Below are 57345 nucleotides of genomic sequence, written 5' to 3' on the forward strand. Positions count from 1 at the left end.
GCTTATACGATGAACGACATGCGAAACTGTATGCCGATTTTGCGGATGACCTGATCGCAGACGGCAGCTTTTCCATCGTTTATGAGGGGGTCGCGCATGCCTGCTACACCCCGCTCACAATCGACAAGGCACCGCACTCGAAGTGTTTCGTGCTGGCTCCGTTGGCTGTCCTGCCCGAGTTTCAAAGAAAGGGTTATGCCACGCGCCTGATGGAAGAGGCGGAGCGGCAACTTGATGCAGATGTGATCTTCGTGATGGGAGAACCGTTCCACTATGGGAACCGATACAACACCCCTCACAATGTCCTGCCGCCTGTGAGAACGCAGGCTCCGCTTGAGTGTTGGTTTGCGCGCGAACTCACACCGGGCGCTTTGAATGGCATCGGAGAAAGCACTTCCAGCGTGACAGGCCCATATGCTGAGCCGCGCATGTGGGGTCATCCAAGCGAGCAAGTTTAGAGCCGAGTTCTGAAAACCAGACAACGCAACTCTGCTTCAAGCATCGGAGTAAGAGCCACCGACCTGGGAGGCCTTCTGGTGCGCGAATAAACTCACTAAATCTAGGAATGAACTATGAAACAATCAGAAATCGACGCCATTTTGGGAGTCCACAGACTGGCGTTTGGCGAAGCAGAAGGTGAAGAAACCGCTCAACTTGCCAAAGACTTCCTCGATCATCCAGACACGATCTCTATCAGTGTCAAACGTGGCGGGCGGATCGCAGGCAACGTGCTGTTCACCCCATTTGTCTTCGAGGATCACCCAGAGACAAAATGCTACCTGCTTGCACCTTGTGGTGTGTCGCCGGAGTATCAAGGCCGTGGCGTCGGTAAGGAGCTAATGGATACCAGCATCGAACACCTAAAGTCCATTGGAACGGACGCAGTGTTTGTGTTGGGCGTCCCGACTTTCTATCCTCGATATGGTTTTGTCGCGACTGACAAACAGACGCCTTACCCGGACCTGCTGACAGCGCATGAAGCGTGGATGGCACTTGAGTTGACGGCTGGAGCAATCGAGAGGTTGAGCGGCACGACGAAGGCAATCCCACAGTTCATGCAACCGCATTGGTGGGACACCTCTGGGCGCGAGTAACTCCATTTAACCCAGAACCAGGCATTTGGCATTGTTTGTTAAATGTCTGGTTTGTGTTCGCAACTCGGAAACTGCAAACTCCAGTTTTCAATGGCCTGTGCGGGCTGAACCAATCACCAGTACGAAGTGCTTTGAACCGCTGTTTTGAGCCGATTGTGTTGAAAAACACAAAAATGCCGCGCCTGAACCAATAGCCGCTAGACAGCAACATCGTTGACTCTGCTCTCTTGAGTGCTTTATCGCTGGCGTCATGATCAGATCGTTCTTCGCATCGCAGGACTATTATCCTCAGCTTCGATAGCTGCGGGCAATTCATCATTGGTTTTCCGCTGCCCTGACAGCGGTCAACGTAAAATCGACCTTGTGCCGGGCGGCAAATTCAAAGGTCGGAAAATGAACAAAAACAGCAGAAGTCAAAACACGTCGCTGGGCATTGTGGGGTTTGGTGCATTCGGACAACTCGCCGCCTTTCATCTTGGCCAGCACTTCAAGATATCGGCCTATGATCCGTCCGTGGAGGTATCCAAAGTAGCAACGCAACTGGGAGTGTGTCTGTCCTCATTGCACTCAGTATCGCAGGCTGATGTGATCCTCATTGCGGCACCGGTGTCCTCTTTTGAGCAGGTGGTCGGCGAGATCGCGGTTGCTTGTAAACCCAGCGCGCTGATTGTTGATGTGGGGTCAGTAAAAGTTGTTCCCTCGGAAATCATGCGGCGGCGGCTACCGAACCATGTAGACATCGTCGCGACCCACCCCTTGTTTGGTCCTCAGAGTGCCGCGACAGGTATTGAAGGGCTAAAAATTGCAGTCTGCCCCATTCAAGGAAGACGACATTTGAGACTGGCTGCTTTTTTACGCAAGGCTCTGGGTTTGACTGTCATCATGACAACTCCAGAAGACCACGACCAAGAAGCAGCGGTTGTCCAGGGCCTCACCCATCTCATCGCCAAAGTGCTGCTGCGCATGGGACCGCTGCCAACGCGTATGACAACGAAGAGCTTTGACTTGTTATCTGAAGCAATTGCCATGGTTCAGCATGATGCGCCAGAAGTATTCGAAGCGATTGAGAAGGCCAATCCCTACGCCGAGACAGTACGACGACGGTTTTTTGATTTGGCCGCAAGCTTGAATGTTGAGCTAGAGCCAGCATTGAGGACGTCACCACACACCGAAACCAGAGATTGATGAAGCGTCACCAAACGGCAGTTTCGTTCCGCTACTTGCTGGCCTATGCCCCACGCGGCGAATAACCACTGATCTTCACGTTTTCACCGCTGAACAGTGGCATCAGTCTATTGACCAATTCTTCCGGCGAGAGCCGGTGCGCCAGATCGGCTAGTTCGGGTTCACTGTCCGGATTGATCGGAGCGAGGTTCAAGAGGTTGCCGAGGTTGTCTGCAAAGCTTGGCGCTTTCACAGATTCCATGGCTTGCTTCAGCTGGCGGTCCTCTGCTGTTTCCTCGTCATCGGTCGTCTCGCGCGGATCTTCGAAGTACCCGTAGCCGGCCACACCTTGATCAAGATATTCGTCATACTCAGGTGGATCGTAAGTGCGTGGTCCAGTGACAGTCGCACGCTGCGACAAGGACGGTTTGGCGACAGGCTCAGGCTCCGGTTCTTCGAACTCAGACGATTTTGCCGACCACGCACTTTTTAGGAACTCATCAAACCGCGTCACAATCCTATCCTTGACCACAGGCACATCCGGCCAGGGCTTGCCCTTCTGACTGTCATTCAGCGCTTTGAACCGATGATCTTTGTAGTACGACACTCGATTAGTTCGGATCGGGAACATGCCCTTGCCGGTGATTATGACCTCTTCCTTGCCCAGACGGCCGATTTCTTCGGGGGTAAGCAGCGCCCGGCATTTCTCCGACCAGCTTTCCGACCGACCGGGTTCCTTCGACCAGTTGCGCCCCGAGACCGATTTCTGCGTCACTGTCTTGTTGCCAAGCGCCTTGGACAGCTTTTGCTTTGATTCTTCGGAATTTGGCGTCAGCCACACATGCAGATGCGAACTCTCGGTTAGGATCTCCTCACCAGATGGCCCATAATGTTCCCGAAGTGACGCCGGCGATTGCACAATCAGGCACAACCGGCCGCCATAGCCGGGCAGGGTGGTCACAGCATCAAGGACACCCTGCATTCTCCCCAGAGAATGAAACTCATCGATCAAGAACAGGACGGGCAGAAAATCTTCACCCGAGGCCATGAGACGACGACGCAGCGCGTTGATCGCGCACTGGATGAACAGACGCACCAAAGGGCGCGACACCCGCTTATGCGCTTCCGGAATCGAGATGTAGCAGGTCTGGGGGTCCCAACGCATCGATGCAAAATTGAAGTCATTGGTCTTTGTCGCGCGCACGATCGCGGGGTTGCGCCAGGCATTCAGACCGCCGCCCATCAGGACTGACAGGTAGATACCCAGCTGCTTGTTGTCCTGGCCCGCCATGCGCAGCATCGCGCCCTTTGAAACAGGATCAGGCGCACGCGCGGCGAGGGCGGCAAACATGCCCTTGTAATCCGGTATCTCATCATCGCCCGCCACTTCGGGCGTCAGCACCTGCAGCACCCGGCCAAGCGAAGGTTCGGGTTCATTGCAGACGATCGCCGCCGCGGCCTCAAAGATTTCCTGCGCATCTTCCATCAAGGACGCCTCGGCGCCAGTTGAACTTTTGGGGGCCAACAGCGCGGCACTGATTTCCGAGATCCGCACAAGCCGGTCTTCCAGATCATCCATTGCCGCAATCTCAACCAGCGGGTTGAAACTGTGCGACCGGCCAACAAGCGAACCGTCCGGGTTGTTCGAAAACTGCACATCGAAGGGCGACAGCACCCGTACCTTGTCGCCCTTTGCCTGCCGCCGCCGCGACGTGGTTTCGAAAAGCTCACCCTTCACATCATAGACGATCATTGAACCGGGATAGTCGAGCAGGGTGGGCACGACGATACCAACACCCTTACCGGAGCGCGGCGGTCCCGACACCAGCACCGTGCCCTGATCATCCGTATGGGCGCGTAGGTGCGGGGCCTTTTTCTCCGGTTTTCCCAGTTTGCCCAGCACCAGCCCCCAATCGCTGATCAACTGCGCTGCGCGGATCTCTTTGGCCGATGCCCATCGCGCGTCGCCGTGGGCGTCTGTGGCGGTGACGCCAAACACCATTCCGCCGAAGAGATAGGCAAGGCCCGCGCCGGTCATCAGTCCAAGCGTGATACCGCCCCAAAGGACCAGGTCCCAATCCTTCTGGTGCAGACTATTGCGCTGGCTGAGCAGGAGCCAGGGTCGCCATGTTTCAATGTCGCCATTCACCTTCCACGCGATCAAAAGTGCGGCCCAGAGTGGGATGCTTAGGACGCCAGCTGCAATCGTATACGGAAGGTGGGTCTTTGCCTGTATGGTGCTCATCGCAGTCTCCTTCAGGGCAAGAATGTCGGGGGTTGCAGGCTTCAAGACAAAGCGGGGCGCAACGCTGTTGAGCCCCATCTTTGGGTCATTGATCCAACGTCACAGATACAAATCCCGCGAGACGAACACGTTGATGTGCTCGCCCTGATTCACCCAGATTGTCGGCGGGATCGACAGGTATTCCTCAAAGGCATCCTGACCGGAATTCGCAAAGCCATCGGTTCCTGTGGACAGATCGTTCTCGCTCAGAGTGCGATTGCCGAAGCTGGAAATCCCCGAGAAGATTGAGATGAAGAATGCCGCTTCAAACTTGAGTCCAAAGTGGTGCTGCACATTGCCCGCCAAACCGGCGCGGCCCAGCCCGTCGACGCCGCGTGACCCGATCATGATGGAACGCTCGTCCGTTGTGATCACCCGGTTCCAGGCCACTAGGACCCGGCGCTGACCCAGAGAGATATCGGACGAGTATTCGCCAATCAGCGTTGACCCTTTGGGGATCAGGATTGTTGTTGCATCCGCAGACCACACATCCCGGCTAATGGTGGCTTTCAGTTCACCGGGAAGATCGGACGATATTGCTGTATCCAGAACGCCCGGAATCATGGTGCCTTGCGTGATCAGGCGATGCACATCCTGCAACTGGGTCGCCCGCGCTGTCTGGACGGTACGAGACGCGGCGGCATCGAGGAAATCGTTGCCCGTGCTGTTATTCGACTTGTCACCAGCACCCGCCCCGGCAGCACTGCGCCCAAGGCTGTTGGTCAAAGGCTGGGTCAACCGGTCTTCTTCAGCCTGAACCGCAGCCTGCGCCGCATCGTCTTCCTGTGCCGGTTCTGACGCTTGGCCCGGTTCTGTAATGGGTCGGGCCGCTTGAATCCGCGCGAGCAGTTCCCGTTGCCTGCGTTCATCGGCTAGCCGATCCTCTTCCAGCTTCTTCAGGAACGCCTCAAGCGCCTTTTCTTGTCGTTCGGTGCGCCGTTCCAGTGCGGCGAGAGCGGCTGCATCAAGATCCGGAGCAGGGGTTTCGGCGGCCGTTTCCTCAGCGGGTGCCCCGGTCTGCGCGGCTGCGATCAGTTCACGCAACTCGGCCAGCTCAGCCTCAAGAATGGCGACGCGCGGGTCAGGCTCTTGTTCGACCTTGGGCAAAGGTTCCGTTGGCACGGCACCAAAAAGGGTGCCCCCCTGATTGCGCTGATCCGGCGTCTCGTTGACTTCTGGAATGATGCTGCCGCGTCGGCCGGTCTCATCCCCGCCGCTGTTGATCCAGAAAAACAGGCCAACAAAGGCAACCAATGCACCGATGCCGAGGATCATGGGCAGGTTTGGGCCGCGATTTTCTTCCTCTGAGCCTTCGATGCGGTTCTCAAGCAGTATATTTTTCTGTGCCATCAGCGGCTCTCCCCACCTTGGCTTGCATTGCGCTGTGGCGTGGATGACGAAACCCTGCGGGGCTTATTCGGGTCGCGGTTCTGGTCGATTTCATAGAGGGGCATGTTGAATATGCAGACCACATAAGGCCCGTCGCGCAGGACCAGGCGCGGATAAACACCGGTCACGACAATGGTGCCGTCCGCAAGATCCGCTGAGTTGACCAAACGTTCACGCCCTCTGGCGTCCATGGCAAAGACAGCGGGCCGCACGCTTTGCTGTTTCAGGCGCAGATAGGTCTTGCGCCCATCATCAAACGCCACTTCCGGCCGCAGCAACCTGTCACCACTCGCGCTGTATTGCAGATTGGCAGGCCGCCCGGTGGTGTTGAAGGCCGCCTGGATGTTACCGGCCTGCCGGGGCTTGTAGCCCTTTTTCTGATCGGGATAGCTGAATCGATACAGAAACCCGACATTATCAGGTGGACCGGCTTCATGCGCCTGAAGAAGAAACACATAGCTGCGCAGGTTGGTTTGCAGAATGAGGTTGCTCGCCTGCGTGGTGGCATGTTTGGCCTTCAGGACAAAGCCGTTGCCAGCGGTCAGAGGGATAAAGTCCCAGGTCTTCGGATCGCCCCGGACCTCATCGACCATCTGTTCACCGTCTTGAAGGTGAATGCTGAGAGCATAGCCCCGCGACACATCGATCTTGTACACCTCGTCAGGGTGATACACGAGGGTGCGCACGCGCGCGTCTGTGCGTGTTCCCCGTCCTTTTTGTTCAGCTGAGACAGAGGCCGCGCCAAGCGCCAGCATCACAGCTACAGTGCAAATTATACGCAGCATTATCGCGCCTCCTCATCCAGTCGGTAATTGGCGACACAAAAGCCGGTTGGGTTGTTCCAACGCTCTTCCAGTGTCATGTATCCGGTGCGGTCGAACTCGTAGCCCATCGTCACCACGAAATTGCGCTCTGAGACGGGTGCGCCCTGTTGTTGGCGGGCGCTTTTCGTGATGCGCAGCGTGGCCGAATTTCCGTTGTTCAGCGTGACAGACCGAATACGGACATCCACGCGCCCAAAGTTGCCGTAGATGTTCATTGGGCTGTTGGGATTTTCCTCGTCATAGAGCGCGGCCAGATCCTCGGCGGCTCCGCCACAGGTCCGCCGGTACACATCGGTCAGACGTTCCCGCTGATCATGCGCGTCATAGGTTTCCCGATCGCGGGCATACTGGAACAACAACGCCTGTGTGACATACTCATCATCGTCCAGCGTGAGCTCGCCCAGGCGTGAGGCCACGTTGACCAGCCCGGTATGTTTGTCGACGGTCATGGTGATCGGTACGACCTGTTTGAGCGGCGTGAGGCCCATGACGGCTGCAACGCCCATCACCCCCATCAATGAGCCAGCCGCGGCCACGATATAGGCTATCTTTGTCCTGCGCCGCATCGACAGATACATCTCATCTTCCCAGCGGTCGTGGCCGTCATGAATGGTGGTGGTATCGGGCAGGGGAGAGCCCTGATACTGCCCGTCAGGATTGAGCGGGTCGGGCCTCAAATCTGCCGCTGCTTGTTGCATCTGGTGACTCCTCGTCTGTTGCGGGGCCAGCCCGCCAATGATTTCAATGAGTTTTGATCAGCTTCCGCGCCGTCGTGCTTCTTCGGCCATACGTTCGGCCCCACGCCTTACAGATTCCCGAATGCGCTGGTTGTTGGCCTCTGTTGCGGATGGCCTGTCGACCTCATTTGCAGCGCTTGCACGTTGATTGGAGACATCGCCCAGGTTGTTGCCGCCAGTGTTTGCGCCCGTCAGCTGGCCGCCCAGAAGTTTCATCCCAGCCTGACTAGCGCCTTTGATCTGTGACTCGCCGAGGTTCAAAGCCGCGCCGCCAATTCGCTGTGCGATCATCGGGCAGATCAGAAGCAATCCAGCGGTAATCCCGCTCATTCCTGCCAGCTTGAACATTTCCAGAGGTATGTCCGCGCCCGAATCCACACCCGCTGAAACCGCGTCAGCCGTACCCTGTGTGGCAGCGAGCGCGATGCCCATAACGCCAAAGAGCAGGATCTGGAACAATACGAGCATCGTAATGCCGCGAACCCAGCCATTGAAGATTTCTGCAGAACTGCGGAGATAGGCCCAAACCGCCATAACCGGAAATATCGCAATCAGAATAGCCAATAGAACTTTGGATGCGACGAGCAGCGCCAAAGCGATGACAATCATGAATAGAATCGAGACAGAGGCGATCAATGCCATCAGGACCACACCAAGAGCATCTCCGCCCAGATAGTCCGTAACGCCGTACGATCCCAAAGCGGTTATGATGTTTCTAAATGCCGTATTGGCGAACTCAGCAAAAGCCGTTGCAATGCCCCCAGCAGTTCCGCCTCCGCTGAACTCGCTGACTATGGTGTTCCCGACAGCCACCGGAAACCCGGTGATGAACGGATAGATAAACTGCGTCCAGAGAGCACCACCGGATACCGCTAAATAGAAAAACGTGAATCGAAAAACGAAAGTGATAAATCCGTCAAGAGAGAAACTGCCCCGGTATGCTGCCGTCACCGCCCAGACTGCCAACGCGGCCCCGGCCAACAGGGTAAGGAATTGAGCGCTGGGGGTCGCAAGCGCCTGGAACACCTGCTGCGACCCACCGTTGATGATGTCGTCAAAGCTTTGATCGGTGCCAACAAGGAAATCTCGGATGCTCATGACCCATCATTCCTTTTTCTGAATTTACGGATGCAGTCATTCACGGCCCGGTCCGCTTCATAGAATGCGTCCGATGCGATTCCATATTGCTCCGAGATTTGCTCGACGGTCATGCCCATTAGGTCATTGTCAATTTCGACCTCCTCGGTGATACGGACATCCCGTTCCGGCATAGGGTCATCTCGAGAAAATGCAGCCTCGCAATTCTCTGCATATGCGAACCTGACTTCGGCCGATCTGCGAGTGCGAGAAACTTCCAGTGCCTTTCCTAAGCGGAAGTTTTCGCGCTTTTCTGCAGCTGTCAGAGCAAAGGCGGGCTGGCCCGCCGCCAACGTGGTGGCGACGGTTGCAGCGATGAGAAGCGTGTTTGTAGGGAAGCGCATCAGTTTGATCCTTCAGGTCTGTACGCCTGGCGGGCGACAATGTCCTGACCGCGCAGACGCTGGTTTACGATTGCGGCGTCCAGCTGACCTTGTGCAGAGAGGGTCTGCAACAAAGTGGCGAGCATCATACCGTTCTCAATCGCTATGCGTGTGTTCAGATCAATGCTAGCTTTCAGATCATCGGTTGCGGAAATCTGCTCACGATAGCCGTCATAGCGCTCCATCGCTTCGCCAGCCCCGGCAAAACCTTCCTCGGCAACGGCGAGGCCGGCAAAGCTCGCGCCGGATACGAGATCATGCGACTTGGTGAGCGGATCTTCTGAGGTTCGACCCAATGCCTGCAGCCCGTTCAACGGTTGGAAGTCGACTTTCAGTTCTTCCATATGGTTGCTGAGACGGTTGTTCACCGACTTGCCGGTCATCGACAGTGTGGACAGGGACGAGGACAGCTTGCGCGGGGTTATATCACCATTGAACAGGTTGCCGATCGTTTCGCGCGCGCCGGTGATGGCATTGTGCGTCGCTCGCGCCTGGCGCAATTGCTCCTGAAGCTCCTGTAGCTGCAACAACGCATTGTCGAGGATCTGCGTGTTCAGACCAACCATTTCGCCGCTGGAATTCAGCAGCGCGATCAACTCGGCATGTTCTGCTGCACTGAAGGTTGGAACACCCTGTGCCTTGGCCGTGTCGGCAGTTCCGACAAACCCGGTCAGTGCAAGTGCAACAACCGCGGCGGTGCTTTTCAGAATGGTCTTCATTGTCTCGTCCTTTCCGGGGAGGGGTCAGATTTTGCCGATGCTGAGCGGCGGGGTGGTGGCAAGGCCGGTCTGAGGGACCGGTTCGGCATCGGCGATGTTGCAATTGGCCTTCAGCTCACGCGGCGGATCGAGAGCATCACCGGTAATGGTGCAGGCCCCGAGCAGGGGCAGGCCGAAGACGAAGACAAGGAATAGGCATGTGCGGGTCATTGGGAGGTCTCCTGAGTGGCTTTGGGGGTCATGAAGGCTTCGAGCCAGCCATCCTCACCATGCTCGGCGCGCAGCTGGTCCATCTCGGCAACGATGTCACCCGTGGCGGATAAGACCCGATAGAACTGTTCGGGAAGATCAAGCCGTGTCGAGACAACGCCCGATCCGTCTCCGTCATTGATCAGCACCAGTCGGGATTTTGGTGGCATGGATGAAATCGCGCTGAACTCGGCCTCAGTGAGCCGGAACGCATCAACATAGGTTTTGCGGTCGGCCTTGGGGTTGGCAAAGAAGATGCGGTTTTCAGTCGACTGGATCAGCGTGTCCGAGATTGAGGATTTGGCCGCATCTGAGGTCTCCTGGGTCATGAACACCAGAATTCCATCCAGCTTTCGGATGGTTTTGATCCAGTCCTGGATACGGGGACCAAACCGGGGATCGTCAAACAAAGCCCACGCCTCATCCACCATGATAATCAGCGGTTTGCCCTGCGCCAGTTTGCGCTCGATCCGGTAGAACAGGTAGTCCAGCAGGGGCAGGCGGATATCAGAAGCCTTGAGCAGCGCCGTCATGTCAAAAGCGGTCACGGCCTGATCGAGGCTGAAACTGTCCTCAGCATTGTCGAACAGCCAAGCGCGATTACCGGACCCATGCCACTTGCTGAGCGCATCGAGCAGCTGCACCGGCGCGTTCGCATCATCGACAGACCGCAGAGTGTCGGCAAAATCCGAGAAGGTGCGCAGAGCCGGATCACCATTGGCCAAGCGCCTCAGACCTGTTGCGATCCGCCGTTCCTGTTCCGGGGTGAGTTTGTCCGCACCGGTCAGGCGTTGAATGAAGCCTTCGAGCCATTCGATCCCTACTTCGTCGGTCGCCACCGCAAACGGGTTGAAGCCGAGGTTCATACCGGATTTCAGCTGAAGGTAAGTGCCGCCAATGGCTCGAATGAAGGTTTCCGATCCCCGGTCTTTGTCAAAGGCAATGAGGTGAGGGTGTTCGGGCAGGCGGTAGCAGCTGGACATGAGGAAGTTGGCCAGCAGGGTTTTACCTTCACCGGTCGCCCCGAAAATGGCGGTGGTTCCCGGTCCCTTGGATTTGTCTGAGCCTTCCCGATGAAACGAGAACCAGAACGGTGTGCCGGCGAGCGTCCGAAACGCCGCCACGGGCCCACCCCAACGCAATCTTTCCCGCGATCCGGTTGGCCAGGAATGTAGATTGGCAAAGTCGGCAAAGTTCTTGTCGGATACAAAGCGCTTTTTGCTTCGGGTCTGATAGGCGAAGTTGCCGGGCAGCTGCGCCCACCAGGCCGCCTCTAGCCCGATGTCTTCGCGCCGGGTGCGCAGGTCCGCGCCCGTCAGACAAGAGTTTACCCGCGTGGCTGCGTCTTCCATCTCCTCGCGCGTGTCACCGAGAACAGAAACCGTGAAGTGATGCCGTCCAATGGACATGGCACGGGAGGCAACCGCGTCGCGCGCCTCTGTCAAATCCTTCTGCAGCGACTCCGCCTCATCGCCTGCATCTGCCATGCCCCGTTTGGCGTCACGGATCTTTGAGCCGCCCGACACGCGATCCATCGGCGCATAGCATTGGGTGGCAATGAACTCGCACCGCTCCCCCAACAGTTCATCGAACATGTAGTATTTTGACCGTTCCGGATAGGCGTTGACCGCAAAGACGGCCGCAAACCGATCCTTGTCCCCACCCGGTGACAGGCTGTGAACATGGTCCTTGCGGAAAGTGATGCGCCCGTTTGGTACAGCATCGGCCAGATGGGTCCAGACGGAAGGGGCCTTTTGCCATATCCCGCTTTGCAGCATCGACAGGAATGACAGCGTGCGGCTGCGATCCGCCTCTGTTCCCGTGAGCCTGCGCGCACCAAACACCGACAGATCCCGCATGGCCTGTTCTGCAACCACATGCAGGGCTTTGCGGTTCTTTTCGCGGGCAGCAGTTGTTGCCGGATCTGTTGTTGCCGAACGCAGAGACCGCAACCCTGCATCCAGCAGCCGCTTGCCGCTGGTATATGGGCGACGCACGATCGTCAGGAAGTGGCGCAGCTCATAGGTCTCGTCCTGGTCCAGCTGGGCGCGATAGTGATGATCCAGGTCTTCAGAAAAGCCGGGGCCATTCACGGGCGACAGCGTCTCAGAGAGCTTCACTTTGGTGCGGATGATATGGCTGTAGAAGGCCGTTCGGTTGTCTTCAAAGCTGGAGGCCAGTCGGGCCAATACGTCATTGGCAGCCTTGATCGCGGCCCGATCCGCGGTTTCGTGGATGAACCCGGTGAGCTCCAATACCGCCACCAGATCCCCGTTGCGCGTCGTGAACGTCCCGTTCTGCAGGAAACGCACGAAGGGGATATGCGTGGTGGCGGGGACCTCTTGCGCGGCGCGGCGCGCGGAAGGCATGACCTTTTGAATCTCGGGGTGCATGTTCATATCGGGTCAGTCTCCGGCGTAGGAATTGCCGCCCCAGAAGGGCTTGTTTGGGGTGAACAGTTTGCAGTCGGCCATCGTTGCCAGGTGATCCGGCAGGTAGGGATCGACGCTGACGATCCAGCGGGCAGCGGCATAAGACGGGGCGATGGCGAGCAACGCCCAGAAGCCCAAAAAGCCCTGCGTCATGATGAACGTCATCAGGGGAATGCTGAGCGCCACAATGTGAAACGTCATCGGCATCCCGGCCCTCTCAGAAGGCCGGGTAATCGCCTGGAATATCCGGTTATCGTCGCTCATCAGGTTGCAAATCCCTGAATGGCTTCGGCAATACCGAAGGCACCAAAAAAGATGCCCAGCACCACGATGATGACGAAGAAATGGCCCCAGGTGACAGGCACGCGCGGGCTGGCGGCCGAGATGCCGGCGAGCGCAATGGCGGCTCCGCCGAGCAGAATCCCGTTGGCACCCGTGATAAAGGCCCGGATCTGGGTCAGGATCGATACAGGAGCTGCGAACAGATCCTGTGCCATTGCCGGGCCAGCGACCGCCATGAACGCCATCACGGTCAGTAGGGCGACATTTTTGGGGGTTTGTTTCATTGACGTAAGCCTCCTGGGATAAGGGGATCAGGCATCGGGCGGCAAACCGGCGCCTTCGAGAACGGTTGCGACGTAATGGGTGGTTTCCGAGTAGGGCGGGACGCCTTCATAGCGTTCGACGGCCTTGGGCCCGGCGTTGTATGCGGCCAGCGCCAGCCGCCATGTGCCGAATTTCAGGAACATGGCTTTCAGATACCGCGCGCCGCCATCGAGGTTCTGCACCGGGTCATGCGGATCGACACCAAGCGCGGCGGCGGTGGGCGGCATCAGCTGTGCTAACCCAAGCGCGCCTTTTGGACTGACGGCGTTGGTATTCCAGCGGCTTTCCTGATGCACCAGCGCATGAAACAGCGGCACCGGAACACCGTGACGCTTGGCGGCGCGCTCCGCTTCATCGGCCCATTCGCCATTGGGGCGTGGGCTCGCATTCCTTGAGACGACCTGTTCAGCATTGCCGCCATCCTCATATCTGAGGCATACCATTGCACCTGCCCGGAATGACGGTTCCAGGCAGGTGCGGGCGGGGGCGGTCACACACAGCAAGCGCCCTCCACTCAACAGCGGGCCATCCCGGCCCGCGCAGATTGCGGCCTCGTCGTTCTGGGCGAATGACGGCGCCACAACTGTCAACAGAAAAAAGAGAGTTACGAATGCGGCTTTAGCCATGGTCGCTTGCTCCTTTGGGAGGAATGGGACTATCCCACATCGTGTCGCGCTCATCGCCCGATGCGCGGCGCTCATTTACCGGTGATGGCCTCACACTCTGACCGGTAGCGCCCCCCTCCGGTGTTCGTGAGTGATGGCTGGAGGGGGACGCGCTACGACCCGGGAACGGGCGCATCGGCCCATTATCAAACCAGCACCAGCTCGGATACCGGCCTTCTTCAGAGGCTTTGGTGAGAAGCGCCAGTGCCCCGGCATCGTCGGGGTTGTCGGCAACGAACACGGCGACCGGATCTGATGTGTCCAGCAGCACAGCCGATGCGATCGGTGCGTCTGCGGGCAGGTTGAACCGCATCTGTTTCTGGAAGGCACGCGATTGTTCGGTCAGCGCATTCAGCACTTCCAGTTCGCGCAGGCCTTCAAACGGGATCCAGTTGTCCGTCACCAGCATCATGCCGATTTCGTGCAGAATCGGATAGCCCGCCTTGGCGATGGAAAAGCTGGCGATTACCATGGCATGGCCGGATCCCACGGCTTCAAGGAGCTGCAGCTGATCCCCGAACACTTTCTCGAACTTCTCGGCAAGGTCCGCATCCGCGAATAACGCGCAGTCGGGCGCATGCTTGAAGATGAAGCGCGCGCCATGCGCTGTGGGTTCCATACCCTTGTATTCTGCGACGACCAGGCCGAACGGAGTTGCTCCGCGGCCGGTAGGACGCAGATTGGCAAAGAGCCGGTTTCGTCTGGCCGCTATCTCGGTTTTGTTCTCAGGCTTGAAGTATTCCGGCACAAAGAGAATGCTGGGTAGGTCCTGGCCCTTGACGATCTTTCCCGCCGTCGCACGGCGAAGCGCGTGATGGATCACCCCCCAGAACCGCTTTCCTTCCATTCTCGGATATCACTTGCCCAGTTCCGCCTCATGCCAGAGGAAATGCAGGACGGAGGTGATGGTCAGCTTGCGCGGTGCAACCTTGGCCTCGGTTGGCTTTGTACCGGCCTGTTCCTGTGCAGTTCGGCTCGTGCTGTTCTTGCGCAGCGGGAAACCCAGTTTGAGCGTGGTTGTGCCGTCATCAGGGTCTTCGGTAATGGCCGACGCCTGGACCTGTGCCAGTCCCGAGAGTTCTTCAGGGGGCAGGAAGGAAGGGCAGTCAATCGCATGATCCGGCCCGGTGCCCGGCATCCGTTTGACGATGAATTTGCCCGCCGTGGCCGCGATATACATTTCCGGGGAAGGCGCGCGGCACCCGCATTTAACGCGTGTACCGGCACTGTGCGCGACCGTCAGAGCGTGTTGACCCGCTTCGCTGTCGACTACCAACGGAGTGCCGTTCAGAAACAGGGTCATTCTGCGGCGCCCAGACTGCTCTGAGGCGTGTTGACAAATCCGTGATCGGGAAGGGTTTTAGTTTGGTTTGAATAGGTTGGGTTGAGTAGCTTGTGGTGCGTAGCATCTGATGAATTGCAGATTGCCGAAATGTGGTCAGTGCTGATACCAGACTTGGCCACATTCTCTCTTCGGTGTAGCACCACATGCATCGAAGAGAGGTCATCTCGGAGGTTGCCGTGTGACGGCGAGATACCGTTGCCGGGGAACAGGTCAGAATATTTACCATAAAACGGATTACGCCGGACAGCGCCGCGCGACGGTCTGGAGGGATCTGACAGCCCGGATTTCTTTGGTTCCACCAATGGGTCCAAAGTCGACCGGAGTTCTGGTCTGTCTACGGAAGTCATTTTGATTGACTCCGCCGCCTTGCTGCCCTTTTTAGGGGCAGCATTGAGGGTGCTGTGTTCTTCATCGTTCCAGTTGTCTCTTGATGTCTGAGGATCGCCCCGGATGGCTTTGGGGCTGTTCTTGTCCTGTCGATTGTTGGCGCAATCGGCAGGACGCTCTCTGCTCGACTAGGTTCCTTTCTCCTGCTGCATGTCCATATCCACTCTTTCGGTTCAGCCGCACTAGGACTGGCGCTTACCGCCCTGATATGGTCGCGCAAGGCCTTCCGAAATCAGGATGGCCCCGATGTCCTTATCTCCCGCGCGCCCGACCGCCAGAAACCGGCCATACCGGTCCAGATTGGGTTCAATCTCCAGTTCCACCTTTCCGGCGGATCGTATGAGTTTCGTCAGGCGCGCCGTGGCTTTCAACCCCAGGACTTTCTCGGCGTCGCATTGCGCGCGGAAGGTTTCCGGCGTGTCGAAACCAATCAGCCGATACCGGTCGTCACCGTGCCCGAGCGTATCGCCGTCCACGACGTACACTTCCGATGCTGGTACATGCCGCATCGTTTTTGATTGCCCGAACTGATGCGAGAAAATCAGCACCCCCAACAATACAGCCGTCAGGGAAAGAAGCTTTTTCATCTGACTTGCCCTCCCTTTGGAATGGCAAGATTCGACGGGTTTGAGGCTCGGCCCAAAATGCCAATTAGCAGGGACTTTCTACTTCGGTTCTCGGAGCGCACCGAAGGCAGTGTGACCTTAGTCGTCTTCTTCCTTGTCAAAATCCAGGTTGATCTGCCCCCGCACACCATCAGTCGTAATGGTGAGATCATTGTGCAGAGTAATGTCACTGCCTTGTCTGAAGCGGCTGTGAAAATTGAAGAGGCCCGGAAACAGTGACAGTCTTCGAGGAACAACTCCTTGAGACGTCGCCCTCTCAGAGATGAGGACGTTGTCCTTACCGTCATAGCGGTAAATGCAAATGTATTGCGGACGTCCATTTTGCCCCAGCTCGACTAGGTCATACCGAAACTCATAGTCCTTACCTGATGCATCAAGGTCTCGTGCTTCACCTTGGGTGATCAATGGAAAGTTCTTTCTGTGCGGCATGGTCGTCCCCCTATAGGACGACTTCTTGCATTCTTTCGAATTCTCCGAAAGTTTGAATCTGGTAATTTCAATACTGCAAAATTTTAAATTTGCAAAACAGAAAATATGATGATCTAATTTTTTTTGCAGAAATCAGCGCAAGCGATCCACGAAATCACGTTGCTCGAAAGGACCACACCATGTTTCGACTAAAGCTACTGGGATGCACATCAGCTATCGCTCTTGGATTCACCGCTCCGGCTCACGCCTACCCAATCGACTGTGCGATTTTCTTGTGCCTTGCTGGAGGGTGGCCAAGTTCACCAGATTGCAATGCCGCTCGAGCTGAGTTCATCCGGCGTATCACCCCCCTGCCGGTTGAACCGCCGCTTCAGCTCTGGCGATGCCCAATGGGCGCAACTTCGGGTTCTGCCGACATGTCACCCATGCAGCGTCTCGATGCCATCAAATCATCAAGTACCAACCCGCTTCCTGAATTTCCCGGGACATACGGCAAAACCCCTCAAGTTATAGATGTCTCTTACTCTCAAGAGACTTGGTCGTCGCTTGATGTCTCCGATACCTTGGAATTGGTGCCGCTTGGAACAAGCGAAAAACCGTTGGCAACTGTCGGCGCCGGTTCCCCTGCCCTTTCTGAGCCCACGTTGGCAAACGTGAATCTATCAGCTCCTGATTTCGATGTAGTCAGATCCATACGAGTTTGGCACGTCCGTCACTACAGCTACAAAGTGCGGGAACGCGAAGGGCCTTGCGAAACGCGTTTGGACATGGATGTCGGATCGTATGACGAAAACGCGAGTTTCAGTTGGTCTGATCACGCGCCTGGTCCGCGTCCTGAATGGCTGCCCTTGCGTCGGCAATGTCCAAGCTACTTCCGCGGTGTTGGTGTCGAATGGTCGGACAGTTTTGGTCGCTACGGCTACGTGCTCGTGCCATACTAGCGAACACACATGGTAGCTATCTGAGCGCGGCCAGAACACGGCCGGCCTACAAGGTCGACGCTATCGGCCTGTCTTTGTTGTTGAGCCGAAAAGCTCACATATTTGAGCCAATACGGTCTCGCGAACATTTGGCACCTCATACAAGACGTCGTGTCTCGCGTTTTGCATCAGCTCCAATTTCCCATTGGGCCAACGTGCCATTCTGTCCTTGATTGCGGGGATTGCGACGATTTCGTCCTCAGCGCCGCAGAACGTGAGACACGGGATGCCGGGAGACTTCAGCTTAGAAAGTGCTCGAGTTTCTTTGAGGGCCTGAAACAACCAGGACATACTTGGTCCACCGATTTGCTGGTCAGGCAGAGATTCCGAAACCTTTTGATAATACTGGTACATATCAGGGTCGTGTGTCAGCCGGTTGTCATCGAAATCTGTTGTCAGCACGTAGCTTTCCCCGCGCGTGCCAGGAGCGTAGGTGGCACCTTTTCCAAGAGCTTGAAACGCGCATGATAGAGGCCATGCTCCGAGCCGTTGCAATGTCGGTAAGTTAATGTCCCACAAGGGGGCTGTGAACGCGCATGCTGAAACTGGAAGACCTTCGATTATTGCACGCAGGCCGACACACGCGCCCAGAGAGTGCCCAATGAGGTACCAAGGCTGCGGCAGACTGAGAGACTTAGCCGCTTCTACCGCGGCCGCTACGTCCTTCTGGTAGTCAGAGAACCTGACGACATGACCCATCATCGGATCTTCGGCGAGCCTGTCGGAAAGTCCCTGGCCGCGCCAATCAACCGCGAACGCAGTGTAGCCAGCGCGATGTAGATACTCGACGGTTCGTCCGTATTTTTCGATGTTTTCCGTTCTCCCCTGAAGCAGGAAGACAGTGCCCTTGGAGGATTTCTCGGTCGGCCAATGAGCCACCCTGAGACGAACACTGTCATCGGCAAGTACCCAATAGGCGCGCACATCGGATGGGCCTTCCGCGACATCGGGATGAATGGGGGCTTTATCCAGAGCAATCGTCTTAAGCATCTAATTCTCTCGTTTTTGTTGCGTTCAGCCGACCCAAGGTGGGACGTGTAAGGAAACATGCAGCCAAGACTAGGGCGGCAATCAAAAGGACCGTGAAGCCGGGAAACACATCAATTAGCATATACGTCACCGTCAGCAGGAGCAGGACCCCGTACATCATCATCAAGGACAGTCGTTCCGTGTTTTCGCCATTCAGCACGCCCAGGTTCGTAATCGCTTTACGGATTCTGGCGGTGCAGATCACAAACACTGCGAAAATCACAAGCAGACAGAAGAAGCTGTAGTAGAAACCCGGCACATTCTGATGGAATCCGTACCCGTTATATTGAGGGACGCTACTCCGAAATGGGGCTCGCAGATCGGCAGCCAGCCAATGAACGATGTCCCTGCTGTCCGAGAGCAGGTAGCTGGCCTGAAGCTTCATCAAGATGGTGATCATAAGGCCCAATGAACAACACCGGAAAACCCCAACCATCAGGTCTTCGCCGATCCTTGCAAGATGCTGGCGCTGATCGGCAGCCCCGTCGTGGGCGAGGCTCGTAGAAAAATCGACAAAATCATCGGTGAGCGTATAGAGGACGATCAAGCCGGCAAAGAACAGATAGGACCCAAAGGCATTCAGCAGAAAGACGAGCCCGGAGAAAACAATGGCGTTCGGAAGTGAAACCAGATCAGGATTAACGATCGCAATTCTTCCCCAGTCCACCGGCCAGTTCCCTGCGTTCCCAGTTAGCAATGGGATCAGGTGTGTTTCCACCCAGTTGAAAGCTGAGGCTATCAAAACGGTCACGACAAACACTGCCCAATAGACATAGGACATCGTTGTAACCCTGCTTGCCCAGCTTGTTCGTGGCGACTTGTAGCGCAGCTTCGTTACTAAGTCAGTTCGCCATTCTTCTTTCCACTGCTTTAACAGATTGATCAACACAGCGAAGTAGATTGGCAGAAGTACAAGGAACACAACTGTCCAATTCGGGGCCCACAAAAAACCGACTTGCTTTGTCGCACCGGTCGGAAGTGCGAAAAGAACGCTGTGAATGCTCAATGAAAACGACATCAGCCCCAGAGCGGTGGCGGCGGCGAACACGACGGCAGGCAAGCCCAATGAAGAACGAGCACTGAACATCGCCTCTGTTCGCCCGGCCAGCCCCGGGATTTTCGTTGGCTCCACCCTCTTGTCGCGGTTCCTTGTGTTCGCAATCTCATCTGGATCGTCGCCCTTGGAAGCACCATCAGAGCGGTTCGCTCCGCGTTTTTGGGCACTCCGCGTCTCTCTTCGCTTTGCTGCCAATCGCCTGTTGGCAGCGTTGAGTTCCGCCCTCCACGCCGTGATGGCCTCAGGATTGTCACAACCAAAGATGCGCGCCAGCCAATGAATGTTGTCCGCGCTAATACCTTTGTCGTTGTCCTGAAACCAATGCTGGACGGTCCGAAGGTCTACGCCCATTTTGTTGGACTCGAATTGAGAGATCGTGCTGGCAAGAAGCTCTGGCGTCCAGGAGCCGACAGGCAATCCGGTCTCGTCAGTCGGAAGACCAGCGCCGACAGACATCAAGTACTTGAAGAGCTCTTTGATGTCGCTGCCGTTTTTCGGCGGAGGAACAAAATATTTCCCGCGCTTGATCAATGGCTTCCACGCTTTCGTTTCGTTCCATTTCGTCCTGTGTCGTTTTGTTTCGTGCGATTGTCAACGAGCCGAGATACTCAGCTATAAGTTGAGCAATATCCCGCTTCATATCCTGGGGTGGATCGCAAAATCGAGCAGTCGAAAGTCCCCTACCTTGGCTTGACGCTGGGTTTTGAGGAATGGGCCTGCAGGTTACCAAGGAACAAAAATGCAGACACAGCAATCAATCGAGCGCGCGAAAAGAGCTGAACCGATCATTGAGGTGCAGGATGCCAATACCGGCAAAACAGTGTTGCTTGTCTATGCGTGGAACAATGGGCAAGTAAGCGTCGCATCTAACAGCGGGTTGAAAGTAGTGGAGCTTTCTCCCACGGCGCGCCTTCGTCTTTGAGAGATTTATCCTGAGGTTAGGTGAATTGCCGCTAGATCGCCGAATTCAGCATAGTTTAGCCAACAATGCTCTTCCCCCTGCTACTAAGCTTGTTGAGTCGCCCCAACAGCGGCCTTCTGCTCCTCGGTCAAGTGCTCGGCTTCTTCCAGACCCGGGATTGCAACACGCACTTCGCGGCGGGCAAAGTCGATGCCGTTTTCCTTGAAGGCAGCCTTGACGCGGTTGAAGATTTCCTTGCGCAGGGTGAACTGCTTGCCGGGCTTGGCCATGAACTTGCCACGGATGATCATGCCGACATCGTCAAAGTCGAACACACCTTGCGACTTGAACGGCTGCAGGAAGCCATCCTTGTGAGTTTCGTCCTCCATCATCTCGGCCCCGATCTTCTTGAAGATCTTCTTGACCTTGTTGGGATCGGTGTCGAAGGGCACGGTGAATTTCAGCTTCATGATGACCCAGTCGCGGCTGTAGTTGGTCAGCTTCTGAATCTCACCATAAGGAATGGTATGCACAGGCCCCCGATGGTGGCGCAGCTGCATCGACCGGATCGAAATTTTCTCGACCGTCCCGGTGGTGCCGCCAACATCGACATACTCGCCCACGCGGAACGCATCGTCGATGAGGAAGAAGATGCCGCCAACGATGTCCGAGACCAGTTTCTGAGCGCCGAAACCAATGGCCAGGCCCAGGATACCAGCACCGGCCAGAAGCGGCGTTATATCCAGACCCAAGGCCCCAAGCGCGAGCAGTACGAAGATCACCGCAATCGCGACCTGAGCGGTAACCCGCAGCAGCGGCAGAACGGTGGCCAGCCGCGAACCGCCCGAGCCGCCGCCTTCACCAGCTTCTTCATCGGGGCTTTGATCCGCCGTCTGCTCCTTGGCCAGACGCCGGTTGATCCAGAGCGAGACAACCTCGTTCAAGATATAGCCAACCGCGATAATGATGAAGAATTGAATCAGCCTGCTACCGTCTTCTTCACCGCCACCAGCGATTTCCTGCAAGTCCAGGTTCCAGGCTTTGGCGATCATCAGGATCACGAGGATGCCGGCCAAAACGCGACCGATGCGAATATAGCTGCGTTTGGTCGATTTATAGGCTTGCTCGGCCACCGGACCTTCGCCCAGCATCGGGGGTTGCAGGTGACGCACCAGACCTCGGATCAAGGTGTCCAGCGCCGGGGCGATCAGCAGCCAGAACATAGTGGTGAAATGCGCACCTTGCAGCAGGATGGCCCGGATCGCGGGATCACGCTGCGCGGCCAGGAACTCAACCAGCAGCCAGATCACGGCAGACACGGCAATCGCAAAGTAGGGGTAGTAATGTGCGATCTCTTCATCGAACTTGGTATGATCCGGGTCGGTGCCCAACATCATCTGCGACAGACCTTCGCGCGCGGTCCAGGCGATGACCCCGATATAGATATGGATCGCTGCATTGAGCCAGAAGCCAATGCGCGTCTCGCCGCCAGTGATGCCGTTCAGCCGGTTGAAGTGCAGCAGGAACAAGGTAAAGCCAATCAGGATCAACAGGCCGATCAAGTTGTGGTGCAGGTATTTCGCCCAATGATCGTCGATATTGACCAGGCGGTATTCCGGCTTGTTCGGGGCAAGAATAAACCGCGACGCCGCCGCACCCAGACGGGGAATCCAGATGAGGTAGAACACAAACGGCGCGGCGTACGTGACCTGTTCAGGGGTCAAAAGTCCGCGACCGATGGCTCGGATAACGACATAGAAGACCACCAGGCCTGCGATCTCGTGGCAAAAACGGATAAACAGGTACCTTGCAGCGCCCCATAGATCGTTTTCGTCTGCGACACTGACCTTGGCGTGCCAATTCCGCGTCAGCAGGCCGAACAGCTTTTCAGCAATGAAACCAACCACAAGAACGCTGAAAATCAGACCCACAAGCAACAAGGCGCCATTGCCGCCGAATTTTGTTATGAAGTTGTCCGCCGCTTGTGCCTGGGCGCTGAAAATATTGGGAATCGTGACAATGACATGGGTCCAGGATGCGACCATCTCGGCCCAGATTTCGTTGATTTCCGTGATCGGATCTTCCCGTTCTTCGGCGGCCGCCGCGTTCTGTTCAGCGACGGCATCCAGCCGTTCCAGCAGGATGGAACGGACCTGATCATCAGACATGCGTGCAACCAGATCGTCGACTTGCTCGGGCGTCAGGTCTTCGGGAATTGAGACCGTTGCAGGTGAATCCGTTGATGACGAGGTCGGTACCTGCGCGTGCAACGGCCCGACCAAAAGCAAGAAGCCAATCAGGGTAACACTAGTGAATAGCCGAAACATATGTCCCACTTTGCCTATGAGTTGAGATTGAAAAGCTGGCCGCATCTGGTCAGGCTTGAACACTCAGAACCTGACCAGATCGACGATCTTACGCTAAAGCATTCCAACGACTTGAAACGCTGCAATTGTTTCAGTGCAAGCCGCCACCGCGTTGGGCGTTTATTACAGTTTGCTCTAGCGGGTTGTAGCCCTCGGGCACCGGGACGAGATTGACCTCTTCTGCATATTCATCAAAGAACGCTTGCATTTCTGCGACGAGGTCCGGCATCTCCGCAGCCAGGTTGTTGATCTCGGACGGATCGGCAATTGTATCGTAGAGCTCCCATTCTCCTGTGCCTTTTGGCGGTGGGTTTTGGGACAGCTTGTAGCGCCCTTTGAACACAGCGCTGGAACCAGCCAGCTCGTAGCCGACTGGATTGTCTTCATTGCGGACGGTATCAAGCGCGCCAGACAAGACCGGCACCATGCTGATCCCACTGGGTGGGTTGATCTCGCGACCGTTGTAGGTCGAGCCTGGTGTCTCAACACCTGCCAACTCCAGCAGAGTTGGGACAACGTCCAGGACAAAGGCGAAGCTTTCAACCTTTGTGCCTGCGGCTACCATTTCGGGATATCGCACGATCAACGGAACACGCAGGCCCCCTTCTGTCGAGAACGTTTTGTAGTAACTAGCCGGTGTCGCTGCAGCTGCTGCCCAACTCGGACCGTAGTCCGCGTAGACACCTTTCTGTCCCATCGACGAGAAATCGCCTTGGTAATCCTCCATCCATACAGTGTCATAGTTGGCCTCATACCACTCACGGTAATCAGGTGAGAGCGTCAGTTGGTTGGGGTCCGGGCCGTTGTCAGACAAAAACAGGATGACAGTGTTGTCCAGTTCACCCTTTTCCTCCAGATAGGCGAAAATCTCTCCAATGTTTTCGTCCATATTGTCGAGCATTCCTGCATAAGTCTGCATCCGGCGGGCATGGAAAGCCTGCTCTTCGCCGGACAGCGCGTCCCAATCCTCAAGCCGCCAAGGGTCGTAGCTGGTTTTGTCCATTGAAGCATCGAGCGCGACCTCCGGAGAAACGATCCCAAGTTCCACCTGACGCGCCAAACGTTTATCACGCAAATCGGCAAACCCACTGTCGTAGACGCCGTCGTATTTATCGATGTAGGGCTTTGGGGCCTGGTGGGGATAGTGCACCGCTTGATAACCCACCCAGGCCAGGAATGGCTTTCCGTCATCTATGTTGCTGTCGATGTAGTCAATAATGGTGTCTGTGTAGTGCTCTGTCGAAAAGTAGTCTTCAGTGGGTAAAGACACGAGTTCGTTGTCTTCATAGTAGTGAACGCGCTCGTAAAAAGGCGCATAGGGTTGCTCGACCCAATTGTCCGCACCGCTTTCACCCAGCATAAAGGAACGATCAAATCCGCGCGCATAGGCTATGGTATCCTCGTCATGGCCCAGATGCCATTTCCCGGCCATATAGGTGTGGTAGCCGGCATCGCGCAGCAACGTGGCGACTGTCACTACGCTGTCATTAAGATGGCCTTCATACCCCGGCTTTCCAAATTGGTTATCGGCTTGAATCTCAAGCATGTTGCCCAGACCCGCAAGGTGGTTGTCTACCCCACTGATGAGCATGGTTCGCGTGGGTGAACAGGATGCACCAACGTGGAAGTTGGTGAACAACATCCCTTGGGCAGCGAGTTGGTCGATATTTGGTGTCTCAATCTCGCTGCCAAATGCACCGACGTCCGAGAAACCCATATCGTCAGCGATCAAGATCAGGAAATTGGGGCGTGTATCTTCTTGCGCTGCCGCGGCTGAAAAACCAAGCGCCGCTAAAGCGGAAAAAAGGGGGAAAATTCGTCTCATACCAAACTCGCCATAATTGCCGTTTTAAGCGCACTTCTAGAAGCGCGACACAGCTTATCGTTGCGTATTAGAGCTGTCGTTGCGATAGCTTGCAGCCAAGGTTTCACTTTTCGGAACGAGTGTATAAACTTGTGAAATCGAGATTGCGGCCCCGGATTGTCGCATGGAAACTCGTCACAGTATTCGTGGCCGCCGAAGGGCAACAAACATGATTGACACAAAGTTGGCCGTTGCCGTGAAAGCTCTCGCGCGATTGGAAGGATTTCGTGAAGCAGCCGCAGCTGCCGGGGTTTCACCAGCCACATTGTCACGTCGGATTTCGCAGACAGAGGATTATGCAGGGCAACGTCTATTCGAACGCAGCCGAAACGGAACCACTCTGACTGATGCGGGTCAAAAATTTCTTCAACTTCTTTCCGATTTGGACACTGCGGGAAATGCCTTTGAACGCGGCGTCGCGGCTTTGCGCAACGAAGGTGGAGACCTTCTTGCAATTGGGTGTGGGCCACTCACGACGCGAACAATTATCTCCCCCAGCCTCGAAAAACTCCTTTCTGAAATGCCGGACCTGCGGGTCCGGATCGATGTGAGGGCCACCAAGGAGCCGCTCGAAGCTCTGCGCAGCGGAAGTATCGATATTGCCGTTTGCGACCTTACCCATACACCGGACTTGAGTGACCTTGAGATCCAGGTAGCACACCGCAGGCCCGTTTCATTCTGGGCGCGACCAGAGCATCCTATTCACGCAGAAGCACCGGTGTCGTTAGACAAACTCTTTCGACAGCCTCTGATGGCACCATTTTTGCATAAGCATTGGCGGGCAACGTTTGCAGAAATCCTTGGAGGTGATGCCCAAGCTTGGGAGCTTGCTGAGCGACTCCCTCAGATCGAATGCGACGATTATGGGATGCTCATCGATTTGGCGTGCCGATGCGACATTGTCTGTGGCGGCATGACCGACGCGTTTGCGGAACATGCCAAACTTGGACGCCTCAAGCAGGTTGCCACTCAGACTGAAATTCAATGGAATATCTGTTTCGCGCGCCGAAGAAACCACCGCTTTGACTCTTTGGATGTGCTTTGGCGGATATTGCGGACGGAATTCGGGGAGTGAATCGACTATCCAGATCGATATCTTTTGAGACGGGCTACAATTACCGCACCTTAGCCATCGTCTTACAGGTTACACCAGCATGGCGCCCAAAAGACGGCAAGTTTCTTGGCCGACAGAAACCATGCAAGCTTCTTGTAAGATAGGTTGGAACCGTGCAAACCGCCTAGGACGACATGAATTTCAATCTTGCAGAGCCAAAATCAGCGCTAGAGCTCAGCGAAAACAGAGAAAACAGTATTTTGAGATTGTTCGAACTCTTCAAGGCAAATCGAGACTGCAATCTGGCACGGCTTCTTCTCTGGCGACGGTTGGGTCGTTCGCACGAGCGCCTGGCCGGGATACCTAAGGCAACTCAAACCGTCATCTTGCTCGAGTGTGAGGTCGGTAACTACAACGAAATTCTAAGGGCCTGTCCTGAGCAATTTGGCGAAACGCCTGCTCGCTCGGGTAGTCAACTTCCATGACCCTAGCTACCAGCTACGCTCTGACGGCCTATTTTTTGGCTCATATCGGCGTTGCTATTTGGGCGAGAGCGAAGCGCCGCGGAACGATCGAGAGCTATTATCTCGCTGACCGAGATATCGGCATGTTTGCCCTGACGGCCACCCTCGTTGCCTCCGCCGTGAATGCTCTCGCAGTCACTGGAACCCCAGCGCTATTTTACACTGGCGGCGTTCTATTCTCGCAGATGTTTGTAGCAGTATTAATGACGTCGGCGCTCGTTTGGTCCTTTGGGCCGACGATCGCCAAGCAAGGACGCCAAGGTGGGATTGTCACCCAGGCTGAGTATTTCGGCCGTCACTACGGATCCCGCAATGTTCAATTATTGGCTGCCCTGCTGGGACTTCTGTCGCTGCTCCCGTTCCTATCCGCGCAGATTGTCGGCGTCGGCAAAATTCTCGCCGGAGTTTCCGGCGGTCAAATACCGTTTGAAACTGGAGTGATAAGTTGTGCGCTCGCTATAGCGATCTACGTTTTCTTTGGCGGTGCAAGAGCCGTTGTCGCGAGCGATGTTCTGCAGGGCATCATCATCCTTATATTCTTACTTGCCGCCGCTTTTGTTTTGATCAGTGCGCAAGGGGGAGTAATTGAGGTACTCACCCAAATTAACCTGTCAATGCCAGACAAGATCATGTTCTCCGCAAGCAATTTACCGCCCTTCATAGATAACTGTCTGTCATGGTCATTTGCGTTCTTTCTCTGGCCGCACATGTTCCAGCGCCTGTTGATGGCGCGAAAAGAAACTCGAATCCAGTACGTCGCGACCATGAGCTGTCTGTCCTACTTCGTTGTTGTACTCTGCATTCTAGCTACGGCGATGGCCGCGACGGTGCACTTTGGCGATGTTCAAATTGATCCGGATCGCCTGGTACCGGCCGCGTTGAGTGCGCTATGGCCAGTTGGTGGAACTGTTCTTATCGTCGCTATTCTTGCTCTCGCCATGAGCACGATTGACAGCATTGTATTGACGTCAGGATCAATCTTGTCGCGCGATTTCCTGTCACAAACAACGCGATCTGGCGACGAAGTGCATAATACCACGATTTCGCGAGTTCTGGTTTTACTCATTATGGCACTGGCGATTTCGATTGCCGTGACCGAGTTCGGTACACGAACGATCGTTCCCTTGGTCACCTTGAGCGCATCGATCGCGACACTGGCGCTTTGGCCATTGCTCGGTACCGTTTGGCCAAAAGTGAGCACCACGGGCGTTATCCTCACGCAAGTCAGCGGGCTGCTAGCCATGATCTATGTTTTTGCTACTGGAAACAGTCCGTTTCAACCGCTTGGTTCGGCATCCACTGGGTTTATTGTCTCGGCTGCGGTGTTTTTGGCGACGACGCTGGTCTTTCCTCGAAAAGGATGCACTTAGATGAAAGGGTGTATTGCACCCGCCTTCCTACTTTAGTGAATTTTGCGACAAAGCCTCAATGAGGTGCGGGGTTCCCATGCTGGCAAAACAGTTATGCTTGTCTGTGCGTGGAACAGTGGGCAAGTAAGCGTCGCATCTAACAGCGGGTTGAGGGTGGTAGAGCTTTCTCCCAAGGCGCACCTTGGTCTTTGAGAAACTAGCTCATTCTGCTGCTAAAATGGCAAAGGACGGACAATTTACATAATTTCACTTATGCTTCCGCAATCTGTAGCCGCAAAGCTCAAATGTCACCCATGAGCAATTCAGGAATGTCACTCTCGCCTGCGATGAGGACAGGCAGAGAGTTCGGGCATGGGGTGGGTAATGATGAGCGAGCCGGATTTGAGCCGCATTGTAGTCTTTCCGCAAACTGAGTTGGCCAGATTCGATCCTTTCCGGGCGTTGCAATTAGGTGTCGTTTATTTTTTCTTTGGCGATAGGCTCGTTGAGCAACGCCGTTAGCAGGGGGCATGAGGCCGTACCCTCGGTGCAGGTCTGCACAAGTTCTGCCAGTGCTTGCTCCAACCGTTGGAGGGCGGCGATTTTTGACCTGACGTTGTCGAGATGTCTTGTTGCGACGTCTTCGACGTCACGACAAGCTTGCTCGGGCGCTTTGGACAATTCGCGAAGTGCGCATGCACCCTGAATGGTAAAGCCAAGATCGCGGCAGCGTTTGATGAATCTGAGCTCGGAGATTTCCCGTTCCGTGTATGCGCGGCGTCCCGAGGCGGTTCGACCGGCTTTCTCGACTATGCCTTCCCGTTCGTAGTAGCGGATCGTCTCGACCGACAGACCGGTCAATCTCGCCGCTTCGCCAATCGCAATCATGTGATGACCTTTCCCTTGAACCTGTAGCTACTACAGGGTGCATGTTGTCGGTCATGATGTCGAATTTCACATACCGCGCGAAGCAAAAATCGAGGAAGTCGAACCGGCTTCCGCTCGAGTTCGTCAAAGCCGGAGAAAGCTGACCATGAGCAAGTTTGTTGGCGCAAGCTTTCTTGGATCGTTTACCGCACTTGGCGTTGCGACCTGCTGCATCTTGCCGATGGCCTTGATTTTGCTTGGCTTGGGAGGGAGCTGGCTGGCCGTATTCGGCAAGATCGCCGCCGCGAGTTATTACGTGCTCGGCGGTTCGACGGCCCTGCTGTTTCTCTCTGGCATCGTCGCGTATCGCCGTGGTTCGCTCGACCGCTTCAAATGGTGGCTGACAGGCAGTTTTGCGTTGACGGCCATCGCTTGGGTTATCGTGCTCAACGAAATCCGAATAAATGATTTCCTGATAACCTTGATGTGACGCCATGAGTGAAAAGCACCCGAACCTTGTCAGCACGATCATCTGCCCGGAATGTGGACATTCAAGGCCTGAAACGATGCCAACAGACGCGTGCCAGTGGTTCTACGAATGCACATCTTGCGGAAAAGTCCTGAAGCCACTTCCCGGCGATTGCTGCGTCTACTGTTCCTACGGATCGGCCCCATGCCCGCCAATTCAGGCGGGCGACAAATGCTGCGGTTGATACGGCGACCGGGATGTCGGTTTTGTCCGCAAAGCCGGTCATCAGGCTTTGCGGACGCAGGTATTTTTTCACCGTAGGCTGGAACTTGCCCGGTAGGACAAGGCAGGCGTGAAGTCACGGATCAACTGGTTTGCCGTGAAGAATGTCACGTAAACCAGGCAGCAGAAGCGAGCGCCGTGTTTGTCAGGATCTTGCCAGCGCCATCGGGAAATTATGCGGCCGGGTAGCTGGCGAACACCTCTGTGGTTCCATCCTTGCGGATCAGAAAGACGTCGAAGGCTTCGCGTTCACTTTCCGGCCCCATGCCCGGTGAGCCGAAAGGCATTCCCGGAACCGACAGTCCGACAGCATTCGGGCGTTCGCCCAGCAGGCGCCGAATGTCAGCGGATGGGACGTGTCCTTCGATCATGTAGCCCTCCACGCGACCCGTGTGGCATGACATCATGCCCTCCGGAATCCCATTGGCGGTTTTGTAAGCGTTCAAGGCCTCCCAAGCACTGTTTTCCACGCCTACTTCAAAACCTTCCGCCCGCATGATTTTGATCCACGATCCGCAGCACCCACAATTCGGATCCTTCAGGACATGGATTGAGGGACCGGTTTTCGCGAAGGCGGGAAGCGCCGCGCTGCACGCAATTGCCGCGGCTCCTTGCATCAAGCGGCGGCGGCTCAGGTTATTCATTGTCATGTTCCCTCTTGGGTAAACTTGTCTTAAACCGATATAAAATCGCACCGGTAGGATAAAAGCTGGACCGCATTTACAGGGCCGACTTGTCCGTCACCCTCCGACACTCATCAGATATGGCTTTCTGGGCGACGCAGGGATTTCTCACAATGATCTGGCGCAAACTCTGCTCGGAAGCGGAACCCTCGCTCTCCTTTTTTCGCTGCACCTGCCGTTCTGGGTCCTGCTTGGCAATAACCCGGTTCGCAAGCAACGCCGCTACCCTCCGTTCAAGGCCGGAATTGCGCCTATTTCTCACTGCTGCGTTCTATGGCGCCCACGATCGAACAGTTCTGAATTCCACCACGCCCCGGACACGCCGCGATCAGCTCGTCCAGATTGTTCCTCAACCGTGCAAGCCCTTCGATCCGTTCCTGAATTTCGTCCCGCTTTTTGCGCGCTCTGGCCTGCATCGCGACGCACTCGGTATTTGGTGCCGTGCGCAACTCCAAAATTTCCGCGATTTCTGCCAGCGAAAATCCGAGCTTCTTAGCGCCGGATATGAATTTCAGCCGCCAAAGCGTGTCACCACCATAGTCCCGCGCGCCGCCGTCAATTGGGCGCGGCGGCTGAGTGACAAGGCCCTTCTTTTCATAAAATCTGATCGTCTCGACGCCTATCCCGGTCTCGCGCGCGGCCTGGCCGATCTTGAGTGGTTGCATCGCGGTCTCCCTCCGTCACCGTCATCTTGACACCGTATCATGATACGGAGGTTAAAACATTGAGGTCTTGGTAGTTGCGAGGATGTCAAATGCGGACCTTCCTGAAACGGTGGCTGCTGCCGATATTCGGCTCCGCCCTGGCGCTCTATCTGGTGTTTGCGCTCTACGGCAGCCTCGATTTTGCGCTGTTTCTGCAGGGCCTGCGCGGAGCCAACATGTTCTGGATCGCGATTCTTGCCGCCACCATCCTGCTGGAGCAGCTGATGAGCGGCTGGAAGTGGCGGCAGATCCTGTTCGACGTGAAACCCGTCGGCACCCTGCGGCTGACGGGGGCGCTACTGGCAGGTTATGGCGCAAATGTCCTTGTCCCGCTCGGCATCAGCCCGCTGGTCCGGGCCTGGCTGGTTGCCCGGCTCGACCGCTTGAAGATGGCGACCGTGCTTGCAACCGCGATCATCGCCCGGTTCCTCGACGGCGTCGTTTTCGCCCTTTTTGCCGGAGCGGTGGCCGCCGCCGGCCAGATTCCACAGATCGAGGGTGACCTGCGGCTGGGATTGAGCGTTGCGGGCCTGTTGAACCTGATGCTTTTCGGCAGCCTGCTTTGGGTTCTGTTCCGGTTCCGCGCGTCACTTCTGAGCGAGGACCCTCTGGTCTGCCGACTCTTCGACTGGGCTGCCGCCCGCATCGGGGCCGATGGCGCGTATCTGCGCACCGCGCTCGGTGAAGGGATCGTCTGGCCACAGGCACGGGCCCGCCGCGTCGCCGCCATTGCCGCAGCCATTGCGGGTAAGCTGGTGGCGACAACCCATTTCCTGTGGGCCGGGCTGGCGGTTGGCGTGGTGCTGAGCGCGTGGGATTACCTGTTCCTGATGGTGTTTGCCGGGTTCGCCATGGTTCTGGGTCGTTTCGTGCGCATCCCGGCGAGCTTTGTCTTTGGGGCGGGGTTCGCGCTCAAGGTGCTTGGCGTTCCGGACGAAACCGCCCTTCTGATGATCCTGTTCAACTATGTGCTGACGATCCTTCTGGTGGTCGGGATCGGCCTGACGGTGTTGTGGCAGAGCGGCATCGACATCCGCCGCGCCCGGGCGGAGGCAGAGGCGGCAAATGGCAAGGCGTAATCCCGAAGACACGAGATTTTGGCGCATCGCCGGTGCTGGTGCGGTGTTTCAGGGCGGGTCGGCGGCGGTGGACAGCGCGACGGTGGTGGCCAGTCTGGTGCATATGCTGACCGGTAGCGCGCTGGCCGTGGGCTATGCCAGCACGGTCCTGCGTCTTGGCTGGCTGCTGCCCCAGTTCGCGGTGGGCTACCTCGCCGAGCGCACCGATCGGCGGATGCCGTTCTACGCCCTTGGTGCCTATGGGCGGGCGATCACGGTCGCGATGATCGGTATTCTTCTGTGGTGGGGGGCCGACTGGCCTCAGGTCGATTGGCCTCCGGTTCCGCTGGCGCTCGGGATGCTGGGATTGTGGACGGTCTATGCCTTTGTCAGCGGCGTGGTCGCGGTGCCCTACAACGACATCGTCGGCCGGGCGATCCCGTCCGAGCGCCGCAGCCGGATGTTGGCCTGGCGCTTTTTCGGCGGCGGTGTTCTGGCGGTTCTGGTGGCGGGCTTTCTGCGACACGCGCTCGACGTGATGCCGCCGCTCAGGGCCTATGCGCTGATCTTCTGGCTCGGCGCGGTGCTGATGATCGTCTCTGCGACGCTTTTTGTCTCCGCGGGTGAGCCCGCTACCGCTGCAAGGGCGCCACGGGACCGTCCTGCCAATCTGTCTGGATTTCTGCGCGAAGGTTTCTCGACGCTGCGGCAGGACCACCGGTTCCGGCTGTTCCTGATCTTCCAATGGCTTGGTGCAGCGACGCTGATGGCGTTGCCGTTCTATGTCGTTGCCGCCAGCCGCAGCGGCCTCGGGGCGGCGGATGTCGGAACGCTGTTGGCGGCGCAGACTGTCGGCGCGCTGGCCTCGAATCCGCTCTGGGGCCACATCGGAGACCAGGCGGGCAAATTGCGCCTGCTGGGGATAGTGGCACTGGTGCGTCTCGGACCTCCGGTGCTGGTTTTGCTGCTTGTGGTCACGGGTTCGGGGCTGACCGGTTTCGCGGTGCTGTTCTTCCTGATCGGCGCGATGATGAACGGGGTGACCATCGGCTATCTCGGCTATTTGCTGGAGATCTCGCCCGACGACCGCCGCCCGGCCTATTCCGCGTGGTTCAACAGCTTTGCGGCCCCGGCGGCGCTGGCGCCGCTTGTGGGCGGTGTGGTGGTCAGCATGATCGCCATCGAAGCCGTGTTCATCGCTGCGATCCTGGCCGCGCTGGGACAGGTCGCGATCGCCGCGCGGCTGACACGGGGTTGAAATAGCACCTTGTTCAGGACCAAAGCGTTTCCTCTCAACCCGCAATTCAGATGCGATCCTGTCAAAAGGCAAGATGGCATGTCTAAACATGGGCGAAGCAGAAAACGTTGAGCGCAGCGATTAGAATTGTTCCGTTCAGAACATGACGGCGAGGTCTCTTCTCGAAAACTCCAGAAAGCGGGGTACATGTCGAATTCCGCCACATAGCATCGCGGCGCTGATCGAGGGATATTCGAGGACTGACAAACGAACTTGGTGAGGCACGCGCCTCTGAACAAAGTTCACCGCGCCGTCACCCAATTTTGACCCGTGTGTCGGTGACGAACTCGTAAGGGGGCAGATCGAGGTTGCGGGGCGCGGGGCCTTTCCGAATTCTGCCAGACGTGTCGTAATGTGAACCGTGACACGGACAGAACCAACCGTCCCAGTCTCCGGTGGGTTCGCTGCCGCCCTGCCCGAGTGGTATGCATCCCAGATGGGTGCAAACGCCAATAACTACCAGCCATTCCGGTCGCTGTACGCGCTCGGCGTCAGGTTGCGGGTCGATCATTGGTGCATCGTCTTCTGCTATCGCCAGCGCGATCCGCTCTTTAGTCCGGTGGTCGATAAAGATCGGCTTGCCTTTCCATTTAACAGTGATCCTCGTTCCTGGTCCGACACCTTCAAGATCTATGTCGACAACGGCTTGGGCGGAGATGTCTGCACTGGGGTTCATGCTGTTAACAAGTGGCCAGACCGCCGCGCCCGTGGCCACGATGGCGGCACCGCCGGTGACGAAGTATAAGAAATCGCGCCGAGTTTCAGGCTCTGAAGGTGCCTGTCTTTCAGAAAATTCAGACATATTGTTCCTCCTGTGCGTCAGGACGGGTTCATCGAATTATAGGACTCGGACGAGGTGGATCAGTCGCCTTGGTCCTCTTCTTCACCGCGATGCCCCATTCCCTATTCATCAGAGTGATCTTCGTCGGTGTCACCGTGCAATGCCTTTACAGTTAGTGCACCGGCCGTCAGGTGCAGTTCAGTTGCTGCTCTCCGAATTGGATTTGCTAACATGGCAATTTCCCTTCCTTATTGGGTTACAAATTTGTTCTGATCAGTTGGCCGTTGCTGCTCCTTGTTGCGCAGTGTTCTTGCCGCAAAGCCGCCAGCCATACAGGGCGCCGTTCTCAGTGTTTGCCGTGGCCGCGATGCATTAAGAAATGCATGCCCACGCAGACCAGCAAGAACAGCAACGGAGAACTGAGCAAAGGATAGAGTGTCTCGCGGTATTCCCAGCCCAGAACAGCGGCGCCCAACGCGATCGCAATGACAACCGGGAGCCAATTACGCTTGGCACCGTTGGCCGTCTGATCTTCGGTTTTGGGCGCTTCGGCCGTTACGTCAGAGCTGACCCTTTCGGTCGTCTCCTGTGTGGCGCGGGTTTCGTCGAAATTTGATTGGGTCATAGCTGATTTGTCTCCTTTTCGATGATCCATTGTTTGAGAAAGATGCGCTCATAGACGAAGACCAAGCCGATGCCAGCAACGGCATATACTACGATCATCGGGTCGGAGCGCAGCTTGAGTATTGTGAACGCGGTCAGGACTACGCAGTCCAGCGCCAGGGCGGTCAGCAAGACCCATCCACGGGCTTTGATCTGACCGCGCAAGCGTCGCCAGACACCCCAATGCACCGCCATGTCCATCACCAGGTAAAAGAACGCCCCCAACGAGGCGATGCGAGACAGGTCGAACAACACCGCAAGCAGGCCCGCAATCACGACCGTGTAGATCAGCGTGTGAGACTGGATGCTGCCCGTCATGCCGAAATGGCTGTGCGGGATCATCTTCATGTCGGTCAGCATCGCCAGCATCCGGGACACAGCGAAAACGCTGGCGATCAGCCCCGAGGCCGTCGCCACCATCGCCAGCGCCACGGTCAGGTAGAACCCGCCCTGCCCCAGCACCGGCCTGGCAGCCTCGGCCAGGGCATAGTCCTGCGCCGCGCGGATTTGCTCGGGCGGCAGGCTGACACCGACGGCAAGGGCGACCAGCAGGTAGACCACCGCGCAGATCGCGATCGAGATCATGATGGTGCGCCCGACATTGCGGTGCGGGTCGACGATCTCGGCCCCGCTGTTGGTGATGGTGGTAAAGCCCTTGAAGGCGAGGATCGACAGGGCTACCGAGGCGACGAACCCCAGCGGCGCGGCCGGTTCCGAGCCCTGAACCTGCCAGGTTCCGCCCGCAGCCCAAAGTGCGGCGATGCCGAATATTGCGATCCCGCCTATCTTGAGCGCCGACATGATGATCGACCACAACCCCACCGACCGGTTGCCCGACCGGTTCACCGCATAGGCAAAGACGATCAGCGCAACAGCGACCAAAGACACCAGCGGTCCGCTCTCGATGTTGAACGGGCGGAGCGCATAGGTCGCGAAAGTACGCGCGACGAGGCTTTCGTTGATCACCATCGACAGTGCCATCAGCAGCGAGGCCGCCGCCGCAACCGCCCCGGGCCCATATGCCTTGGTCAGGATCATGGCGATGCCGCCTGATGAGGGCCAGGCGTTGGACATGGCGATATAGGTATAGGCGCTGAAAACCGTCACCACGGCCCCGACCACGAAGGACAGCGGAAACCATGGCCCCGCCAGCCCGGCGATCTGTCCGGTAAGTGCAAAGATCCCAGCGCCAATCATCACGCCGGTCCCCATGGCGACGGCTCCGGTCAGCGAGATTGATCCGGGCTTCAGCGCGCCACTGGCGCCGTGGGTACTATGCTCGTGCGTGCTCAAATCTTCGCCCCCCGCAATCGCAGCGCATTCAACACCACTGAAATCGATGAAGCACTCATAGCGAAGGCCGCAAACATCGGGCTGATCAGGATGCCGAAAAGCGGGAACAGAAGACCCGCCGCCACCGGAACGCCCGAGGCGTTGTAGATCAGGGCAAAGAATAGGTTTTGCCGGATATTGCGCATGGTAGCGCGGGCCAGCCTACGGGCGCGCACGATGCCATCAAGGCTTCCGTTGACCAGCGTGAAGCCTGCACTTTCGATCGCCACGTCGGCACCGGTCCCCATGGCGATGCCCACATCGGACTGCGCTAACGCGGGTGCGTCGTTCACTCCGTCACCCGCCATGGCGACCTTTGCGCCTTTCTCCTGCAGTTCGCGAATTATGCGGGCCTTGTCCTCGGGCAGTACGTCGGCTCGAATCTCATCGATACCCAGACGTTCGGCCACCGCCTTTGCAGTGCGTTCGTTGTCGCCAGTCGCCATGATGATCCGGAAACCCAGTTCGTGCAGCGCCTTGAGTGCGGCTGGTGTTGTTTCCTTGACCGGGTCGGCGACGCAGACCAACCCCGCCACTGAACCATCAAGCATCACGAACATCACCGTTTCGCCGTCATCCCGACGCGCATTGGCCTTGGCCGTCAGTTCGGCCGCCTCGAGTCCGAGATCGGTGACCAGTTTCAGATTGCCGAGCGCGACGGGGCGGCCATCCACCGTGCCTTTCACGCCTTTACCAGTCACCGCCTCGAAGTCACTGGCGTCGGACAGGGCTACGCCACGTTCCTCGGCTCCTGTGACGATTGCCTCAGCTAACGGGTGCTCCGAGCCCTTCTCCAGCGTTGCGGCCAGCCGCAGCACCTCGACCTCGTCATGGCCAGGTTCGGGTAATACAGCCACAAGCTTTGGCTTGCCCATGGTCAGCGTGCCAGTTTTGTCGACGATCAAAGTATCGATCTTCTCGAACCGCTCCAGCGCTTCGGCATTTTTGATCAGCACTCCGGCCTGCGCCCCGCGCCCCGTGGCCGTCATGATCGACATCGGAGTGGCCAGGCCAAGCGCGCACGGGCAAGCTATGATCAGTACCGACACCGCTGCGATCAAGGCGTAGGAGAGCGCCGGAGCCGGTCCCCAAATTGCCCATGCAATAAAGGCCAGCGCAGCTATACTTATGACCGCCGGTACAAACCAGCCCGCCACTTTGTCAGCGTATTTCTGAATTGGTGCGCGCGAGCGTTGCGCGTTGGCCACCATTTCGACAATCTGGGACAGCATTGTGTCAGAGCCCACTCGGGTTGCTTCGATCACAAGGCTACCGGTGCCGTTGATTGTGGCCCCTGTGACCGGCTCGCCTTGTACCTTTTCGACCGGAACCGGTTCGCCAGAGATCATGCTTTCGTCAACAGATGAGCGCCCTTCGAGTACAATGCCGTCTACTGGCACCTTGTCGCCGGGGCGTACGCGAAGGCGGTCACCTACCTGTACTTCTTCAAGCGGAATTTCCTCTTCACTGCTGTCAGGGCGGATAATGCGGGCGGTCTTTGCGGCCATGTCCAGCAAAGCGCGGATTGCCTTTCCTGTGCCTTCGCGTGCCCGCAGTTCCATCACCTGCCCGAGCAGAACAAGTGTAACGATAACTGCGGCCGCTTCGAAATAGACCCCAACATGGCCTTCTGAATCTCGAAAACCGTCCGGAAATATGTGGGGCATCAATACGGCGACAACGCTGAACAGCCACGCGGCCGAAACCCCCATGGCAATCAACGAGAACATGTTCAGGTTCATGGTGCGAAACGAATTCCACCCTCGTTCCAGAAATGGCCAACCGCACCAAAGAACAACCGGAGTGCCAAGTATCAGTTCAATCCATAGGGTTGTTCGCTCACCAAAAATCTCTCGCACACCAGACAGCCCAACGTAGGGGCCCATCGTGAAAACCAAAAGTGGAAGCGTCAGAATCGCACCTACCCATAGGCGCCGGGTGAAATCCACCAGTTCCGGGTTCGGCCCCTCGTCCACCATCGCCGCGCTTTCCAGCTCCAACCCCATGCCGCAGAGTGGACAGGACCCGGGATGGGTTTGCCGCACCTGCGGATGCATCGGGCAGGTATATACGGGTCCGTCATAGCCTGTCGGAACGATGTCATATTCACCGTTCTCGTCCGTCGCGCCATGATGCGCGGAATGGTGGTGATGCGCATGCGCATCCACCTCGCCCTCGGGCACAAGGTGCATCCCGCATTTGGGACAGTCGCCGGGCCCAGATTGACGCACGTCAGAATGCATGGGGCAGACGTAAGCGACCTCGGTCGGGCCGTTCGCGTGGATTCTGATGTCGTGGTCTTCTGTCATGTTCTGCTCCCTGGTTTAAGCTTTGGTCGTAGAGCCGTTTAATTACGCAATGCCGGGCACAGTCCTTCAGGGCAGAACAACCATCTGGTGGCCCTCACCCAGTATCGGCATTTCGGTAATAGCCGTCAGGCTGACTTGATCGACGATCCAGACCTTCGGTTCGGTTCGGCTTGATACCATCACTTTGCCTGAGTTCGGTATGGTCGTCAGGTGATAAGGTGCCGGTGACAGGTTGGTCGAGCGCTGTTTGCCCGTAGCAAGATCAATCGACAACAACCGGTCGGTGCCTTTGGCGGCCACGAACAGTACGCCCTCGCGGTCGGACAGGCCGATCCCGTGCAACTCGCCTCCAATGTCATAGGTTTCGGTGACAGAACCGCTGGCAAGATCTACGCGGAAGGCCTTGCCACCATCACTGTCGGCTACGAAGGCGGCGCTGCCGGTGGCGTTAAGTACAAGATGCTCAGGGCCTTCGCCGACGGGCATGTTGCGTACGACGAAGCCTTTGACGACATCCACTTCGCTAAGTGTACCATTGCCGGTATTGGTGACATAGACCCTGTCGCCGTCAGGCGCGAATACCGCATAGTTGGGCATTGGCCCGGTTGCTACGAAACCAAGGAAGCTGAGCTTATCGAGATCGACGATCGAAATACCGTCACCGCCCGGATGGGTCGCCACCGCGAACCGCCCGTCGGGCGACACCGCAGTGTGATGCACCGCACCTGGAACCTCGATCTGGCGGACGACCTCGCGTGTTTCCGCATCAAGGATCGTCAGCAGGCTCCGCCCCTTGTCTTTGGGCAACGCAGTGACATCGCGCTTGGCGTGGTGCGCAGCGTGTTCATCCTTGGACATACCTTCGGGTTTTGGTGGCGTTGTGGCCTCGGTTTCTGCGTAGCTGCCCGCGACCAGGTACTTAAAGCCGGGCGCGCCGGCCAGCCCATGGACCGCCACGAGCCTCGGCAGCCGCTCGACGGTCTTGCCGGTTTCGGAGTCGATCACCAGAACCGAGTCCGCGCTGCCTTCGGGAATGAACACGGTTGCCGCCAGCGTGAGCGAAGGCGCAGTCAAAGCTGCGACGGACAGGCCTGCGGCCAGATTGAACAGGGTCATTTAGGTTTCCTTTCGTCAACTGAAACGCGCGCATTGGCGGGCACGTGCAGAAAAATCCGGTAGATGACGGCCATCAGGAAGGGCGTCAAAAGCAGGGTCAGAGCGATGGCCTTCATGGCTTTGTCCTTTCAATCAGTTGAGTTTTGTGCGAGCCGCAAAGACATTGAACAGTCCGCCGAACAGCAACGCGGCGTACCAGCCGTAGAGAAACGCCCATAACAGTCCCAACAGGAATGAGGGCAGGCTGAGCCAAGTCATTCCGGGCATCAGGCCGATCCAAGCCCGGTACATGGCAAAACTTGGAAAGATCAGGTCAAAGGCCACGCACAGCAGGTAGGTTGCGGCCAGAAACAGGCTGAGCGCCCAGCCAAGGGTTGTCACCGGAACACCGGGATGATGTTCTTGTGTCCCCATCACACAGGGGCCACAGGTCAGGCGCAACAGTGCGAATAGCACCACGCCCGTGACGAAAAAGTACAGAATGGTAAGCATGGTAAGTGTCCTGAACTGAGTTGGGCCGCAATCAACGGCTTGGGCAAGACCCCGGAGCGATTCCGGAGCCATTGCCGGTCACGTTCAGGACAGGTTTGGCGGATGTGGTAGTGGTGCGACCGGCAGGCTTGCGCGTGGCCGGAACCGTTCTGGCGCCACGGGCGTAGCAATACGCATCGAGAGCAATTCAGGTGCCGCCATAACTGCCATCGCATAGCAGCCCGGGTGCACTGAGCAGTCTAATTCTTCTGATGGATGAGACGCGGGATACCCACCGCTGTCATCGATCACAAGCTCGGCCTGGGTGGCGGCCTTCGCGATGTCATGCCCGGCATGGGACGGCACAACAGAGATCAGCATCGAAACCACCAACGCACAGATCAACAGGACCTGCAGCCGGCCCATGGCTCGGGCCGTCCGTGTCGCAGTTGATATCCATTGTGCGCGGATCACTTAGGGTTTCCTCCATTCTCCAACAGTTTAGGGCCGCTTGGACCGGTCGCATTGATCTGGCTCAATTCGTGGTCTGAAGAGCCAACAGGCATCTTGCGTTTCCAAGCCAACCAGATAAGTGGCGCCCCCGTCAACAGCCCAAGCCCGATAACCGCAAGGCTGGTGCCGCCTGTCGCGGTTTCGGTAATCTGGCTGCCCAGATGGGCCAGAACGAAACTGGCCGGCAGGAGTCCAGCCAAGGTGGCCAGTGCGAACCGCCAAAATTGAAGTCGGGTCAGACCGGCGGCATAGCTGACCATGTCGAAAGAAACGAAAGGCATCAGGCGGCTGGTGAACACGGTCAACATCAGGGCATTCTGCGATCCAAGCAACCCCAAGTCCAGCTTGTCGCCGAACCACTGGCGCAGCGCGTCGCGCCCCAACCAACGGGCTATCAGGAACGCCAGCAGCGCCCCCAACTCCGCTCCGATAGCAACCAATGCGGTTCCCAGCCCATGCCCATATGCCACCCCGGCAGCGACAGCGATCGGAGCGCTGGGGATTGGGCTGGCAACCACTGCGGCTGTCATGAAGCCGATGATGACAACGGGTCCGAACGGGCCGGCCCAATCCACCCACGCAGTAATGACTTCGCGCGATAGTCCTGCGTCCAACGCGCCAGACAGCCACAACCAGATGGTGGCGATCAGCAACGCGATCAAAACCGCGATGAAAACCAAACGGCTATTGCTGTGCAGGCCCTCCAGCTTTCGTTCCTCCTATGACATAGCCCTCCACCCCTAAACGGGAGTGACGGATTCCGAGGTCACTTAGCGATGTATTTGATCAGCGCTACGATCGCCAGAACGATCAACACTGCGATCAGCAACATCCAGATCATTCCAAACCCCATTCCAGCGCCATAGCCCATCATCGCTTTGTTCCTCAGTGGTTTGTGCCGAGTGCGATGACCCGGCTACACGGTTGCGTTTCAGTTGTTGGTTTCAGAAGCCTTTGTCACAGGTTTCGAGGCCTTCATGCCGTGTTTCGGCGACATCGTCTTTGCGCCTTTCTCGATTTCCCCTGTGGTCACAACGCCATCGCCATTGGCATCAAGATGCTGAAATCGGTCCACCATGGTTTCGCGGATCATCCCGGAATGCAGCGCTTCGAACTCATCAATCGACAGGTTGCCATCTCCATTGACGTCATGCGCCTGCATCCGGGCCTTCAGACCTTCGGCGATCTCAGATTCGCTCGGGCGACCGTCCTCGTCCATGTCCAGAACCGCCAGCCAGTTGCCGCCCATCATCTGGCCATGCATTTTCACCATCATTTGCATCATGCCTGCGTGATCGCCCATCATGCCGCCGGGCGCACCCTGCATCATGCCGCCCTCATGGCCCTGCATCTGCGCGCTGCTGCCATGCTGACCGGCGGCAAGCGCGGGCAGCGCCATCAAAGTCGCGGCAATGGCTCCAGCGGCCAGCGTGAAGGTACGTTTCATGACTTTCACCTCTCGGGTTTTTGTTTCTACACAAAGCATATGGCCGCCCTCGGTCGCGCCACCACCCCCCTGCTCAACCCGGTTTGTATCGTTGTGTCGCAGCCCGCCCAACTGATACAAAGGGATACAAAAAAGCCGGGATTTGTACCGCGCCGGGGCTTATGATTGCGCCATGACTGAAGCACCACATATCTTGATTGTCGACGACCACCGCGAAATCCGTGATGCTGTCAGCCGCTATCTGGAAAAGAATGGGTTGCGCGCCAGTACCGCGCGCGACGCAACCGAGATGGACGCACGACTGGCGGCCGGTCGGATTGATCTTATCGTACTCGACATCATGATGCCGGGCGAAAACGGATTGTCGGTCTGTCGCCGCCTGTCCGCGGCCGGTGGCCCGCCGATCCTGATGCTGACAGCCCTCAGCGATGACACCGACCGTATCGTGGGTTTAGAGATCGGCGCCGATGACTACCTGCCCAAACCATTCAACCCACGTGAATTGCTGGCCCGGATCAAGGCGATCCTGCGGCGTTCCGAAACCACCGTCCCCCCGGCTGGCGATCTGAGCGGCAAACGGATCGCCTTTGGAAGCTGGGTTCTGGATGCCGACAGTCGCACCTTGATATCCGCCGAAGGGGCCGAAGAAAGTCTGACCACCGCCGATGTCCGGCTGCTGGCCGTATTCCTGCAGCGGCCCCGCAAACTCCTGTCGCGAGACGAACTGCTGGATTTGACCGCCGGCCGCAGCCCGCACTTGTTCGACCGTACGATCGACAACCAGGTCAGCCGCTTGCGTCGCAAGATCGAAGCTGACCCAACGCGGCCGAAGCTCATCACCACGATAAGAGGTGGCGGTTATTGCCTGTCGACCGACGTGAGCGAGCTTACGGGATGAAAGCCTTTGCCCAAAGTCTGCGCGGTCAGCTTATCCTTTTGATCATCGCCGCGCTGGCTGCCGCGCAACTGGTCAGCCTGTGGCTGTTCGTCGACGAACGCTCAATGGCAGTGCACATGGCCCTTGGCCTGGAAACCGCCGGACGCGCCGCAAACATCGCGCGGCTGATTGAAGAAGCTCCACCCGAGATGCACGACGCGATCCTGCGGGCGGCAAGTTCTCCACTGGTGCGTTTCAGCCTTACAGATACGCCCGCAGTCGATCACACCGGACATAGCGCTGGTGGGACGGTCGAAAACACAATCCGCAGAATTCTGCCAGGCTATGAAAACCGTCCCATCCGGGTAGAGTTGCATGAGTTCTCTCCCGATATGCTGCCGGTTGAAGGTGTTCCGTCTACAATGGCTGAAATGCACATGGCAATGATGCGTGATCACGTTTCCGCAATTGAAATGCAGCTGTCGATCGCTCTGACGACCGATCAATGGCTCAACGTGGATACCCGGTTCCATAACCCTCCTCTGCAATGGCCTTTGCAGTCCTTCGTCAGCTTCGGTTTCACTGCAACTTTAATTCTTGGAGCAGCCATTTGGTTTCTACTGACACGGCTGACCGGCCCGTTGCGCCGCCTGTCACTGGCTGCAGACCAGTTTGGTCGCGGTGAAGACGTCCAGGAACTGACGGTTTCTGGTCCGACCGAGGTGCGAGATTTGACGCAGGCGTTCAACCATATGCGTGATAGGCTGACTCGCTATGTTGCCGATCGGACCAGACTATTGGGGGCGCTGGGTCACGATTTGCGGTCGCCACTGACGGGATTGCGGGTTCGCGCCGAACTGGTGGAGGAAGAGGAGACCCGTGACCATCTGATCGAGACCATCGAGGAAATGCAGGAGATGGTGGACTCCACCCTGTCATTTGCCAAGGGCGTGGCCACGCGCGAACCTTCCAGTACCGTCCCAATTGGTGAATTCGTAACCAAAACGACCGAAGACATTGTGCAAGCCGGTGACACGGTTGAAGTATCGGTCGCAGACAATCCGGCCGTCACGCTTCGGCCGATGCTGATGAAGCGAGCTCTGCGCAATATCATTGAAAACGCCTGCCGGTATGGTGCCCGGGCCAACGTCTCAGTCATGCAAGAGGGGAATGAGGCAAAAATATTGATCCAGGATCAGGGGCCCGGCATCCCCGAGCATATGCTCGATGCGGTATTCGACCCATTCGTGCGGCTTGAAACATCCCGCTCGCGAGAGACTGGCGGAACCGGCTTGGGGCTGTCGATCGCACGTACGATCATCCAGTCGCACGGTGGCACGATAGAATTGCTAAACGGGGAAACTGGCGGCTTGTGCGCTAAGGTGGTTCTGCCAGTTTTTGAGGGCCAAACGTAACTTGTGAACACAATCGGCATGCCCCGAAAGCTTATTGGAAGCGTACCGCTTTGGGCCAGTTTCAGGTGTGGGCTCAAACGCAGCGGCGGAGAACACTGAACTGGAAAGACTGACTTTCCCCCCAAGAGGTTTGGTGCAGGTGATGGCGATGCGCGACGAGTTCAAAGTGTTCCTCAAAAAGCACGGCGATATCGCTCGGACTATAGCGGGCGACAGGGAGACCACTGCAAGTCTCCGGCCCATCAAGTGCAAACGTAGCAATGATCACATGGCCGCCAATTTTTACCCCTTTCTTCACGCTTTCCAGATAGGCCGCGCGTTGCGATGTATCCACGAGAAAGTGAAAAACCGCCCTATCATGCCAGACGTCATATCTGCGATCGGGGACCCAAGAAGTTATATCTGCAGAAATCCAAGTGACTGTTTCAGCGGCGCGCCCCAACCTTTCCCGGGCCGTGTCCAACGCGACCTGCGATAGATCGAGAACTGTCACGTCATGGAGCCCCTTCGCAAGCAACGCTCCAGCAAGACGAGATGTACCTCCACCAATGTCGATGACGGATGAAGGCTTAGACACTCTGATCAACTCGATGAGTTCAAGCGATATCTCTGGATCATCCTCGTGCCAACTCAATTGGGTGTCAAACTTCTCGCCATAGACATCGTCCCAGTGCTCTCTTGTGTTAGCTGTCATGTCGTATCGTTTTCCCAAGTCGTCGCCCTGGAGATATCCTCATTTTGACCGCTCCGCGCTGCGTTTTCGACTGAAGCAAAAACCAACAAGGCAACGCCCCAGACAATTCGACGCTGGTCCGTTGAATGGCCGCGTGAAGTCATCTCGGCGACAATGTAGTACACACATTCCAATTGTGAAATGTTTTAGGTGGGATTTGCTTGTCGGTCAGATTTCCACTGGGCTGCGCAAGTAGCTCCAGAATTTTGCGCAGTTTAACTGCAGTGGCGCGGGCCGGAGATACCGAAGCGTTGGCAGTTTGTGTACTGCTTGCCTGGATTGCTCTGTTCAATCAGTATAGCCGGAAGATTTTCTGAGCTTTGGAGCTTCAATCAGTCAACGAATTGCTTAAAGCGCCTTTAACCGACAATGGACTGATAACTTATGAGCAGAGCCACAGATCGTTGAAATACGATTTGGTTCTTGAGTGGCTCCTACTCCATTTCTCTTAGTTCATAGAATTTCCTACAGTCGTTGAAACGGCGAACAATCACATCATTGGTGAATAGCTGCCGCATCAACAGACTCAGTTTTTCATGATCGCGCCGATCGCATACATACCATCATCGCTTTTGACCAACATCAGTGTGACTTCGTCACCTGCGCTGATCTCACCCATCATCTGGGCATTCTCAAGAAGCTGCAAATCCATCGTCATCGCGGGCCACCCGATCTCGGGGATCGGATCATGGCTGACGTTAGCGGTTTCGTCGCCAATTGAGTTCACCAAAGCCTTTGCGTGGACCGCACCTTCCATCTGTTCGGAAGACATGGGCATGTTGGAATGGTCCATGCCGTGGTTCGTTTGCGCGATGCCGGATGTTGTAGACACGGCCAATAGGGCCAAAATTGCAGTCAAAGTTTTCATCAGATGCTCCTGTTTCAAGGTTGTGGGTATTATTCTGCCGGAAGCGCAGGGGGCACTTCCTGGATCGTGTGGGAGATCTCTCGGTTCACGCGATTGAGCGCGAGCCGTTTCCAAATCACGAATATTGCGGGAATGACAAAAAGCGTAAGAAGGGTCGCTGTCACCATGCCCCCAATCATCGGCGCAGCGATCCGCTGCATGATTTCAGAGCCTGTACCGGTGCCGTACATGATGGGTATCAGTGCTGCAAAGATCGTGGCTACAGTCATTACCTTCGGCCGAACCCGAAGAACGGCTCCTTCGAACACCGCGTCTTCGATATCGTCACGTGTCAGCTTTCGCTGTTCCGATTGCGCCAGCCCTCGACGTTTCTCCCAAGCAAGATTGAGGTACAACAACATGACAATCGCTGTTTCCACGGCAACTCCCGCCAGCGCGATGAAGCCCACGAGCACAGCAATTGAGATATCGAAGTTAAGATACCATAAGAACCAAACCCCACCTGCCAATGCGACCGGGAGCGCCGCAAGAATTATCCCGACCTCAATCACCCGATTGAACGCCAAGAAAAGCATGAGCGTGATAATTAGCAGGGTTGCAGGAGCAACGATCGTCAACCTGTCCTGCATTCTCTCTATGTACTCATACTGCCCTGACCAAGTCAGCGAGTAACCTGGAGGCAGGTCGACCTTTTCTGTAACCACCTCTTGTGCTTCGGCCACATAGCCGCCCAGGTCGCGCCCCGCGATGTCGATGAACACGAACCCAGTTCGTCGAGCGTTCTCTGATCGTATCATTCCCGGCCCGTCAACTATTCGAATATCGGCGAGAGCGGACAGTGGCACATGAGCACCCGACGGCGTGACGACAGGAAGATTTTCGAGCCGTTCCGGGCTGTCTCGCCATGCCTGAGGGTACCGAAGGTTTATAGGAAACCTCTCCAGCCCCTCCACAGATTCCGACACTTGCATACCGCCAATTGCGGTCTGCACTACGTCCTGAACTTCTCGAACACTCATCATGTATCGGGAGGCGGCATCTCGTTTGACGTCGATTTCGATGAAACGCCCGCCAACAGGTCGCTCTGCGTAGGCGGAAGCCGTTCCATCAATATCAGCGACCGCACGCTCTACTTCGATCCCTATATCTGTAATGACCTCCAAGTCGGTGCCGGATATTTTGACACCGACAGGAGTACGGATACCTGTCGCAAGCATATCGATGCGGTTCTTGATAGGTTGGATCCAAACATTTGTAACGCCCGGAACCTGAACGATACGATCGAGCTCATTCCGGATTTTCTCCATTGTCATGCCGGGGCGCCATTCTTCTTCCGGCTTGAGTTGGATTGTGGTCTCCACCATCGTTAGAGGTGCTGGATCGGTTGCAGTCTCCGCACGCCCAACTTTACCGTGAACAGTTTCGACTTCTGGCACGGTCGCGATCAGGCGGTTGGTCTGCTGCAGTACCTCACGGGCTTTTCCCGTCGAGATCCCGGGGTAGAAGCTCGGCATGTAGAGAAAATCACCTTCGTTCAACTCGGGCATGAATTCAGAGCCAATTCTCTGGTACGGGTACCACATGGACGTCACCAGAACGCCGGCCAACAGTGTTGTTGCCCATGGCCAGGCAATTGCCGCGTCCAGAAATGGGCGGTACACGAACACAACCAAGCGATTTAGCGGATTTTTTCGCTCCGGTAGAATACGCCCCCTTACAAAGTAACCCATCAAGACCGGAACCAGCGTTATCGAAAGGATGGCGGCTGCAGCCATGGCGTAGGTTTTGGTATAAGCGAGTGGCGAGAAGAGCCTACCTTCCTGATTTTCCAGAACGAAAACAGGCAAAAAACTAACCGTGATAATCGCCAGAGAATAAAAAAGGGCTGGTCCCACCTCAGAAGCGCACTCTTGCACAATCCGCCATCGGTTCTCTGCTGTGAGCTTTTCTTTTTCCAACCGCCTGTGCATCGCCTCGATCATCACAATCGATGCGTCGACCATCGCACCAATAGCGATGGCTATGCCGCCGAGCGACATGATGTTTGCGTTTACTCCTTGCGCCTTCATCAGAATAAATGCGGCAAAGATTCCCAGAGGGAGCGACAGAAGAATTACGAGGGATGACCGCAGATGAAGTAGAAAAGCCGCGCACACAAGAACAACGACAATGAATTCCTGCGTCAGTTTCTTCTGGAGGTTATCGATAGCACGCTCGATCACACCAGATCGGTCGTAGGTCGTTATGATTTCGACCCCCTCCGGCAGGTTTGAGCGCAACTCTTCGATGCGCGCCTCCACCGCTTTGATCGTTGCCAACGCATTCCCACCCCATCGCAGAATGACTACTCCACCAACCGCGTCTCCTTGCCCGTCGAGTTCTCCGACACCGCGCCGCATTTCCGGCCCCAGACGGATTTCAGCGACGTCTCCAAGCGTCAGAGCGGCGCCACGGTCGTTGACCATCAACGGCGCGCTTGCAAGGTCTGACAATTCGTCAATGTAGCCCGAGGACCTGACCATGAATTCGGCTTCCCCCATCTCAATGACGCTGCCGCCCGTCTCGCGGTTGGCCGCCTGAATAGCCGTCCTCAATTGTGCAAGTGTTATGTCATAGGCACGTAGTTTGTTTGGGTCGACGACGACCTGGTACTGTTTGACCATTCCGCCGATGGTGGCGACTTCTGAGACGCCTTCCACGGCTTGTAATTCGTATTTCAGAAACCAATCCTGCAGAGTCCTGAGCTGAGCCAGATCATGATTTCCGGTTCTGTCAACCAGCGCATACTGATAAATCCACCCGACCCCAGTCGCATCAGGGCCAAGTTGTGGTGACACGCCCTCAGGTAAGCTGCCGGTAATCTGGCCCAAGTATTCGAGCACACGCGACCGAGCCCAGTAGAGGTCCGTCCCGTCCTCAAAGACAACATATACAAAGCTGTCTCCAAAGAACGAGAACCCGCGAACGTCTTTTGCACCGGGTACGGCCAATAGGGCTGTCGCAAGTGGATATGTGATTTGGTTTTCGACAACTTGAGGCGCTTGCCCGGGATATGGCGTGCGAACAATTACCTGGACATCCGACAGATCCGGGATTGCATCAACCGGCGTCTCACGAATGGCCCAAATACCCGCAACTCCTATCATGAATGCGAGGGCCAAGATGACGAACCTGTTGGCGAGCGAAGAACGAATGATGGCCGTGATCACTGCGTAACACTCCCATCAAGCGCGACCTCTAACAGCGTCATCGAAAAGTCGGGATTGCGGCGAAGGATCAAAGAAACATCAATCCCTACAGGCAAGTTAGAAACCTCAATCCCCTCCGCAACCGGGAAATCCATGGTCATGCCCGGCATGCCGATCTCAGTCATCGGACCGTGTGTTACGTTCGCGGTACGCGCGTTCGGGTCGATACTGTTAATCCGGCCAGAAACCTGAAGTGGCGGTGCAATAGGCGTTGCCGCAGCCAACACCATTGTCATGCCATCTGCACGCGCGAAAGTCAGAGTCATTTCAGAACCGACTTCGAGCATGCTTGTGTCCAATGTAGGTTCTAATGGGAAATCCATGGTCATTCCGGGCATGCCAATCTCAGTCATCGGCCCGTGAGTGATGGTTGCCGTTCCCGCCTCAGCATTAACGAGGTTGATCGTGCCGGTGACTACAATCGGTGGAGCAGAAGGCGTGTCGGTTTCTTCGGGTTCAACGGAATCCGTCGGCGGCGAGCCCTCTTCGCGAATTGCCACAATCGAGAACATCCCCCCTTCTCCCTCAGCCAGATCAAACTCAATTGGCATGTCGATTGGCACGGTAGTGAGATCTACTCCTACAACAGGCAAATCCATTGTCATGGCGGCCCAACCGAGCTCGGGGATCGGTCCGTGCTCAAGCGTCAATTTGCCGTCTGAAGTGACGGCGCGCGCGATTCCGGCACCAGTTCCGGCAATACCATCGTCTGGTGCAAGCTCCATCAGGCTCAGAAGCCCATCCGCACCCCGTGCGATCACGAAAGCGACTGCGTCGCCTGCACTCAAGCTGTCGAGCGAAACACCAGACCTCACCGGAAACTGCGAAGTCATTGCGGGCCAATCGAGGCTTTCGAGAACATCGTGACGAACAGTTGCCATACGATTTTGGGCATCGAGTGAAACCAGGGTGCCTGCCCCGCGTGCTGGTTCGGTATCCGTTGGTGCCATTCGGGTGAAACCGGCGCTCAAAGCACTTTCACTGTCGATTAGAAACTGTGCGGATGCGACAACTTCCTCACCAGGTTCAAGCCCTTGCAGAACTTCTGTTCGACCCCCCTCGCCGAAACTGTCTCGAAGACCTGTAGTCACCAGTCTCGGGCGAAAAGTACCATCGCCTGTTTTTAAGATGACGCGTTCCGCCGAACCGGTACGAATTAACGCCTCTGATGGAACAGTGAGAACATTTCGGCTTTCATCCGGTATAAGGCTAACACTGCCAAACATGCCCGGCCGCAGCACGCCGTCGGTGTTATCGAAACTAAGCCTTACGGGAAGAGTTCGGGTTTGCGGATCAAGCTCAGGGTAAACATAGTCGATGTCGCCTTCGAAGGTGCGACCGGGTAGGTGCTCGAACCTTGCTATCGCGCGCATATCTTCCGACAAACGTGCAATATCTCGTTCAAATACATCAACGATCAGCCATACTTCAGAAAGATCGGTTACCGAAAAAGCAAGCGTGCCTGGCTGCAGGTACATGCCATCGGCGGCATTCAGAGCTATGACGACACCGTTTTGAGGTGCCTCAATTTCCACATTTCGAACCAACTCACCGCCCGCCTCAATCTCAGCAACCTGACGAGCGGACATACCGTGGCTGATCAACTTATTGCGCGCCGCGTCCAAAATCCGCGGGTCACCAGCTTCGACTGCGCGTACAAGATCGCCGGTCGCAGCTGCGATCAGTGGTGAAAAGAGTTCAAATAAAACTTGCCCCTTCTCAACGCGATCACCGACCGCTCGAACTTTCAGTTGCTCAATCCAACCTTCAACACGCGTATGAACGTGATTGGTCAGGTGTTCGTCAAAGCCGACGAAACCCACCGTTTCGATGCGAGGTTCGATATCAGTCATGCGTGCAACCGCAGTTCGCACACCAATTGCGTTGATTTCCGCAGCGCTCAGGGTGACTTCTTCAGGGTCGCCGGTAGGTTCCTGCCCAGAATAAACCGGGATCAAGTCCATACCCATCGGCGATTTTCCAGGTCCAGGCTGCCGAAAATTCGGATCCATCGGTGCTACCCAATAAAGGACCTCTGGTTCGTTCGACTGGCCCTGATCAATTGGATTCAGGTACAGTCTTTCAAGAAAGACACCTCCACCCAGGCCAATCGCCAAGGCAAGTACTGATAGTGCCGCATATCTTCCACGCATAATAATCTCCTGACGGTCGCAGTGCATGCTCGAACCGAAACAACATGAAAACCCGCGCTGACGGGCCTGTGGATGTTAGGAGATTTGTGGAGGACGATCGGGCGTCAGAGGCGCTTGAGAGTTGTGGATGTCGGAATCCATGTTACGGTTTTTCTGGCCAAAAGCTTCAGCCAAAACCGCAAGTCCTACGTGGGTCGGATATTCGCCAACACAACAGATACCGGAATGACATTCTCCGCTGTGATTTACGTGGCTATCCGTGTGGATTTGGCCAGTCGTCGGATGCAAACCGCTATGGTCGTGTTTGAAGTCTGATGACTTTGCAGCCATTGAAACGCCGTGAGGCTCAGAGGTGCTACTGTTTTTGACGTCACTGCTCGCGACCACAACAGTGCCGACGAAGGTCATCGCCAAGCAGACGCATGTCAGAAACGTCATTCGCAACACTGAGAAAAACTTCCACTTCATCCCGTGCAGTTAGGACGAACGTAACGAGTGTTCAAGCCAGTCGGAGGAAAAAACAGGTGAGTTGGTGCGCTGTATCGAAATGAAGCGGATTCCCGCGAATACACGTAACAAACTGCCAAAATAGGAGGCAGTTCATACGATGAGCGCATCTAAGTTTGGCCGAGGTTCTTCAGGATCGGGCAGTCGGGACGGTGGTCTCCGGCACATTCATCGATTAAATGAGACAGTGTAGCATGCATGGCCTTCAGGTCCGCGATCTTGGCATCTATTTCTTTTAGGTTCTGTTTGGCGATATCCTTCACGTCCGCGCTTGCGCGTTCTTTGTCCTCGTACAACGCCAGTAGTGAACGGCAATCCTCAATGGTAAAGCCCAATGAGCGGGCCCGCCCGATGAAGGCCAGTTTGTGCAGTTCCTTTTCGTCGAAATGTCGATACCCGTTCAGACTGCGCCTGGGTTTGATGAATCCGATATCCTCGTAATAACGGATGGTTTTGGCAGGCAGACCCGAACGTTCTGCTACATCTCCGATATTCACAGCGGTTCTCCTATTCTATTCAGCAGGCGCTGATCGCAGCGCCTGCTCTTCATTCTGCGAGATCTGTTCTCGCCCAACTTTGATCGGCTTAACCCAGCGCAACCGCAGCGCGTTGGTCAGGACAAATACACTGGACAGCGCCATGGCACCTGCAGCCAAAACCGGCGACAGCAACGGGCCGCCAAACGGATAGAGCACCCCCGCTGCAACCGGTATGAGCAGCGTGTTGTAGCTGAAAGCCCAGAACAGGTTTTGGCGGATGTTACGCATGGTGCGCTGACTAATATCGAAGGCGTTGACCACGCCTGTCAGGTCGCCTGACATCAGAACGACGTCAGCCGCCTCGATGGCGATGTCAGTGCCTGTCCCGATCGCAATTCCTACGTCAGCCGCCGCCAGAGCGGGGGCATCATTGATGCCATCACCCACAAAGGCCAGTTTTCCGCCATTTGAGCGCAGATCTTGCAACGCGGATACTTTACCCTCTGGCAGAACCTCGGCCACGACATGATCGATGCCAAGCTGCGCCGCGATGGATTTGGCTGTAGCGGTATTGTCGCCGGTAATCATCGCTACTTTCAGCCCCAGTCCGTGCAAAGCTTCAATTGCGTCTGGCGTGGTGGTCTTGATTGGGTCCGCCACGGCGATGACGGCTGCGATAACTCCGTCTACGGAGGCATAAAGTGGAGTCTTTCCGTTGATTGCGAGTTCAGCGCCCCGATCAGACAACGCGCCCATTTCAACCCCTTCGCGACTCATCAGGCGGTCGGCCCCGATCAGGATTGTATGGCCTTCGACTGAGGCGCTTACCCCGTAACCGGTGATCGACGTGAAGTCTTCTGGCTTCGAAAGCTCCAGACCACGGGTTTCAGCCGCGCGCACGATGGCCGTGGCGATCGGATGTTCGGATGTGACCTCAACGGCAGCAACAAGGCGCAGAACCTCATCCTCGGCCAATCCTTCGGCCACAATCAGGTCGGTCAGCTCCGGACGCCCTTCGGTCAAGGTCCCCGTCTTGTCCACCGCAACAACGGTGGTTTCCTGCAGCATTTGCAAGGCGTCGCCCTTTCGAAACAGGACACCCATCTCGGCCGCGCGGCCGGTGCCGACCATGATTGAGGTGGGTGTGGCCAACCCCATGGCGCAGGGGCAAGCAATGATCAGTACCGCAACCCCGGCTACCAACGCCAAGCTGAGCGCAGGATCGGGTCCGAACAACATCCAAACCAGCACAGTCATTACGGCCACAGCGATCACTACCGGCACGAACCACAGCGTGATGCGGTCAACCAAGCCTTGAATCGGAAGCTTGGCACCCTGTGCTTGTTCGACCATTTGAATGATCTGGGCCAACATAGTGTCTGCGCCGATCTTTTCAGCCCGGTACGTCAATGCGCCCGCGCCATTAACTGTTCCGCCGACCACAGTTGCGCCCTCGGTCTTTTCGGCAGGAACCGGCTCGCCGGTGATCATGCTTTCATCGACATATGACGCGCCGGTCACTACGGCACCATCCACCGCGATTTTTTCGCCCGGTCGAACGTGCACAATATCCCCTACAACGATCTGCTCGATCGGTAGCTCGACAACCGATCCGTCGCGCTCAACGCGCGCTGTTTTTGCCTGCAGACCGACCAGTTTTCGGATCGCTTCACCAGTTCGCCCCTTGGCGCGCGCCTCGAGGAACCTCCCCAGCAATATGAGAACCACGATCACCGCTGCGGCCTCGTAGTAGACGTTTGCGGTTCCGGCGGGAAGAACACCCGGCGCAAAGGTGGAAACAAGCGAGAACCCATAAGCCGCCGAAGTGCCCAGAGCCACCAGAGAATTCATGTCCGGCGCGCCTTTGAACAAGGAAGGGAATCCCTTAGTATAGAACTGCAAACCTGGCCCAAAAAGAACGATCGTGGTTAGAAGGAATTGCAGGTAATAGCTGTTCTGGATGCCGATCGTGCTCGCTATCAGGTGGTGCATGCCCGGAATAACATGCGAGCCCATTTCAAGGATAAAGACCGGCAAAGCGAGCAAGGCGGCAAAGCTTGTTCGCCGGGCCAATTGGCGAATCTCTTTGGCTTTGCGGTCTTGTGGTTCGGTCTGCGTCGCGGATCGCAGGCTCGCCGGATAGCCAGCAGATGCCGCAAGCGCCGCGATGGCTTCGGGTGTTGTGACTCCCTCAGCATAACGTACAGTTGCACTTTCGGTGGCCAGATTGACCGACGCGGACAAGACGCCATCATCTGCTTGCAATGCCCGTTCAACGCGCCCCACGCACGATGCGCAGGACATGTTCTGAATATCCAGCGTTACCTCTTCCGTCCGTGCCAGATATCCGGCGCTGTTTAACGCATCAGCAATGGCCGCTTTATCGGCTGGATCGCGGAAATCGACCTGAACGCTTTCGCTGGCGAGATTAACCGAAGCGGCATCTACCCCTGGCACATCTTTCAACGCGCGCTCAACCCGCCCTACGCAGGACGCACAGCTCATACCCTGAACTTGAAACCTTGCATGTGAAATTTCAGTCATATTGTCACCACCAATGTTCTGCTGACGGGAAACATAAGGGTTCCAGCAAGTGGAAGGTCAAGGGATGGGGCTGACTTTCTTTGCCACTAATTTTGACGATCCAATAATCACGACTTGACCTTCCTGTGCTGGAATACTTTAGCCGGGACGACGGAACACAGGAGCAAACATCCATGACGACCCTAAATATCCCGGATATGAGCTGCGGGCACTGCAAGTCAGCTATCGAAAAAGCCGTTGCCACGGTGGATTCCTCCGCACAGTTGGACTTTGACATGGAAAACCGCAGGGTACGTGTCTTAAGCACCAATTCACTTGATCATATCCTTGCAGCGCTGAAGTCCGAGGGATACGAAGCCACGATCGCATGATAAACTTAGGAGCGCACATGCTGTCGCCCCCTTGGTTCTATCTTGCGTCTCTGACTGCCACGATTAACCGGGTCATTTCATCTTCGGTGATCAGACCCGGGGCAAGCGCATCTCCAATCACAAACGAAGGAGTGCCACTGAAGCCAAGCTGTCGGGCCAATTCCATGGAAATCTGAATATGCGCGTCGACTTCCGGCGCTTCCATATCTGCGCGCAATTGATCCTCGTCCAGGCCAAGTTCCCGAACAACTTTCAGTACACTGGCCTCAGTGGCACGACCGTTCAGAGCCATAAGCGCCCAATGAAATTCTTCGTATTTTCCCTGGTTTCGTGAGGCCAGCGCAGCGCGTGCCGCGAAGTCGGAACCTTCTCCAAGTATGGGCCATTCTCGATAAACAATTCGCACATCGGAATCGCCCGCGATTACGTTCTTCACGACCGGGGCAGCGCGTTTGCAATATGGGCAGTTATAGTCGAAAAACTCGACCACGGTTACATCGCCTTCCGGGTTTCCGATTACAGGCGCATTCGGATCCTGTTCCAGCAATTCACGCTGATTTTCCAAGACGCTTCCAATTGCTTCGGCTTTTGCCTGATCCTCGCGCTGTTGAAGCAATTGAATCGCCTGCATGATGATCTCAGGGTTTTCCAAAATGGCTTCGAGAGCCAGCCGTTTTACATCGGAGTCAGACAGCTCGTCGGCGCGTGCCATAGGAATGCCAATCGACATGGCGATAGCGACTAAGCCTGCAAGTATTCGTTTCACATCAGTTTCCTTCCGTTTGTTCTGCTTCGGTGCGTTGCTCTTGCAGCTTGCGTTCCCGATCCGGCCAACTCTCCTGGATGAAGGCGAGGATGTCCCAGATATCCTGATCCGACAGAGTGTCCCCGAAGCCTGGCATGCCGCTTTTGACGTCAGCGACACCCATCTGTTTCAAAGTTTGGTCCCCGCCAAACTTTGTATAGTCGAACAACAGCTTGTCGCCGTGATGCCAGGTATGCCCGGTTCGGTCATGCGGGGGCGCCCGCAAGACGCCATCCGGATCAGGTGTTTGCCAATCCTGCTGACCCTCCAAATTTGCCCCGTGGCATGACGCGCAGTTTTCGGCGTACAAAACTGCACCACGTGCCGAATCCGCTGATGCACTGTTCTGCGCACGCCCACTCAGGCCCCAGCCAGCGACCGCGACAATGATCACTACAGCAGCCAGTGACACCCATTTCGCCGAACTCTTGTTCATCATGCCACGCTCAGCCAGGTCTTCATACCAGCGGCCTGATGCGACAGCATATGGCAATGAAACAGCCAATCCCCCGGGTTATCCGCAACGAACGCAATCTCCCGCTTTTCTATCCGGTCAACCAGGATTGTGTCCCGCAGCGGCCCTAGGTTGCCGTTTGGCAGAACTTCCTGAAAGTGCGTCCCGTGCAAGTGCATAGCGTGCGGAAAGACGGTGTCGTTCTGCATCTGAATCCGGACTATGTCGCCACGCGAAACGGCAGCAAGGGGGTTTTCAGGTAACCCGGCGACACCGTTGAATGTCCAGATCTGCCCTTCCTGAACCAATTCATTGGTGCTCATGACCTGGCCGTTAAAAGTGCCTTGACGCAGTCCGCCCATCGCCCCGCCTTCCATCACTAATGGGATTGTCAAAGCGTCAGAAACATCTTCGAGAAAGGAAACAGGGTTGGGTGGCAGGGCTTCTATTGCACCGCGGTTTGCGGATGCACCGCTTCCCGAAACCGGGATTTCAGCAATGACAAACGATTCATCGCGTTCGTGAAGAGTTATTTGAACGGCTTCGTTCGATTCCGCTGTGACATCAACAATTAAGTCTGCTCGCTGTGCAGGCCCAAAAACAAGGGTTTCAAAATCCTCTGGCTGCCTTACAGGCATGCCATCATAAGCGACCAGTTTCCCGTTTGCGCCACCTACTGAGACATACATGATCCGATCAGTTGCCACGTTGACCATTCGAAGTCGCAAACGCTGGTTTGTCAGAACTTCTGTCATGGGCGATATGTGTGCGTGAACGTAGTTTCCCATTCGGCCTGCATGCGTCCAGTCATGCATCGCGCCGAAATCATCGACGATTTGGGCGTCCTGACCCAACCTCCAGTCATCCAGCAGGATCGTAATGTCATGATCCGTGTCCGGCGGGTCCATTTCGTCGACGATGAACGCGCCGTAAAGGCCCCTGGCCACTTGTTCCGTTGACTGGTTATGAGAGTGGTACCAGAAGGTTCCTGCATCCTTCAGAGGCAAGTCATACTGAAACTCGCCGCTTGTTGGTACAGCCTCCTGTGTAAGACCCGGCACCCCATCCATGTTGTTTGGAACCCGCAGTCCATGCCAATGGATTGCCGTAGGCTGAGGCAGTGAGTTCAGGAGTGTCCGGCGAACCGTTTCGCCCTGCCGGGCACGAATTTCGGGGCCCGGAACACCGCCATCATATCCCCATATCTCGGTTTCAGGATAGCTGTCGGGGGCAACACGTGCCAATCCTGAACGCGCCTCGATTATTCGGGGGGCGGTAGCCGCCCTCCCGATAGTCGGCACTGCG

At 56.5% G+C, this 57345-nt stretch carries 53 protein-coding genes and 1 pseudogene (1 of these 54 only partly in view); 14 read left to right on the top strand and 40 right to left on the bottom strand.

What is annotated here, in order from left to right:
- The 3 genes from ACR0K9_RS17970 to ACR0K9_RS17980 all read left to right on the top strand — a co-directional run.
- On the top strand, positions 1-458 hold a 458-nt coding region (locus ACR0K9_RS17970), incomplete at its 5' end, for a GNAT family N-acetyltransferase (protein WP_480825288.1).
- Between the two features lie 114 nt (positions 459-572).
- Positions 573-1094 (top strand): GNAT family N-acetyltransferase, encoded by a 522-nt coding sequence (locus ACR0K9_RS17975; RefSeq protein ID WP_480825290.1) that lies wholly within the window; start codon positions 573-575, stop codon positions 1092-1094.
- A gap of 231 nt (positions 1095-1325) precedes the next feature.
- Positions 1326-2279 carry a prephenate dehydrogenase/arogenate dehydrogenase family protein gene (locus tag ACR0K9_RS17980; protein ID WP_480825291.1) on the top strand — a complete coding sequence of 318 codons (954 nt, stop codon included), beginning with the start codon at positions 1326-1328 and terminating at the stop codon, positions 2277-2279.
- 43 nt (positions 2280-2322) lie between these two features.
- Here ACR0K9_RS17980 and ACR0K9_RS17985 read toward each other — a convergent pair whose 3' ends face one another.
- From ACR0K9_RS17985 to ACR0K9_RS18055, 15 genes and pseudogenes are all read right to left on the bottom strand, one after another.
- Positions 2323-4503, bottom strand: coding sequence for a type IV secretory system conjugative DNA transfer family protein (locus ACR0K9_RS17985; RefSeq protein ID WP_480825293.1), 2181 nt, complete (start codon positions 4501-4503; stop codon positions 2323-2325).
- A gap of 99 nt (positions 4504-4602) precedes the next feature.
- Positions 4603-5892, bottom strand: a complete 1290-nt coding sequence (locus tag ACR0K9_RS17990) for a TrbI/VirB10 family protein (protein ID WP_480825294.1) — start codon at positions 5890-5892, stop codon at positions 4603-4605.
- Positions 5892-6686 carry a TrbG/VirB9 family P-type conjugative transfer protein gene (locus ACR0K9_RS17995; RefSeq protein ID WP_480825296.1) on the bottom strand — a complete coding sequence of 265 codons (795 nt, stop codon included), beginning with the start codon at positions 6684-6686 and terminating at the stop codon, positions 5892-5894. The genes ACR0K9_RS17990 and ACR0K9_RS17995 overlap by 1 nt, the downstream gene beginning before the upstream one ends.
- Positions 6687-6715: 29 nt before the next feature.
- Positions 6716-7453, bottom strand: coding sequence for a VirB8 family type IV secretion system protein (locus ACR0K9_RS18000; protein WP_480825298.1), 738 nt, complete (start codon positions 7451-7453; stop codon positions 6716-6718).
- A gap of 57 nt (positions 7454-7510) precedes the next feature.
- Positions 7511-8590, bottom strand: a complete 1080-nt coding sequence (locus ACR0K9_RS18005) for a type IV secretion system protein (RefSeq protein ID WP_480825300.1) — start codon at positions 8588-8590, stop codon at positions 7511-7513.
- Positions 8587-8973 carry a hypothetical protein gene (locus ACR0K9_RS18010; protein ID WP_480825302.1) on the bottom strand — a complete coding sequence of 129 codons (387 nt, stop codon included), beginning with the start codon at positions 8971-8973 and terminating at the stop codon, positions 8587-8589. The genes ACR0K9_RS18005 and ACR0K9_RS18010 overlap by 4 nt, the downstream gene beginning before the upstream one ends.
- Positions 8973-9731 carry a type IV secretion system protein gene (locus ACR0K9_RS18015; protein WP_480825304.1) on the bottom strand — a complete coding sequence of 253 codons (759 nt, stop codon included), beginning with the start codon at positions 9729-9731 and terminating at the stop codon, positions 8973-8975. The genes ACR0K9_RS18010 and ACR0K9_RS18015 overlap by 1 nt, the downstream gene beginning before the upstream one ends.
- Positions 9732-9755: 24 nt before the next feature.
- Entirely contained in the window at positions 9756-9941 is a 186-nt protein-coding gene (locus ACR0K9_RS18020) for a hypothetical protein (RefSeq protein WP_480825306.1), read from the bottom strand.
- A complete protein-coding gene (locus ACR0K9_RS18025; RefSeq protein ID WP_480825308.1) occupies positions 9938-12379 on the bottom strand; it encodes a VirB4 family type IV secretion/conjugal transfer ATPase in 2442 nt (813 codons plus the stop codon). Before ACR0K9_RS18025 ends, ACR0K9_RS18020 begins: the two co-directional genes overlap by 4 nt.
- A 6-nt stretch (positions 12380-12385) precedes the next feature.
- Positions 12386-12676: a VirB3 family type IV secretion system protein gene (locus ACR0K9_RS18030; protein WP_480825310.1), complete on the bottom strand. Its 291-nt coding sequence runs from the start codon at positions 12674-12676 to the stop codon at positions 12386-12388.
- On the bottom strand, positions 12676-12978 hold the full coding sequence (locus tag ACR0K9_RS18035) for a TrbC/VirB2 family protein (RefSeq protein ID WP_480825312.1): 303 nt from the start codon (positions 12976-12978) through the stop codon (positions 12676-12678). Before ACR0K9_RS18035 ends, ACR0K9_RS18030 begins: the two co-directional genes overlap by 1 nt.
- Before the next feature lie 27 nt (positions 12979-13005).
- Entirely contained in the window at positions 13006-13644 is a 639-nt protein-coding gene (locus ACR0K9_RS18040) for a lytic transglycosylase domain-containing protein (RefSeq protein WP_480825314.1), read from the bottom strand.
- Positions 13637-14986 (bottom strand): annotated as a pseudogene (locus ACR0K9_RS18045) (DUF1173 family protein). Before ACR0K9_RS18045 ends, ACR0K9_RS18040 begins: the two are co-directional and overlap by 8 nt.
- Before the next feature lie 611 nt (positions 14987-15597).
- The gene (locus ACR0K9_RS18050; protein WP_480825316.1) at positions 15598-16002 is read right to left on the bottom strand and encodes a thermonuclease family protein; all 405 of its coding nucleotides are present in this window, start codon (positions 16000-16002) and stop codon (positions 15598-15600) included.
- Positions 16003-16119: 117 nt separating this feature from the next.
- The gene (locus tag ACR0K9_RS18055) at positions 16120-16470 is read right to left on the bottom strand and encodes a hypothetical protein (RefSeq protein ID WP_480534014.1); all 351 of its coding nucleotides are present in this window, start codon (positions 16468-16470) and stop codon (positions 16120-16122) included.
- Between the two features lie 389 nt (positions 16471-16859).
- On the opposite strand from ACR0K9_RS18055, the gene ACR0K9_RS18060 reads away from it, so the two are divergent.
- Positions 16860-17411 (top strand): hypothetical protein, encoded by a 552-nt coding sequence (locus ACR0K9_RS18060; protein ID WP_480825318.1) that lies wholly within the window; start codon positions 16860-16862, stop codon positions 17409-17411.
- Positions 17412-17471: 60 nt separating this feature from the next.
- On the opposite strand, the gene ACR0K9_RS18065 is transcribed toward ACR0K9_RS18060, so the two are convergent.
- Positions 17472-18440, bottom strand: a complete 969-nt coding sequence (locus tag ACR0K9_RS18065) for an alpha/beta hydrolase (protein ID WP_480825320.1) — start codon at positions 18438-18440, stop codon at positions 17472-17474.
- The gene (locus tag ACR0K9_RS18070; RefSeq protein ID WP_480825322.1) at positions 18433-20067 is read right to left on the bottom strand and encodes an RcgA family putative transporter; all 1635 of its coding nucleotides are present in this window, start codon (positions 20065-20067) and stop codon (positions 18433-18435) included. The genes ACR0K9_RS18065 and ACR0K9_RS18070 overlap by 8 nt, the downstream gene beginning before the upstream one ends.
- A gap of 208 nt (positions 20068-20275) precedes the next feature.
- On the opposite strand from ACR0K9_RS18070, the gene ACR0K9_RS18075 reads away from it, so the two are divergent.
- Positions 20276-20458, top strand: coding sequence for a hypothetical protein (locus ACR0K9_RS18075; RefSeq protein ID WP_480825324.1), 183 nt, complete (start codon positions 20276-20278; stop codon positions 20456-20458).
- An 83-nt stretch (positions 20459-20541) separates the two neighbouring features.
- On the opposite strand, the gene ACR0K9_RS18080 is transcribed toward ACR0K9_RS18075, so the two are convergent.
- Entirely contained in the window at positions 20542-22764 is a 2223-nt protein-coding gene (locus ACR0K9_RS18080; RefSeq protein WP_480825326.1) for a mechanosensitive ion channel family protein, read from the bottom strand.
- Positions 22765-22894: 130 nt separating this feature from the next.
- Positions 22895-24628, bottom strand: a complete 1734-nt coding sequence (locus ACR0K9_RS18085) for an arylsulfatase (protein WP_480825328.1) — start codon at positions 24626-24628, stop codon at positions 22895-22897.
- A 208-nt stretch (positions 24629-24836) separates the two neighbouring features.
- Between ACR0K9_RS18085 and ACR0K9_RS18090 the strand changes: the two genes are divergently transcribed.
- The gene (locus tag ACR0K9_RS18090) at positions 24837-25742 is read left to right on the top strand and encodes a LysR family transcriptional regulator (RefSeq protein WP_480825330.1); all 906 of its coding nucleotides are present in this window, start codon (positions 24837-24839) and stop codon (positions 25740-25742) included.
- A 460-nt stretch (positions 25743-26202) separates the two neighbouring features.
- A complete protein-coding gene (locus tag ACR0K9_RS18095; RefSeq protein ID WP_480825332.1) occupies positions 26203-27615 on the top strand; it encodes a sodium:solute symporter family protein in 1413 nt (470 codons plus the stop codon).
- A 447-nt stretch (positions 27616-28062) separates the two neighbouring features.
- On the opposite strand, the gene ACR0K9_RS18100 is transcribed toward ACR0K9_RS18095, so the two are convergent.
- Positions 28063-28482, bottom strand: a complete 420-nt coding sequence (locus ACR0K9_RS18100) for a MerR family transcriptional regulator (RefSeq protein ID WP_170417953.1) — start codon at positions 28480-28482, stop codon at positions 28063-28065.
- A gap of 145 nt (positions 28483-28627) precedes the next feature.
- On the opposite strand from ACR0K9_RS18100, the gene ACR0K9_RS18105 reads away from it, so the two are divergent.
- Together ACR0K9_RS18105 and ACR0K9_RS18110 are read left to right on the top strand one after the other, a co-directional pair.
- Positions 28628-28951 carry a hypothetical protein gene (locus ACR0K9_RS18105; RefSeq protein ID WP_170418031.1) on the top strand — a complete coding sequence of 108 codons (324 nt, stop codon included), beginning with the start codon at positions 28628-28630 and terminating at the stop codon, positions 28949-28951.
- Positions 28952-28955: 4 nt separating this feature from the next.
- Entirely contained in the window at positions 28956-29174 is a 219-nt protein-coding gene (locus ACR0K9_RS18110; protein WP_237215937.1) for a GDCCVxC domain-containing (seleno)protein, read from the top strand.
- Positions 29175-29385: 211 nt separating this feature from the next.
- Here the strand turns inward: ACR0K9_RS18110 and ACR0K9_RS18115 are convergent, their stop codons facing one another.
- Both ACR0K9_RS18115 and ACR0K9_RS18120 read right to left on the bottom strand, forming a co-directional pair.
- On the bottom strand, positions 29386-29862 hold the full coding sequence (locus tag ACR0K9_RS18115) for a DUF411 domain-containing protein (RefSeq protein ID WP_170417950.1): 477 nt from the start codon (positions 29860-29862) through the stop codon (positions 29386-29388).
- 284 nt (positions 29863-30146) lie between these two features.
- A complete protein-coding gene (locus tag ACR0K9_RS18120; protein WP_170417943.1) occupies positions 30147-30560 on the bottom strand; it encodes a heavy metal-responsive transcriptional regulator in 414 nt (137 codons plus the stop codon).
- A gap of 89 nt (positions 30561-30649) precedes the next feature.
- Here ACR0K9_RS18120 and ACR0K9_RS18125 point away from each other — a divergent pair, with 89 nt between their 5' ends.
- Complete coding sequence (locus tag ACR0K9_RS18125) at positions 30650-31678, top strand: lysylphosphatidylglycerol synthase domain-containing protein (RefSeq protein WP_170417940.1); 1029 nt, start codon at positions 30650-30652, stop codon at positions 31676-31678.
- Positions 31665-32915: an MFS transporter gene (locus ACR0K9_RS18130; RefSeq protein WP_170417937.1), complete on the top strand. Its 1251-nt coding sequence runs from the start codon at positions 31665-31667 to the stop codon at positions 32913-32915. The genes ACR0K9_RS18125 and ACR0K9_RS18130 overlap by 14 nt, the downstream gene beginning before the upstream one ends.
- Before the next feature lie 292 nt (positions 32916-33207).
- Here ACR0K9_RS18130 and petA read toward each other — a convergent pair whose 3' ends face one another.
- The 9 genes from petA to ACR0K9_RS18175 form a co-directional block, all read right to left on the bottom strand.
- Positions 33208-33756 carry a ubiquinol-cytochrome c reductase iron-sulfur subunit gene (gene petA, locus ACR0K9_RS18135; RefSeq protein WP_050605700.1) on the bottom strand — a complete coding sequence of 183 codons (549 nt, stop codon included), beginning with the start codon at positions 33754-33756 and terminating at the stop codon, positions 33208-33210.
- A 325-nt stretch (positions 33757-34081) separates the two neighbouring features.
- On the bottom strand, positions 34082-34360 hold the full coding sequence (locus ACR0K9_RS18140; protein WP_170417934.1) for a DUF2933 domain-containing protein: 279 nt from the start codon (positions 34358-34360) through the stop codon (positions 34082-34084).
- Positions 34357-35691 (bottom strand): APC family permease, encoded by a 1335-nt coding sequence (locus tag ACR0K9_RS18145; protein WP_255612171.1) that lies wholly within the window; start codon positions 35689-35691, stop codon positions 34357-34359. The genes ACR0K9_RS18140 and ACR0K9_RS18145 overlap by 4 nt, the downstream gene beginning before the upstream one ends.
- Positions 35688-37973, bottom strand: coding sequence for a copper-transporting P-type ATPase (locus ACR0K9_RS18150; protein WP_170418025.1), 2286 nt, complete (start codon positions 37971-37973; stop codon positions 35688-35690). The genes ACR0K9_RS18145 and ACR0K9_RS18150 overlap by 4 nt, the downstream gene beginning before the upstream one ends.
- Before the next feature lie 132 nt (positions 37974-38105).
- Positions 38106-39155 carry a YncE family protein gene (locus ACR0K9_RS18155; protein ID WP_170417931.1) on the bottom strand — a complete coding sequence of 350 codons (1050 nt, stop codon included), beginning with the start codon at positions 39153-39155 and terminating at the stop codon, positions 38106-38108.
- A 132-nt stretch (positions 39156-39287) separates the two neighbouring features.
- The gene (locus tag ACR0K9_RS18160; protein WP_152460765.1) at positions 39288-39647 is read right to left on the bottom strand and encodes a hypothetical protein; all 360 of its coding nucleotides are present in this window, start codon (positions 39645-39647) and stop codon (positions 39288-39290) included.
- An 84-nt stretch (positions 39648-39731) separates the two neighbouring features.
- Entirely contained in the window at positions 39732-40100 is a 369-nt protein-coding gene (locus ACR0K9_RS18165) for a hypothetical protein (RefSeq protein WP_157054266.1), read from the bottom strand.
- Complete coding sequence (locus ACR0K9_RS18170; RefSeq protein ID WP_331252139.1) at positions 40097-40819, bottom strand: TVP38/TMEM64 family protein; 723 nt, start codon at positions 40817-40819, stop codon at positions 40097-40099. Before ACR0K9_RS18170 ends, ACR0K9_RS18165 begins: the two co-directional genes overlap by 4 nt.
- A 251-nt stretch (positions 40820-41070) precedes the next feature.
- Positions 41071-41586: an EF-hand domain-containing protein gene (locus ACR0K9_RS18175; protein WP_170417928.1), complete on the bottom strand. Its 516-nt coding sequence runs from the start codon at positions 41584-41586 to the stop codon at positions 41071-41073.
- A 172-nt stretch (positions 41587-41758) separates the two neighbouring features.
- Between ACR0K9_RS18175 and ACR0K9_RS18180 the strand changes: the two genes are divergently transcribed.
- On the top strand, positions 41759-42484 hold the full coding sequence (locus tag ACR0K9_RS18180; protein ID WP_170417925.1) for a response regulator: 726 nt from the start codon (positions 41759-41761) through the stop codon (positions 42482-42484).
- A gap of 38 nt (positions 42485-42522) precedes the next feature.
- Positions 42523-43878, top strand: a complete 1356-nt coding sequence (locus ACR0K9_RS18185) for an ATP-binding protein (protein ID WP_480825334.1) — start codon at positions 42523-42525, stop codon at positions 43876-43878.
- Between the two features lie 73 nt (positions 43879-43951).
- Here ACR0K9_RS18185 and ACR0K9_RS18190 read toward each other — a convergent pair whose 3' ends face one another.
- The 6 genes from ACR0K9_RS18190 to ACR0K9_RS18215 form a co-directional block, all read right to left on the bottom strand.
- Positions 43952-44572 carry a class I SAM-dependent methyltransferase gene (locus ACR0K9_RS18190; protein WP_170417923.1) on the bottom strand — a complete coding sequence of 207 codons (621 nt, stop codon included), beginning with the start codon at positions 44570-44572 and terminating at the stop codon, positions 43952-43954.
- A 565-nt stretch (positions 44573-45137) separates the two neighbouring features.
- Complete coding sequence (locus ACR0K9_RS18195; RefSeq protein WP_170417920.1) at positions 45138-45479, bottom strand: copper-binding protein; 342 nt, start codon at positions 45477-45479, stop codon at positions 45138-45140.
- Positions 45480-45508: 29 nt separating this feature from the next.
- On the bottom strand, positions 45509-48688 hold the full coding sequence (locus tag ACR0K9_RS18200) for an efflux RND transporter permease subunit (RefSeq protein WP_170417917.1): 3180 nt from the start codon (positions 48686-48688) through the stop codon (positions 45509-45511).
- Positions 48685-50880 carry an efflux RND transporter periplasmic adaptor subunit gene (locus ACR0K9_RS18205; RefSeq protein WP_170417912.1) on the bottom strand — a complete coding sequence of 732 codons (2196 nt, stop codon included), beginning with the start codon at positions 50878-50880 and terminating at the stop codon, positions 48685-48687. The genes ACR0K9_RS18200 and ACR0K9_RS18205 overlap by 4 nt, the downstream gene beginning before the upstream one ends.
- Before the next feature lie 617 nt (positions 50881-51497).
- The gene (cueR, locus tag ACR0K9_RS18210; RefSeq protein WP_152460772.1) at positions 51498-51884 is read right to left on the bottom strand and encodes a Cu(I)-responsive transcriptional regulator; all 387 of its coding nucleotides are present in this window, start codon (positions 51882-51884) and stop codon (positions 51498-51500) included.
- Between the two features lie 15 nt (positions 51885-51899).
- The gene (locus ACR0K9_RS18215; protein WP_170417908.1) at positions 51900-54410 is read right to left on the bottom strand and encodes a heavy metal translocating P-type ATPase; all 2511 of its coding nucleotides are present in this window, start codon (positions 54408-54410) and stop codon (positions 51900-51902) included.
- 173 nt (positions 54411-54583) lie between these two features.
- Between ACR0K9_RS18215 and ACR0K9_RS18220 the strand changes: the two genes are divergently transcribed.
- The gene (locus tag ACR0K9_RS18220) at positions 54584-54781 is read left to right on the top strand and encodes a heavy-metal-associated domain-containing protein (RefSeq protein WP_170417905.1); all 198 of its coding nucleotides are present in this window, start codon (positions 54584-54586) and stop codon (positions 54779-54781) included.
- A gap of 37 nt (positions 54782-54818) precedes the next feature.
- On the opposite strand, the gene ACR0K9_RS18225 is transcribed toward ACR0K9_RS18220, so the two are convergent.
- The 3 genes in view from ACR0K9_RS18225 to ACR0K9_RS18235 are tightly spaced (at most 1 nt apart) and all read right to left on the bottom strand, a layout consistent with a single transcriptional unit that may run on beyond the window.
- On the bottom strand, positions 54819-55547 hold the full coding sequence (locus tag ACR0K9_RS18225) for a DsbA family protein (RefSeq protein ID WP_414478956.1): 729 nt from the start codon (positions 55545-55547) through the stop codon (positions 54819-54821).
- 1 nt (position 55548) lies between these two features.
- Positions 55549-56022, bottom strand: a complete 474-nt coding sequence (locus ACR0K9_RS18230) for a c-type cytochrome (RefSeq protein WP_171724989.1) — start codon at positions 56020-56022, stop codon at positions 55549-55551.
- Positions 56022-57345: the 3' portion of a multicopper oxidase family protein gene (locus ACR0K9_RS18235; protein WP_170417903.1), read on the bottom strand. Its footprint extends 47 nt past the window's final position; only the last 1324 of its 1371 coding nucleotides appear in the window; the start codon falls outside the window, past its right edge; its stop codon occupies positions 56022-56024. Before ACR0K9_RS18235 ends, ACR0K9_RS18230 begins: the two co-directional genes overlap by 1 nt.

The sequence above is a fragment of the Ruegeria sp. L12 genome, from assembly GCF_056531745.1.

Excerpts from the sequence above, each read along its gene's own strand:
- ACR0K9_RS18090 (WP_480825330.1), top strand. The coding sequence starts at position 24,837 with ATGATTGACACAAAGTTGGCCGTTGCCGTGAAAGCTCTCGCGCGATTG.
- ACR0K9_RS18075 (WP_480825324.1), top strand. The coding sequence starts at position 20,276 with ATGCAGACACAGCAATCAATCGAGCGCGCGAAAAGAGCTGAACCGATC.
- petA (WP_050605700.1), bottom strand. The coding sequence starts at position 33,756 with ATGTCTGAATTTTCTGAAAGACAGGCACCTTCAGAGCCTGAAACTCGG.
- ACR0K9_RS18220 (WP_170417905.1), top strand. The coding sequence starts at position 54,584 with ATGACGACCCTAAATATCCCGGATATGAGCTGCGGGCACTGCAAGTCA.
- ACR0K9_RS17995 (WP_480825296.1), bottom strand. The coding sequence starts at position 6,686 with ATGCTGGCGCTTGGCGCGGCCTCTGTCTCAGCTGAACAAAAAGGACGG.
- ACR0K9_RS18215 (WP_170417908.1), bottom strand. The coding sequence starts at position 54,410 with ATGACTGAAATTTCACATGCAAGGTTTCAAGTTCAGGGTATGAGCTGT.
- ACR0K9_RS18060 (WP_480825318.1), top strand. The coding sequence starts at position 16,860 with ATGGGCGCAACTTCGGGTTCTGCCGACATGTCACCCATGCAGCGTCTC.
- ACR0K9_RS18100 (WP_170417953.1), bottom strand. The coding sequence starts at position 28,482 with ATGATTGCGATTGGCGAAGCGGCGAGATTGACCGGTCTGTCGGTCGAG.
- ACR0K9_RS18000 (WP_480825298.1), bottom strand. The coding sequence starts at position 7,453 with ATGCAACAAGCAGCGGCAGATTTGAGGCCCGACCCGCTCAATCCTGAC.
- ACR0K9_RS18120 (WP_170417943.1), bottom strand. The coding sequence starts at position 30,560 with ATGCAACCACTCAAGATCGGCCAGGCCGCGCGCGAGACCGGGATAGGC.
- ACR0K9_RS17985 (WP_480825293.1), bottom strand. The coding sequence starts at position 4,503 with ATGAGCACCATACAGGCAAAGACCCACCTTCCGTATACGATTGCAGCT.
- ACR0K9_RS18035 (WP_480825312.1), bottom strand. The coding sequence starts at position 12,978 with ATGAAACAAACCCCCAAAAATGTCGCCCTACTGACCGTGATGGCGTTC.
- ACR0K9_RS17975 (WP_480825290.1), top strand. The coding sequence starts at position 573 with ATGAAACAATCAGAAATCGACGCCATTTTGGGAGTCCACAGACTGGCG.
- ACR0K9_RS18055 (WP_480534014.1), bottom strand. The coding sequence starts at position 16,470 with ATGCCGCACAGAAAGAACTTTCCATTGATCACCCAAGGTGAAGCACGA.
- ACR0K9_RS18065 (WP_480825320.1), bottom strand. The coding sequence starts at position 18,440 with ATGCTTAAGACGATTGCTCTGGATAAAGCCCCCATTCATCCCGATGTC.
- ACR0K9_RS18005 (WP_480825300.1), bottom strand. The coding sequence starts at position 8,590 with ATGAGCATCCGAGATTTCCTTGTTGGCACCGATCAAAGCTTTGACGAC.
- ACR0K9_RS18110 (WP_237215937.1), top strand. The coding sequence starts at position 28,956 with ATGAGTGAAAAGCACCCGAACCTTGTCAGCACGATCATCTGCCCGGAA.
- ACR0K9_RS18015 (WP_480825304.1), bottom strand. The coding sequence starts at position 9,731 with ATGAAGACCATTCTGAAAAGCACCGCCGCGGTTGTTGCACTTGCACTG.
- ACR0K9_RS18025 (WP_480825308.1), bottom strand. The coding sequence starts at position 12,379 with ATGAACATGCACCCCGAGATTCAAAAGGTCATGCCTTCCGCGCGCCGC.
- ACR0K9_RS18150 (WP_170418025.1), bottom strand. The coding sequence starts at position 37,973 with ATGCATTCTGACGTGCGTCAATCTGGGCCCGGCGACTGTCCCAAATGC.
- ACR0K9_RS18230 (WP_171724989.1), bottom strand. The coding sequence starts at position 56,022 with ATGAACAAGAGTTCGGCGAAATGGGTGTCACTGGCTGCTGTAGTGATC.
- ACR0K9_RS18040 (WP_480825314.1), bottom strand. The coding sequence starts at position 13,644 with ATGGCTAAAGCCGCATTCGTAACTCTCTTTTTTCTGTTGACAGTTGTG.
- ACR0K9_RS18095 (WP_480825332.1), top strand. The coding sequence starts at position 26,203 with ATGACCCTAGCTACCAGCTACGCTCTGACGGCCTATTTTTTGGCTCAT.
- ACR0K9_RS18125 (WP_170417940.1), top strand. The coding sequence starts at position 30,650 with ATGCGGACCTTCCTGAAACGGTGGCTGCTGCCGATATTCGGCTCCGCC.
- ACR0K9_RS18020 (WP_480825306.1), bottom strand. The coding sequence starts at position 9,941 with ATGACCCGCACATGCCTATTCCTTGTCTTCGTCTTCGGCCTGCCCCTG.
- ACR0K9_RS18155 (WP_170417931.1), bottom strand. The coding sequence starts at position 39,155 with ATGACCCTGTTCAATCTGGCCGCAGGCCTGTCCGTCGCAGCTTTGACT.
- ACR0K9_RS18205 (WP_170417912.1), bottom strand. The coding sequence starts at position 50,880 with ATGCGTGGAAGATATGCGGCACTATCAGTACTTGCCTTGGCGATTGGC.
- ACR0K9_RS18195 (WP_170417920.1), bottom strand. The coding sequence starts at position 45,479 with ATGAAAACTTTGACTGCAATTTTGGCCCTATTGGCCGTGTCTACAACA.
- ACR0K9_RS17990 (WP_480825294.1), bottom strand. The coding sequence starts at position 5,892 with ATGGCACAGAAAAATATACTGCTTGAGAACCGCATCGAAGGCTCAGAG.
- ACR0K9_RS18105 (WP_170418031.1), top strand. The coding sequence starts at position 28,628 with ATGAGCAAGTTTGTTGGCGCAAGCTTTCTTGGATCGTTTACCGCACTT.
- ACR0K9_RS18190 (WP_170417923.1), bottom strand. The coding sequence starts at position 44,572 with ATGACAGCTAACACAAGAGAGCACTGGGACGATGTCTATGGCGAGAAG.
- ACR0K9_RS18130 (WP_170417937.1), top strand. The coding sequence starts at position 31,665 with ATGGCAAGGCGTAATCCCGAAGACACGAGATTTTGGCGCATCGCCGGT.
- ACR0K9_RS18115 (WP_170417950.1), bottom strand. The coding sequence starts at position 29,862 with ATGACAATGAATAACCTGAGCCGCCGCCGCTTGATGCAAGGAGCCGCG.
- ACR0K9_RS18160 (WP_152460765.1), bottom strand. The coding sequence starts at position 39,647 with ATGCTTACCATTCTGTACTTTTTCGTCACGGGCGTGGTGCTATTCGCA.
- ACR0K9_RS18080 (WP_480825326.1), bottom strand. The coding sequence starts at position 22,764 with ATGTTTCGGCTATTCACTAGTGTTACCCTGATTGGCTTCTTGCTTTTG.
- ACR0K9_RS18030 (WP_480825310.1), bottom strand. The coding sequence starts at position 12,676 with ATGAGCGACGATAACCGGATATTCCAGGCGATTACCCGGCCTTCTGAG.
- ACR0K9_RS18085 (WP_480825328.1), bottom strand. The coding sequence starts at position 24,628 with ATGAGACGAATTTTCCCCCTTTTTTCCGCTTTAGCGGCGCTTGGTTTT.
- ACR0K9_RS18175 (WP_170417928.1), bottom strand. The coding sequence starts at position 41,586 with ATGAAACGTACCTTCACGCTGGCCGCTGGAGCCATTGCCGCGACTTTG.
- ACR0K9_RS18180 (WP_170417925.1), top strand. The coding sequence starts at position 41,759 with ATGACTGAAGCACCACATATCTTGATTGTCGACGACCACCGCGAAATC.
- ACR0K9_RS18050 (WP_480825316.1), bottom strand. The coding sequence starts at position 16,002 with ATGAAAAAGCTTCTTTCCCTGACGGCTGTATTGTTGGGGGTGCTGATT.
- ACR0K9_RS18140 (WP_170417934.1), bottom strand. The coding sequence starts at position 34,360 with ATGACCCAATCAAATTTCGACGAAACCCGCGCCACACAGGAGACGACC.
- ACR0K9_RS18010 (WP_480825302.1), bottom strand. The coding sequence starts at position 8,973 with ATGCGCTTCCCTACAAACACGCTTCTCATCGCTGCAACCGTCGCCACC.